Raw genomic sequence first — 57,671 nt, 5'->3', positions numbered from 1 at the left:
ACGTTCAGCGTCCGGCAGGATCGCAAGGCTATGCAACGCCTGATCCGGCTGGTGCTCCAGGGCGTCGGCGATGGCTTCGAGTACGCGGTGCATGTAGCCGCAGATGCGCTGCGGGTCGACGCCGGCCACGGCTTGCACGCTCAAGCCGAAGGCATCACCGAGGTCGTCCACCGACAACATCAGCGGGAAGTTGGTGCGTTCTTCGCCGCCGACCATTTCCACCCCGCCCCAGACCAGGGCCTTGCCGGCATCTTCCGCCGATTGTGCGCCGACGGCGGCATGCCGGTAGTTGAGCAAGGCGCTGAACAGCGGTGTCGGTGCCACCACGCCACTGCAACGTTGTGCCAGGGACAGCGGCGCATGTTCATGGCCAAGCAAGGCGGCCAGGCGCGCATGGGTGGTTTTCAGCGCACGTTCGACACCCTGGTCGCCCGCTTCAACGCGCAATGGCAAGGTATTGATGAACATCCCGAAGGCACGGTCGGCGTCTTCGCCGCTGCTCAGGCGGCCCATCAACACGGTGCCGAACACCACGTCGCGGCGTGCGGCCAGATGCCCGACTACCTGGCCCCAGGCCAAGTGGTACAGGCTGGCATTGCTCACGCCCAGGCGCCGGGCCTGGGTGCGCAGGCGCTGCCCGAGCAGCTTGGCCACCGGCACGCTGGCTTGGGTCACCCCTTGGCCATCGCCCTGCACATCCTGCAAGCCGAACGGCAAACTCGGCTCGTCGACGTCGCCCAGCATCTCGCGGAAAAACGCCTCGTGGGCGGCCTGGCTGGTGCCCAGGCGGGTCTGCGCCACATAGTTGCGATACGGCACCGACGGCGCCAACCGATCACCGCGACCTTGCATCACGGCCTCGATTTCCTGGCCCAGCAGCGCCAGCGAGGTCGCGTCATCGATCAGGTGATGGAATTGCAGGACCGCAACCCAGCCGCTACCCGGCAGGTCTTGGGCGATATGCAGGGCCATCATCGGCGCGCGGGTCAGGTCCATGCGCGTGTGACGTGGGTCAAAGCGCTCGGACAGTTGCGTGGCCACCGCTCCCTCTGCCGGATCGAACTGTACTTCCTGCACGGGCAGGCGTGCCTCGCGCCAGACCACTTGCACCGGCTCGTCGAGACCTTGCCAGGCCACCGAGGTGCGCAGGATATCGTGGCGATCAATGACCTGTTGCAGGGCCTCGACAAAGCTCTGCACCTGCTCGCGACCGGACATGCGCAACACCGCCTGCAACAGGTAGGGGTCGCCCTCGGTGCTGGCCTGGTGGTGGAACAGAATGCCTTCCTGCAACGGCACCAGCGCATAGATATCCTGTACGTTGGCGACACCGCCGGGGATGCCGGCGACCACGCGGTCGATCTGCTCCTGGGGCAAACGCGTCAGGGGCAACATGGCCGGAGTGATCCGCGTGCAATCGGCCGCAATCGCATTGGCCGGCACCTGTACCTGGTGTCGGCTGCCGGCGGCAGCGGCCAGCGCGACCAGGGTCGGCTGACCGAACAGCACGCCCACATCGGCGTTCAGGCCGACCTGGCGCATGCGCTCGATCAGCTTGACCGCCAACAGCGAGTGGCCGCCCAGCTCAAAGAACTGATCATGCCGCCCTACCCGCTCGACGCCCAAGAGTTCGCTCCAGAGGCGCGCCAGGGTGGTTTCCAGCTCACCTTGCGGCGGCGCGTACTCGCGTCGCGCAAAGGCTTCGGTATCCGGCGCCGGCAGAGCCTTGCGGTCCAGCTTTCCGTTGGTGGTCAGCGGTAAACTCGTCAACATCACAAAGGCGCTAGGCACCATGTACTCGGCCAGGGACACGCGCAGCTGCGTGCGCAACTCGGCGGCCGATGGTTCAGCGCCGTCGGTGGCGATCACATAGGCCACCAGGCGCTGGTCTCCCGGCTCATCTTCGCGGGCGATCACCACCGCTTCGCGCACGCCTTCACAGGCGGCCAGGCGGGCCTCGATCTCACCCAGCTCGATACGGAAACCACGGATCTTCACCTGGTCGTCGTTACGCCCCAGGTAGTCGATGCTGCCGTCCGCCAGCCAACGACCCAGGTCGCCGGTACGGTACATACGTGCGCCCGCAGTGGTGGCAAACGGATCGTCAAGGAAGCGTTCGGCGTTCAATTCAGGCCGGTTCAAGTAACCACGGGCCACGCCTGCGCCACCCACGTACAACTCACCTTCCACGCCGTGCGGGACGGGCTGGCCCTGTGCATCGAGGATGTACAGGCGCAGGTCCGGTATGCGCCTGCCAATCGGGCTCGTGCCGACGCGCTCGGCGTCAGCGGCGGTCAGTGCGCGATAGGTCACATGCACGGTGGTTTCAGTGATGCCGTACATGTTCACCAGTTGCGTACCGGCGTTGCCTAGGCGTGCGTACCACGGCTTGAGAATCCCCGGTTCCAGGGCCTCGCCGCCGAAGATCACCTGGCGCAGGGAGTGCTTGAGTTCGCTCTGGCCCTGGGCCGCAATCAATGAACGGAAGGCACTCGGCGTCTGGTTGAGGATGGTCACCCCGGCGTTGCACAACAGCGCATAGCAGGCGTCCGGCGAACGGCTGGTCAGCTGCGGCACCACCAGCAACTGCCCGCCATGCATCAGCGCGCCCCAGATTTCCCAGACCGAGAAGTCAAACGCAAACGAGTGGAACAGTGCCCACACGTCTTGCTCGTTGAAGTGGAACCAGCCCTCGGTGGCGCTGAACAGGCGTGCCACGTTGCAGTGTTCGATCATCACCCCCTTGGGCAAGCCGGTGGAGCCGGAGGTGTAGATCACGTACGCCAGGTTGGCCGAAGTCAGGCCCGGTACGTGGGGATTCTGAGTGGACTCACCCTGGCAATCGCCGCCGTCCAGTTCGAGCACCGGCACCGACAGCTCGGTCACCAGGGCACGGGTCGCCTGCTGCACCAGCACCGCTACCGGCGTGCTGTCTTGCAGGGTGTAGCTGATGCGTTCCTGCGGGTACGCAGGGTCAATCGGCACGTAACCGGCCCCGGCCTTGAGGATGCCGAGCAGGCCGATGATCATGTCCAGCCCGCGCTCGACACAGATCGCCACCCGGTCATCCGGGCGCACGCCCAGGCTCAGCAAGCGATGCGCCACCTGGTTGGCGCGGCGGTTCAAGTCGCCATAGCTCAAGTGTTGGCCGTCGAAAATCAGCGCTGTCGCATGGGGCCGCGCTGCCGCCTGCGCCTCAAACTGCCCATGGAGAGTGGCATGGCTGGGGTACGTGCCGACGTCGGCATTCCAATGCTGCATCAGCGCGCGGTCGGCTTCGGTGGTCAACGAAAACTCAGCCACGGCCAGATCGGCATTCTCCAGGGCCTGCTCGAGCACGTGGGTAAAGCGCTCGGCCAGGGCCTCGATATCATCGGCGTTGAAATACGCCTCGTTATAAACGTAGTGCGCCCACGCCTTGTCCTTGTGATTGCTCGCACGCAGGTGAAACGCCAGGGGCATCTGCTCGTGGTTGTTGGTGACTTTGAGCAGGTGCCCGCCCTGCTCGGCGAACTGGTACAGGTGGTCGTCCTGTTCGTAAGACAAGGTCAGGTCGAACAGTTGGCCCCCTTCGGTCCGCAGGTTCATACCGCTCAGAGGGAAGCGTTGGTGGCGATAATCCTGCTTGAGTGCGTCGCGTACCGCGCCGACCAGGGCGCTGAAGGTCAGCTCGCGACCGAGGCTGAAGCGCACGGCGCTGACCTGGGTAAACAGACCCAGGGTGGTTTTGAACTTGGCCGAGCGGTTGAGCAACGGCAAGCCCACCACCCATTCATCGCGCTGGCTCACACGCGTGAAGTAGACATACATGGCCGCCAGCAACACGTGGTAGGTCGAGGCCTGGCAGGCTTGCGCCAGCTCTCCCATCCGATCGTGCAACACCACCGGGAACGGCCGCACATAGTGCCGGCCAGGGGCTTTGCCCTTGGCATGCTGGTTCTGATAACGCGGGGTAAACAGCGCTTCGGGCAAGGTCTGATACTTGTGCTGCCAGTATTCGCGATCCTTTGCATAACGTGCCGACTCGCGGTAACGCAGGTCGTCGTCAATGAAGTCGACATAGGAGCTGGCCTGCATGTCAGGCTGTCGCGCCTCGGCGAGGTCGCTGTAGATGCCGCCCAGCGACTGCAGCATTTCTCCGAAAGCCCAGCCGTCGAGAATGATGTGGTGGGCCTGGCTGGCGAAGTAGTAGTGCGCCTCCCCCAACTTGATCAGGAAAAAGCGAAACAGCGGCGCCTGGGTCAGCGAAAACGCGCGGGCCATATGCTCGCCCATCCATACCAACGCGGCGCTGGCAGGATCGGCGTGTTCAGAGAGGTCGAGCAGCGGAACCTCCACCGGCACAGTTGGCGCAATACATTGCAGCGGCACGCCATCGGCATCGGTGGCATCCAGCAGCGTGAGGCGCAGCGCGTCGTGCTTGGCCACCAGCAACTCGGCGGCGCGTTGCATCCGTTCGGCGTTGATCGGGCCGTTGAGTTCCAGGTAAGAGCCGATGTTGTACAGCGGCGATTCAGCCTGCGTGATCTGGTCCAGCCAGATGGCTTTCTGCGCGGCGGTCAGCGGGAATGTCTGCGGCAACTGCACGGGCGAATTCATGCGATCACCTGCGCGGTAAACCCTGCCACGGCAAGGTTGCTTGATAGGACTTTTTTCGCGACAAGGTCGCCCATGGCCACTGCAGAAAAACGTTTCATAAAAGCCTTCTCAGAGTTTTGTCAGTGCCACCTGGGTCACAGCGCAGCAGCGAGGGAAATTGAGGCAAAAATCGTTAAAAACGTCAGACCAATGGGCAACTCAATCTGCCTATACGGCCTCGTACGCCGGAAAAAAAAGCCGCCCACAGCGTGACCTGATAAGCGCATTGGCAAATTTAATCATCGGCGTTTTGGGCTGTATGTCACCCGAATCCCGGACAATCACGGGACACGGAAATATTTCGCAATTTCTCGATTATCTTTTTGATATTTAAGAATTTTTAAGAACAAAAAAGCACGACACCGGCAGTTTTGAAAACTATAGGTGTCGTGCTTGGGGGAAAGGCGTCGGCATCGCCTGGATCAGGCGCGACGGTCCTCGGCGACAAGGCTCACATCGGAGACGATATGGCCGTCGACCAACTTGACGATGCGGTCAGCCAATTGGAAGTATTGATCATCATGCGTAATGATCAGCACGGTCTTTCCGCGACGCTTGAGCTCCGGCAGCAACTCTTCATAGAAGAAGCGCTTGAACGGAGGATCCTGGTCCGCCGCCCACTCATCGAGGACATACACCGGGCGATCTTCCAGGTAGGCACACACCAGGGCCAGGCGTTTTTGCTGGCCGTAGGACAGCTCTTTGGTGGTGGAATACCCCAGCCCTTCGATCTTGATTTTTTCGGCCAGGCCCAGTGCGGCCAGGTACTTCTGCGCCTGGGCCGGATTGACCTCCTCACCTTCAGGACCGATCAGGCGGTTGAACAGATGGAAGTCGCTGAATACCGCGGAAAACAGGTCACGGTAGTCACTGCGGGTTTCATCGTTGACGGCGACGCCGTCGAGCAATATCTGCCCGGCCTGGGGCACGTACAACCCGCACAGCGCCTTGACCAGGGTACTTTTGCCGCAACCGTTGCCGCCGATGATGTAGATCAACTCACCGCTGTTGATGGTCAGGTCGACCGGCCCCAGCGCGAAACCGTTCTCCGCGTCGGCACCACGATAGTTCATCACCACACCCTTGAGCGTGATCTGGCGCCAATGCTTCTTGTGCTCCAGACGCAGGACATTGGTGTTATCCGGCTCGTCCTGTTCGGCGTGGTGTTCGTTGATCAGGAAACCAAATTCCGCGAGACGGCTGACCGCAATCCGCCCTTGCGCCACGACCGGCATTGCACCGATCAGCAACCCCAGCGGCCCCAGGATATACATCACCGTCAACACGCTGCCGGTCATCACTTGACTGTCAGCCACCATCAGCAACGGCAACGCGAACACCAGGCTGCCGATCAGCAGTGACTGGGTGACCAGCCCCATGTTTTCCGCACCGAGGTACCACATATGCTCGATGAAATTGAAGCGCGCCACCCGCGTGGACGACTCCTTGATGGCAGAACGGCCAAACCAGCGGCGGCGAATGCCATTGAGCTTCAACTCCTTGAGGCCGAAGACCAACCCGTGCGTGTGTTCGTTGAAAGCGGTGAACTCATCACGCACGCGGCCGGTGAACTTTACGCCGCCGAGAAACAGGAAGACGTACAGAATCGCACCCACTGCCAACAACGCCAGGGTTAACGCAAACACCGTCCACGACAGGTAAGCCAGGTAAGCCAGGCCGCACATGAACACCGTGCATTCCACCAGGACCACGGGCATCACCAGCAGCGTCGCATTGAGCTGCGGAATATCGGTGGTCAGCAGCGTCAGCACATTGGGCGGGCCGCGCCGATCCACTTCTTCGAGGGGCGAAGAAAGGATTTTCTGGCACAACGCTATGCGCAGGCGCGTCATCAATTTCATGTTGGCGTACGCGGGAAACAAGGTCGCGCCGTTGCGAAACGCCAGCGCCACCACACTCAAACCGACAAACCAGTACAGCAAGTGCAACCGCGATCCCTGCTCGTAGATCGCCTGGTTGATCACGTTCACCACCGCGATCGCCGCCACGCCACTGATGATGCCGGTAACCACTGAAAAGAAGGCCAGCCAGGGATGATTTTGCCAAAGCAAGCGCAAGACCGAGCCCGGCTTGGGCGGCTTCTCATGCTCTTTATTCATGGATTAACTCCTCAAATACACTCAAGACCGGGCAAGGCCCGTCAGGCAAACCGCTGCGACTGGCCAGGGTGCCGGAGCCGCAAGTGTACGGATTGCCCGGAATTCGGCTGTCCCCGAAAGCCTGTACAAAGCGTTGAGTGAGGCAAATCCATGAGGGGCAAGCGGCTGAGGCTTGAATGTCCCCGCTTTCTATTACAGACCGTCGCGCAATGAGTGGGCCTAATACGGACCCGAGTTGAACCCTTCAGGAGTGAACGATGGCTGCACTGCTCGCTCACCAACAACTTATAAAAACGGCGCCATCAAGGATGATTGGACTATGGATCTGACCAGCAGTATTCGAAATGCGGACAGCCCACACTTCTATTTCATACTCGGCGAGTTGATCTCCAGTACTGACCAGGATCACTTCGCACTCAACATGCTCAAGCTGATCGACAAACTCTTACCGGTCACGGCGTTGACGCTCAGCGAATGGACACTCGATAAGTCAAACGCTCAACTGACCGACATCAAGCCCTTGGGCAATGCCGGCGACCCCGCCGACTTCCCTGCACCCGACGCAAGCCTTCCTGCCCATAACCCTCAATTGCTCAAGGAGGTGCTGGAGATGGAAGGCTCGCTGTTGATCCGTATGAACACGCGACCCAAAGGTGCAGCCGGCAAGGGCACGCGCCGTGCGGCGCACCAGTGCACGCTGGCGTCACGCGACGGCAACCGGCGCTGCGTGGTGACCTTGTATCGGTCGCCCACGCACAAGGATTTTTCCTTGAGCGAATTGTCGCTGCTCAAGAACCTCTCCGAAGCCCTGCTGCCGCTGATTGAAAATTATGCCCAGTTCAGCCGCCAGAGCTCACTGCGAAAAATGGGCAGTTGGATGGCGACCCTGGTCACCCATCAGGAACCGACGCACATTCATCGCGAATTTCAAAAGCGCCTGGCGTTGTGCGACATCACCTTATCGACCCGCGAACAGGAAGTTTGCCTGGGTTTGCTCAACGGCAAGACGGTGCCGGAAATAGCAGAAACGCTGCAGCTGAAAAATAGCTCTATCGAAACCTACCTCAAGCGTGCCACCGCAAAGCTTGGGGTCAGCGGCCGACATGGATTGACCCGATGGATGGTCGGCGCCTAGCGCAACTCAAGCAACGGGTGGCTACGCAGCCACCCGTGCCCCTTTTCAAATGAGGCTGGCTCATGAACAAGTTTGCTTTCTCTCTGGTAACGGTTGCAGTGGCACTGAGCGGCTGCTCGCTCATCCCCGATTACCAGCAACCGGCCGCACCCGTGGCGCCACAGTACCCCCAAGGTCCGGCATATGCCGCTGCCGCTGGGACGGTCAGCGAAGAAGCGGCCAGCCAGGGATGGCGCACACTGTTTCGCGACCCGGCCCTGCAGCAACTGATTCAGACCGCCCTGACCCAGAACCGCGACCTGCGTGTGGCCGCCCTGAATGTCGAAGCCTACCGCGCGCAGTACCAGATACAGCGCGCCGACCTGTTCCCGGCGATTTCCGCGGGCGTCGGCGGTACCCGCCAGCGTGTGCCGGCGAGCATTACCCGCACCGGCAAAGCGGCAATCACCTCCACCTATTCGGCGACGCTGGGGATGAGTGCGTACGAACTGGATTTCTTCGGCCGCGTCCGCAGCCTCAGCGAGCAGGCGATGCAGGCTTACCTGGCCACCGAGCAAGCACGCCGCAGTGCGGAACTGAGCCTGGTCGCCAGCGTCGCCAATGCCTACCTGACTTGGCGCGCCGACCAGGAGTTACTGGTGCTGACCCGCCAGACCCTGGCCTCCTACGAGGAAAGCCTGCGCCTGACCACGCGCAGCCTGGCGGTGGGGACCGCGTCGTCACTGGACGCCGCACAGGCGCAAACCAGTGTCGAGAACGCCCGCGCCAACCTGGCGCGCTACGAGCGTCAAGTGGCGCAGGACCGCAACAGCCTGACGCTGTTGATCGGCGGCGCACTGCCGCCATCCTTGCCGGCGCGGCCGCTGGCCAGTGACTTGATCGCCCAGGTGCCTTCCGGCCTGCCGTCGGACCTGCTGCAACGCCGGCCCGATATCCTGCAGGCCGAATACCAGCTCAAGTCCGCCAACGCCAATATCGGCGCGGCCCGTGCCGCGTTCTTCCCCAGCGTCAGCCTGACGGCGAATGCGGGCGCCTCCAGCTCCCAACTGTCCAGCCTGTTCAAGGGTGGCTCGGGCAGTTGGACGTTCCAGCCCCAGATCAACCTGCCGATCTTCAATGCCGGCAGCCTGCGCGCAAGCCTCGACTATTCCAAGCTGCAGAAAGACATCGGTATCGCACGGTATGAAAAAGCCATTCAGACGGCGTTCCAGGAAGTCTCCGATGGCTTGGCGGCACGCCAGACCTATGACGATCAACTGAGCGCGCAACGCGACCTGGTGCGGGCGAACCAGACCTATTACGACCTCGCGCAACGTCGCTATAAAATCGGCGTGGACAGCAACCTGGTCTTTCTCGATGCACAGCGCTCGCTGTTTTCCTCGCAACAGACGCTGATCACCGACCGGTTGGCGCAACTGGTCGCCGAGGTCAACCTGTACACCGCCCTGGGCGGCGCCTGGGGAGAACCGACCCGCCTGGCCGTTGCCGAGACGCGCCCATGAGCACCTTCGAGCCCGGGCAATATGTACGCCTGCGCTCGGGGGGCAAGAGAATGCTGGTCAAACCAGCCCAAGACAGCACGCACCTGCCCAACACCACGCTGGTGCCCTGTGAATATCAAGAGAAAAAACGCACGGTCGTAGGGTTTTACATCGCCGCCAACCTCAAGTTGGCGGACGCGCCGCCGAAGGCGTCACGCGAGTGAGCACGTCGGCGCTCCAAATCAGCCCCAAGCTTGAGCTGACTTCAAATCACAACCGGACAGTTGTTGATTCATTCAAATTCTAAAGGATTGGAATATGAGCAAGATTGATTTTTCCTCAGTAAAGAAACTGGCGAACGATGCAGCGTCGTTGATGCCGTCAATCGCCGGCAAGAAAATCCTCATGGGGTTCTGGCACAACTGGCCGGCGGGTTCCAGTGACGGTTACCAGCAGGGGCAGTTCGCCAACCTCAACCTGGTGGACATCCCCAAGGAATACAACGTGGTGGCTGTGGCCTTCATGAAAGGCAACGGCATTCCCACGTTCAAGCCTTACAACCTGTCGGACGAAGAGTTTCGTCGCCAGGTCGGGGTGCTCAACAGTCAGGGCCGCGCCGTATTGATCTCCCTCGGCGGTGCCGATGCGCATATCGAGTTGCATGACGGTGACGAGCGACCGCTGGCCAGGGAAATCATCCGCCTGGTGGAAACTTATGGTTTTGATGGACTGGACATCGACCTTGAGCAGAAAGCCATTCACACCGCCAACAACAAGACCGTTTTGCCGGCTGCACTGAAACTGGTGAAGGATCACTACGCGGGCGAAGGCAAACATTTCATTATCAGCATGGCACCGGAGTTCCCGTATCTCGTCACGACCGGGGCGTACGTCGCCTACATCCAGGCACTGGAGGGTTACTACGATTTCATCGCGCCGCAGTACTACAACCAAGGGGGCGACGGTGTGTGGGTCCAGGAAGTCAACGGCGGAAAGGGTGAGTGGATTGCCCAGAACAATGATGCGCTGAAAGAAGACTTCCTGTTTTATCTGACTGAAAGCCTGCTCACAGGCACTCGTGAATACATCAAGATTGCCGCCGACAAGTTCGTGATCGGCTTGCCTAGTAATGTCGATGCGGCGGCGACCGGGTACGTGATTGACCCGGCGGCGGTGAGCAATGCCTTCAAGCGCCTGGATGCGGCAGGGTTGTCGGTCAAGGGGCTGATGACCTGGTCGGTGAACTGGGATGACGGCCTCAACAAGCAGGGAGCCCACTACAACTGGGAGTTCCGCAACCGTTACGCATCACTGATCCATGGCGACAGTGGCAATGAGCGGCCTTCGGCGCCGGGGAGCTTGTCTTCCCCAGCCCGGACGGAAGTCAGCGTGACCTTGAACTGGAGCGCTGCCAGCGGTGTGCGCCCGATCGAGTTTTATACCTTGTATCGCAATGGCAGCCCGGTAGGCCAGACCGCTGCGTTGACCTTTACGGACGATGGCCTGACAGCGGATACCCAGTACAGCTATTTCGTCACCGCCACCGATAGCCAAGGCAACCAGTCGTTGCCGAGTGTCAGCCTGAACGTCAAGACCGCAGGTGGAATGACTGACCCGCAATACCCGGAGTGGCAACTGAATCATCACTATCGCAAGGACGATGGGGTGACGTATGAAGGCAATCGCTACGCGTGTATTCAGGAGCACACCTCCAATAGCGGTTGGGCCCCGAATGTTGCCTTTACCCTTTGGTCCAGGGTGGCGATTCAACGGCGGGCGTGATCCGCCGCAGACGATAACCAAGAGGACGCATTGCCGGCCGCATAAACAAAATGCCCGTACCTTTCGATACGGGCATTTTTGTTTATGTGCCTGGGCTGATTATCACGTGTGAAGCAATAAACCCTTCGTGGCTTTTTCCACGGCCTTTTTGGGCCCTCGAATACCGATCCCAACCAGGTTCAGATGCTGGGGGTCTTCTGCCAGAAATGCCTCACGGTTCGCCTGATCGTGGCCGGTTGAAAACATCGCAAAGACGTAGGGCACTATCGTGATATCGCGTGCCAGAGCTACGCGATGGGCAGTCTGGAGGCCCGCCAGATCGGCTTCGAATATCAGCATCGGCTGTCCCAGCATCTTTGCATAAAGGTGGCCATTCGCATCGACATAGGCGTCGCCCATGGCTTCGGGAGCCGCCGACGCGATACCGGTTGCAAGAAATGCGACGACGTTCAAACGCTGCCAGATCTTCAAGTCGTTGCGCACGATGATCGCGACTTTGGTGTCGAACATTAGCGGCTCCAATACCGTTTTCATTGGGGGCGGAATTAGCCGGTATTATTCGCAGCAATGACGTCAGCGGCTAGAACGTTTGTGCATGCCCGCTGCGCGGCGCGCACCTCATAGGAGAAACCTGACGGTTGTTAGCTGAAACAACGTTCTTGCAACACGCTTTTCACCAGCGTGCGCGTCACCGACAAAACCTCTTCTACCTGCCTATCAAGCGCTGCTGGGGATGCTGCCTCTTCCAGTTTGAGGACGCGCAGCGGGTGACCACAGACTGATCCCAGCCAGGTGAGACGGGGTATCGGGCTGACTTCGACATCCAGTAAAAAGCAGCCCTTGGATACACCGCGCAGCAGTTGGCTGGCCTGACAGGGGGTTGCCGGCGCCGAGGCTGTCGGGTTGGAGCCCGACTGCAGCCAGTCGAGCATAAACGCCCTCGATTGCCGGACCGCCAGGTAGGCGACCTGATCCCAGTCGTCAATCGCCATGTGCAACGCGTCAATCAGGTATTTGGGCAAAGCGGCGCTGGTCACGATGACCACCCCGGTATCCGCCAGGGGTTCTTTCACCCAGATTGCAGACTGTGATATCGCATGCATGATGGTACTCCCGGCAGGATTCTGGACGCGAGCGTGACTCCAGGCAGCGTTACGTTTAACCGTTACGGAACAGGAAGCTGTAGGCGTTCAGCGCCGGCACCCCGCCCAGGTGTGCGTAAAGCACTTTCGAGCCTTCGGGGAATTCACCACGACGCACCATTTCAATCATGCCGTGCATCGATTTACCTTCGTACACCGGATCTGTCAGCACCCCTTCAAGGCGGCCGCACAGGCGGATGGCTTCCAATGTGCCTTCGTTGGGCAAGCCATATTCGGGGTAGGCAAAACGCGTATCGAGCACCACATCCGCCTCGGTAATCTCTTGACCCAGCTCCACCAGCTCAGCGGTGTGTCGAGCGATACGCAGGATCTGTGCCTTGGTCTGTTCCGGCTTGGCCGAAGCATCAATACCAATCACCTTCCTGGAACGACCGTCGGCGGCGAAACCGACAACCATGCCCGCCTGCGTACTGCCGGTCACCGAGCAGACCACGATGTAGTCAAACTGGAAGCCCAGTTCTTTTTCCTGCTGCCGCACTTCTTCGGCAAAACCGACGAAGCCCAGGCCGCCGTAGGGGTGCTCGGAACAACCCGCCGGAATCGGAAAGGGTTTGCCACCCTGCTCCACGACATCACTCATGGCCTTTTCCCAACTTGGCCGAATGCCAATATCGAAGCCTGCTGCGTCAAGCCGCACGTCAGCGCCCATGATGCGCGACATCTCGATGTTGCCTACGCGGTCATACACTGCGTCGGAATAGTTCACCCAGTTTTCCTGCACCAGCACGCACTTCATGCCCAAGTGAGCTGCGACTGCAGCGACCTGGCGGGTCTGGTTCGACTGAATGCCACCGATGGACACCAGCGTATCGCAGCCTTGCTCGATCGCCTCGGGGATCAGGTATTCGAGCTTGCGCGTCTTGTTCCCGCCAAAGGCCAGGCCGCTATTGCAGTCTTCACGTTTGGCATACAGCTCGACCTTGCCCCCCAGATGTTCACTCAGGCGCTTCAAGGGCGTGATGGGAGAAGGACCGAAGGTCAACGGATAACGTTTAAAACGATTCAGGTTCATGACTGTGCTCCTTGATAGTGGATATCCAAACGCCAGGCCGAGAGAAAGAGGCCACATTCCGGGCTCTTTCAGGAGGGCTTCGATGAGTTAAATACTAAGAAGAATTCAGAAAATATGTGTTGCAAGTTTTTTCCATTTGGAAAAACATAATTTCCAGCAATTCACATCACACACACTTTTAATGTGTAAAACACGATATGAAAGCAACAAATAATCGCCACAAGCCGGGCACTACAGTCCCAGAGCCGCAGCCACTGGATCGAACCGACCGCGCGATTCTCAAGGCCCTGCAACGAGATGCCTCCATCTCCAATGTGGCGCTTGCGGAGAAGGTGAAATTGAGTGCCCCGGCCTGCCTCAGGCGTGTCGAGCGGCTCAAGCAGGTCGGCCTGATCAAAGGTATCGTCGCACTGCTGGACAATGACGCGCTGGACGCGGGGATGGTGGTCTTGATCGGTGTCGTGCTGGACCGCTCCACACCGGAATCTTTCGCCGCCTTCGAGGCGGCCGCACAAAAAGTCTCCGGCTGCATGGAATGCCATGTGGTGACGGGAGAGTTCGACTACTTCATGTTGATACGGACCAAGGACAGCAACAGTTTCAACCGGCTCCACGCGGAGCAATTGCTTTACCTGCCCGGCGTTCGCCAGATTCGGTCATTCATGGGGCTGCGCCAGGTCCTGTCGACGACCCAGATTCCGTTTTGAGGCTTGAACCAGATTCGAAAGGCTGCGCGTTTTTCGTTGATCGGCGAGTTCCCGCCAGAACCTGCCTGGAATCTGAGCAAAAAAAAAGCCACTCGATTGAGTGGCTTTTTCTTTGTGTCTGGAGCGGGAAACGAGACTCGAACTCGCGACCCCGACCTTGGCAAGGTCGTGCTCTACCAACTGAGCTATTCCCGCTTGGTGTTGCGCATTCTATAGATTTATCAGAACCCGTCAACCTCTTGATTCAAAAAAGTTTATTTCTTTTCAACGGTAGTGCGCAGATGAGGCCAGGCAGCGCGCAGGTATTGGAGCATGGACCACAGGGTCAGGCCGGCCGCAATCAGCAGCAAGGCGTAGCCAATGAATACCCAGAACGAAAAGTCCGAAGGGTTGGCCAGCAGGATCACCAGGGCGAGCATTTGCGCGGCGGTTTTCCATTTACCCAGGTTCGATACGGCAACATGGGCGCGGGCACCGATTTCGGCCATCCATTCGCGCAGGGCCGAAACGACGATCTCGCGACCGATGATCACCGCGGCCGGCAAGGTCAGCCACAGGTTACCGTGCTCCTGCACCAGCAGGACCAGGGCCACCGCGACCATGAGCTTGTCTGCCACCGGGTCGAGGAACGCGCCGAACGGCGTGCTCTGTTCCAGGCGGCGGGCCAGGTAGCCATCGAGCCAGTCGGTGGCGGCGGCAAAGGCAAATACCGAACTGGAGGCCGCATAGCTCCATTCGTAAGGTAAATAGAACAGCAAAATAAAAATCGGAATAAGCAGGACGCGTAGAACGGTGATCAGATTAGGGATATTCATCGGCACAACTGGCTACGAGGTGAGAAGGCATTCTATTCGCTGTGCAGATTCGCATAAATCAACTCAGCGAGCTTTTTACTGATACCGGGTGCTTTGGCTATTTCGTCAATGCTGGCACGGGACAGCTCCTGCAAGCCACCAAAATGTTTAAGCAGGTCGCGACGCCGTGTCGGGCCAACCCCCGCCACCCCTTCCAGGGTTGAGGTGCGCCGGGTTTTGCCACGCCGGGCGCGGTGACCGGTAATGGCAAAACGGTGGGCTTCGTCGCGAATCTGTTGAATCAGGTGCAATGCAGGTGAGTCGCCCTTCAAAGTGAACTCATGGGCGGCATCATTCAAGTACAACGTTTCGAAACCGGCCTTTCGCGTGGTGCCCTTGGCCACACCGAGCAGGATCAGGTCGGGCACCGCCAGTTCGTTGAGCACGTCACGCGCCATGGACAACTGGCCCTTGCCGCCATCCACCAGCAGAATGTCGGGCAGCTTGCCCTCGCCGTCCTTCAATTTGCTGAAGCGTCGTGTGAGCGCCTGATGCATGGCGGCGTAGTCATCGCCGGCGGTAACGCCTTCGATGTTGTAGCGCCGGTAATCGGATTTGATCGGCCCTTCCGGCCCGAACACCACACAGGAGGCCACCGTGGCCTCGCCGCTGGAGTGGCTGATGTCGTAGCACTCCAGGCGCTGCGGTGGCTCGTCCAAGTGCAGGACCTCTGCCAGGGCGTCAAAGCGTGCGGCAACGTGCTGTCGATTCGCCAGGCGTGCGCCCAGGGCCTGCTCGGCATTGGTCACGGCCAATTGCTGCCAGCGCGCACGGGTGCCGCGTACCCGATGGCTGATGTCCAGCTCACGGCCACGCAGCTCGTGGATGGCCTCGATCAGCGTGGGAAAGTCTTCATGCACCACGTTGACGATCAGCTCCGACGGCAAGTCGCGCTCCGGACTGCTGACATAGTACTGGCCCAGGAACGCGGCCATGACTTCGGCGACGTCTTCGTCGATGCCGGTCTGCGGGAAGAAATTCTTGCTGCCCAGCACCCGCCCGCCCCGCACGCTGATCAGGTGCACACAAGCACCGCCCGGGTTGACGAAAGCGGCGATCACATCGACGTCACCGCTGCCACCTTCCATGCTTTGCTGGTCCTGGACGCGACGCAGCAGAGAGATCTGGTCACGCAGCTCAGCGGCGCGTTCGAAATCCAGGGTATTGGCGGCTTGCTCCATGGAAACCGAGAGTTCATCGGTGAGTGCATTACTGCGCCCCTCCAGGAACATGACGGAATGGCGAACATCCTCGGCATACTCCGCCGGTTCCACCAGGCCCACGCAGGGCGCCTTGCAGCGCTTGATCTGGTATTGCAGGCACGGCCGCGTGCGGTTCTTGTAGAAACTGTCTTCGCACTGACGCACAAAAAAGGTCTTTTGCAGCAAGCTCAGGCTTTCACGAATCGCACCGGCACTCGGGTACGGGCCGAAATACTTGCCCTTCTGCTTCTTCGCGCCCCGGTGAATACTCAGACGTGGGAAGGCGCCATCAGATAAAAACACATAGGGGTAGGATTTGTCGTCACGCAGCAGGATGTTATAGGGCGGACGCCATTCCTTGATCAGCGTCTGCTCAAGTAGCAGCGCTTCAGTCTCGTTGGCGGTAATGGTGGTTTCGACCTGGGCGATACGCGCCACCAGCGCAGCGGTTTTCGGCGCGAGACCGGTCTTGCGAAAGTAGCTCGCCAGCCGATTCTTCAGGTTCTTGGCTTTGCCGACGTAAAGCAGCCGCGCCTCGCTGTCGAACATGCGGTATACGCCGGGGCGGCCACTGCAGGTCGAGAGAAAGGCGCTCGGATCAAACGGTGTGGTCATGTCAGGCGCTGGCGTCCACCATGCCGTGGCGCACCGCGAGCAAGGTCAATTCAACATCACTGCTGATGGCAAGCTTCTCGAAGATACGATAGCGGTAGGTGTTGACGGTTTTTGGCGACAGGCACAGCTTATCGGAGATGGTCTGCACCTTCTGGCAACCCACGATCATCAAGGCGATCTGGATTTCCCGTTCCGAAAGTGCATCAAACGGCGAGTCACTGGTGGGCTGAAACGATTTGATCGCCAACTGCTGGGCAATCTGCGGGCTGATATACCGCTGGCCGGCAAACACCAGGCGAATGGCTTGCACCATCTCCGCCAGGCCCGCGCCCTTGGTCAGGTAGCCCGCCGCGCCTGCTTGAAGCAGGCGTGTTGGAAACGGGTCTTCCTCGCACACGGTCACCACCACGACTTTGATATCCGGATGGCTGCGCAACAATTTGGTAGTGGCACCAAGACCGCCGATCCCGGGCATCTTGACGTCCATCAAAACCACATCGGGTTTCAACTCCCGGGCCTTGATCAGGGATTCCTCCCCCGATTCGGCCTGGCCGACTACTTGCAGGCCATCGATGTCAGCCAGCATTCGTGTAATGCCTGTACGAACGAGATCATGGTCATCGACTACTAGCACCCTAATCAAGCAGACACCTCGCGATATGGTCTTATAGGTTGCTGAACACCTTAGCAAAAAACCAAGGCGCAGACCTAGCTGCAAGCGTCATATATATAGAGTTTGGATACATAGCGGCCACACAGCGCGACGCGATTAGCGCAGTTTGCTGTGAGAACGGTCAGGATTTACGGGGGTGCGACCTGTTTTTTTCCCGTTCAACCCAACTGAGCTGTCAGGAAGGTGAGCGACAGACCCTTTCCATCCGCCAGAAGCAGCCTTCGTCACCGACGATACTCAAACCCATGCGCTGATAAAGCCGCCTGGCCGGGTTTGTCTTGAACACGGTCAGGCGCAGCAGACCCTGCTCGCGAGCCTTCAGCGCCATCTGCGCCAACACCCAACTGCCAGCACCTTGCCCGCGCGCACCTTCGAGCATATGCAACTCGCGGATGTACAGCGCCGCGCTGTCACAACTCACGCTGATAAAACCCATGACACGCTCATCGCGGCAAACCAGCCAGTTTTCCCGACAGGCCCAGGCGGTATCAAAGCCATTATCCGACCATGACAAACCATACTGCAGGTAATAGTGGTTCATCGCCTCGTAGGTCAGGGTCCGGGCAAACAAGCGGTCCTGAGAGGTCGCTTCGCGCAGGTGAAACCCCATGAGGTTGCGCTCCTTCAACTCAAAGGTCGACTGCGTAGCCGCTCCAGCCGCCATCGGTACGCTGGGCAACCAGGAGTGCATCGCCAACACCCGGCGCGGCAGCCACCAGGCGCCCCTCGGCGTCCCATATGGCACTGCGACCGGCGCAAGCCCAGCCGCCAGACGGGCCACCGTGGTTGGCCATTAACACCAGCAGGCCATGTTCAACAGCATAGCCCTGGAGCAAGGCACTGTCCGTCGCATAGCCGCCTTCGCTGATCAGCACGCCGGCGGCGTACACACTGGCGCCGGCTTGCGCGGCCTGGCGTGGGAGAAGTCAGCGCAAACCGCCAACGCAATCCGCTCGCTCCCGAACTCAAGCGCCCGGCCACCCTGCCCCGCGACAAATGCCACCTCTTCGCCTGGGTGCAGATGTTGCTTGATGTAGACCGCCAATGAACCGTCTGCCGCCAACACCAGCGCACCAATCGATACGCCCGCCTCTGGCGCCAACCGGATCGGCATCCCGACCACCACCGTCAAGCGCAGTTCACGTGCGCTGTCGCGCAGCGGTGCCAGCACCCGATCGTGTGGATCAATCGCCAATGCCGCGGCCAAGGACGGCTCATACCCGGTCAACGACAACTCCGGAAATACCAGGCATTGCACACCACGCTCGGCTGCCGCCTGCATGAAGACCCGATGCCGTTCGATATTGGCCGCGACATCACCCGCGATGGAAATCGATTGAGCCGCAGCAAGGGTCAAGGCAGTCATGGTTACGTCCAGGCAGTCATCAAGGTTCTGTGAGCATATCTCGGCCTATAGTCGTCAGTCCTCTCAGGCAATAGAAATTACTGATTGAATCCACCCGTGCGCCTCTAGTAAGCTCCTCCCATCTTTCGGAGACACACCATGTTGCAACTCACCCACACTCAGGTTTGCCCTGCTGCCAGCGCCCAGCGCTCGGTATCGGCTACCCGTGTGAGCGGTTCGAGCGCAGCTGTAAGCTTTTATTTTGGGTATTGGTTTAGCCACTGGCGCGCCTGATACCTGAAATCGGCGCCCACTACTCAAGGGGTCGCCTACCAGAGAAATCTAAACCCCCGGTCGGCTCCCCGATCGGGGGTTTTGTTTTTTCAGGCCCCACTTATTTTCGGAACACTCAAGGAAATCACGACATGAACTACGCCACCTATTACCGCTACGACACCTGCACTGCCTGGCGATTTAGCAAGCTCCGTTCGGGACAGCCTGCCGCCTCCGATCGGTCACCTATTGGTGGCAAGCCAACACACGCAGCCAATACGGCCAATTGTCGAACACCCCAGTAGGGCAGAGCGCGCGGGAACAACCCGCCGCTTGCCCAGGAAGCCTTGAATATGAACTCCTCCGTCGCCGCTCTGCCCGTTTCGAACCTGAACAGCGCCAATGAAGCCCTGACTCAGCGTCTGCCCAGTTCCCTGGATTTAAAGCACCAATTGCCTCTCAGCCCGTTCCTCGTTGAACAGATCCACGCCCATCGCCAAGCCGTGCGCGCCATTCTCAATGGCGAAGATTCACGCTTGCTGGTGATTGTCGGCCCGTGTTCGATCCACGACCCGGAATCGGCCATGGAATACGCACGCAATCTGCAAAAGCTCGCCCGGGACGTCAGCGACCAGATGCTGCTGGTGATCCGCGCCTACGTCGAAAAACCGCGCACCACCATCGGCTGGAAAGGCCTGGCCTACGACCCACACCTGGACGGCAGCGATGACATGGCCACCGGCCTCAGCCTGTCCCGCGAACTGATGCGCGAAATGCTGCGCCTGGGCCTGCCGGTCGCTACCGAACTGCTGCAACCCATGGCTGCGGGCTACTTCGATGACCTGCTCAGCTGGGTCGCCATCGGCGCACGTACCACTGAATCGCAGATCCACCGCGAAATGGCCAGCGGCCTGGGTATGCCCGTGGGCTTCAAGAACGGCACCGACGGCGGCGTCGCGATTGCCTGTGATGCAATGCGCTCGGCGTCTCACCCACACCGCCATTTCGGCGTCGACAGCCAGGGCCATCCGGCGATCATCCAGACCCCCGGCAACCCCGACACGCACCTGGTGCTGCGCGGCGGTCATCGTGGGCCGAACTACGATGCGCAAAGCGTGGCGCAGGTGAAGCGCGACCTGGCCAAATCCAAGGTGGCGGCGCGGATCATGGTTGACTGCAGCCATGCCAACAGCGGTAAAGACCCGCTGCGTCAACCCGCCGTATTCAACGACGTGCTGGAGCAGCGCTTGCAGGGCGATACCTCGCTGATCGGCATGATGCTCGAGAGCCATTTGTTCGAAGGCTGCCAACCGCTGAGCCCGGCCATGAAATACGGTGTGTCGGTGACGGATGGTTGCCTGGGTTGGGACGGCACCGAGCAGTTGTTGCGCAGCGCCGCCGAACGTCTGCGCCTGCATCGCAACGCCAGCTGACGCCTGCAGGAGCGAGCCAGTCTCAGCCCCCTTTCACTCCCCCTGGACTCGGGCTGAGGCTGCGATTCGTGATTTGCAGTCAAGAGTCCTTTTCGGATCAAGCGGTTTTTCCGAAGGAACGACGGGCGGATACTCGGCTTCGTTGTTTATCGCCCTTCAGGAGTTACCGATGTCTATTCCCCAACAACCTGTTCCGGCCTTCGGCCTCGGCACTTTCCGCCTGCAAGGCCAAGTGGTCATCGACTCCGTCAGCACCGGCCTGGAACTGGGTTACCGCGTCATCGATACCGCGCAGATCTACGAGAACGAAGCACAAGTCGGTCAAGCCATCACCGACAGTGGCGTGCCGCGTGATGAGCTGTTCATCACCAGCAAGATCTGGATCGCCAACTTCGCCGAAGGCCAGTTGATTCCAAGCCTCAAGGAAAGCCTGCGCAAACTGCAGACCGACTATCTGGACCTGACCCTGATTCATTGGCCATCGCCGGAAGACCAGGTGCCCGTCGCCCAATTCATGGAGCAGTTGCTGGAAGCCAAGCGCCTGGGCCTGACGCGCCAGATCGGCATTTCCAACTTCACCATCGACCTGATGAAGCAGGCCATTGCCGCAGTGGGCGCAGAGAACATCGCGACCAACCAGATCGAACTCCACCCTTACCTGCAAAACCGCAAGGTGGTGGACTTCGCCACCGCCCATGGCATTCAGATCACCTCGTACATGACCTTGGCCTACGGCGAAGTGTTGAACGACCCGGTAATCCAACAGATTGCCGAACGCCATCAGGCCACCTCGGCGCAAGTCACCCTGGCCTGGGCCATGCAGCTGGGCTACGCGGTGATCCCGTCGTCGACCAAGCGGGCCAACCTGGCAAGCAACCTCAAGGCCCTGCAACTGACCTTGAGCCCGGCCGATATGGCGCAGATTGCCGGCCTCGAACGTGGCCACCGCTTGACCAGCCCCAAGGGCATCGCACCGAAGTGGGACTAAACCCCGGCCACGGGGCGGCGGGATAACTCCCGCAGCCATGGCAACACCCGCAGCCCCTGGGGGGACGCGGGTGGATCGATGATGTCCATGAAGTGTTCAAGATTGACGTTGTCCGGCACACCCGGCAGGCGTACCAGCACCGTCGGCGTTGCACCGGCGAGCGCTCCCATGTCGAGCTGGTCGTAGACCAGCACATGGCGCACCTGTGGGTTTGGCCCGTCAGCACAGGCCGCCAGCCCCGCATTGATGATCAGCACATCGAAGGGTTCGGCCGGGATGGCCGTCAGGATCTGGACCTCTTCGAAGGTTTGCACCGGCACAATCCGGTGATACCCCAACTGGTTGAGCATTTTTTCGATGTACAGCCGTTGCAGGTGCTGTTCATCGGCAATCAGGATAGTCAGTGCTTTGTTCGGCATGGCAAGCCCCTGGGCTGGCAGTACTCGTCAGTGAGTGCCGACCATTTTCCAGACATACCTCGACGACAAAATCAGGCATGTTCCCCCTTCGCGTAGGAGTTCTCCCAAATCCACCGAATGGCCATCAACTGCGGTCAAGGCCGCTTGCAATACATGCTCAGGCCACGCTGCAAATCATCGATCGCGTCATCCAGCGCTTCAACCACTGGCCCCAACGCTTCGCGGTCGCGGCGCTCACAGACGGTCGCCAACGCTTCACACCCCTGGATCAGCGTGCGTGCCTTGACCATCCGCGCCCCACCCTTGGCACGATGGGCCAGGTCGTGCAGCCCGGCGAAATCGGCTTTGCGTTGCAGCGTCGACAACAGCGTGCGATCCGCCGCCAGACTGTCGAGCAGTGGCATCAGTAATTCTTCAAGGACATGGGGATCTCCACCCGTCAATGCGGCCAAGGTGCTCAAATCGAACGCGGCCACTTCTGGTTCGCAAAGGCTGGCGGTGAGGGGAGCCAACGCGCTCCGCAGATCCTCGAGCCCCGTGGGCTTGAACAGGCACCCGTCCATGCCGGCCTGCCGGCAGCGCTCGGTTTCTTCGGGTTGCGCGTTGGCGGTGAACCCCAGCAGCAGGCACGGCGTCAGGCCCTGTGCGCGCTCCTGTGCACGAATGTCCTGCGCCAACTGGTAGCCGTTCTTGAGCGGCATATTGCAGTCCGTGATAACCCCGTCGAAGTGCCCGGCCTGCCACTGCGCCAGCCCTTGAATTCCGTCTTCGGCCGTGGTGATTTGATGCCCCAGGAAATTCAACTGCCGGGCCAGCAGCAGGCGATTGGCCGGGTAGTCGTCCACCACCAGAATGCGCAGCGCCCGGGCCGACGGGGTCTGTACGCCCGCCGGCAGCGCCTGGGCCGGCAATGCAGCGGCCCGCGCCAGCCTCAACGTCACATCGACTCGAGTGCCCTGCCCCAGCACACTGCTCAGGTGCAACTGCCCCCCCATCATTTCACAGAGGCTGCGGCTGATGACCAGCCCGAGGCCAGAGCCGCTGCGGGCCGACTGCTCACTGTTGCCGCCCTGGACAAAAGGGTTGAACAGCCGTTGTTGATCCTGGGCACTGATACCGACGCCCGTGTCCTGCACCCACAACTGCACGCTCAAATACTCGCCTTCATCAAGCACCTGGGCACCCAGCTTGACCTGGCCCTGCGGTGTGAACTTGATCGCGTTGCTCAGCAAATTGGAGATCACCTGTTTGAAGCGCAGCGGGTCGAGCATCACGATGTGCCCCTTCAGCGGGTCCAACTCAACCTGCAGCACCAGCTCCTTGACCCGTGCCAGCCCCTCGAACACACGCACCACCGAGGCCAGCAACTCATGCAGACTGGCCGGCTGCAATGCCAGTGACAAATGCCCCGACTCGATCCGCGCGATATCGAGGATATCGCCGATCAGCTCCAACATGCCGCGCGAAGCCACCGAGGCCACTTCCAGCGCATCACGGTCAGCCCGGCCCTGCTCGGCATTTTTCAGGGCCAGCTCGATCATGCCGATCACCGCGTTCATCGGCGTGCGGATTTCGTGGCTCATCGTCGCCAGAAATGTGGTCTTGGCCCGGTTGGCGGCGTCGGCATCATCCTTGGCCTCCTGCAATTGGCCCAGCAGCCGCTGACGCTCGCTCACATCCAGCCAGCCGGCGATCATGCCCACCACCTTCTCATCACGATCACGGTACGGCAGCATCCACTGGTAGATCGTCAGCACCTCTCCCGTGGGCACCTTGAGTATGCGGTCCTGAATCTGCGGCTCGCCGTCAGCCATCAACCGCAAGTAATCCTCATGGAAGGACCGGGCCTGCGGGGGATTGCCCGTGTCGGTTTCCACCACGGTCTTGCCGATCACGTCTTCGAGCTTGAATCCAAACACATCCAGATAGGCGCTGTTGCAAGCCATCAAGCGCCCCTGTCGGTCACGCACATAAATCGGGTGCGGCGTACCGTCGATCAAGGCGCGCATGAAGATCATCTGATCACTCAACGCCCGCTCGGCCTGCACCCGCTTGCGGATCAAGCTGCGCAGATAAATGGCCCAGCCCAATGTGACCAGCAGCAACAGTGCCGCCAACCCGAAGCCTTGAATGATCGCGTTGCGGTGACGCAACCAGTAACTGTCCTCGATGATGATGTCGTTGCGCCAACGACCTATCAATTCATCCATTTCCTGAGGTGTGATACTCAGCAACGCCTTATCGAGGATCGAGTACAGCTCCAGCTGACTGCGATTGACGCCAAACGTGACGCGAGCCGGCTCGGAGCCAACCGTGCTGGATACCCGCAATCGGTCGCGGTAGTACCGCGCTATGAGGTAGCGCGCACTGATCAGCGAATTGACCGCGCCGTCCACTCCCCCATTGGCTACCAGCGCCATGGCTTGCTCCGGGTTCTCAACGTCGACAAATTCAACCCCCGGGAAATTCTGCGTGATCGCATCACGCAGGCCATTGCCGGGGATCAGCGCCAGGCGTTTGCCCACCATGTCTTCCAGGGTGAGCGGGCTGCGTTCGTCACTGCGCGTGACCAGCACAAAGGGATTGGTGAGATAGGGCCGACTGAAGCGTATCTTCTCGGCACGCTCGACGCTGGGGGTGACCACCGCCAGCATGTCCGCCGCGCCCGTACTGACTTGATCGATCTGCTGCGGCATTGAAGTGCCCGAGACCACATCGAACTTCAAGCCGGTACGCAGGCTGATGCGCGACAACACTTCGGCGCTCAACCCTTCGAATTGCCCGTGCTCATCGAAAAACGACAATGGTACGAATTTGTCGAGCGTCGCGACCTTGACCCGCGGATGTTTCTGCAACCAGCGCTGTTCGCTGGCACTCAGGTGCAAGCGGCCGGTAGCGACGATCCCGAGGTTGCCGGCGCTCCAACGACGCAGGATTTCCATCTGCTCGCTCGCCGGAATGACCGCCAGGGCGGTGTCCAGTATGGGCAGCAAACGGGTATTTTCACGGGTGACGGCAAAGGCAAAAGGGTTGACTTCCAGGGCAGAGAAGTCGGCCATGCGCACGTTATTCAGATGGTTGTGGTTGATCAGGTAACTGGTGCTGATGGCATCGCCCAGGTACACATCGGCGTTACCAAACGCCACCGCGCCGAGGGCTTCGACGGTCGAGGGAAACAGCTCCAACCGGGCACGGGGATAGAAGGCCTGCACCGCGGCGGGCTGCATATAGTGATAGAGCATCGCCACGCGTTTGCCGGCCAGGTCGTCACTCAGCGCCTGGCTGTCACCGGTGCGGGTCACCAACGTGGGCTGATCATTGGCATAGGAACGGGACAGGCGCAACTGCGGGTCGGCCGCTTCATAACCATTGGCTGAGCCGAGGAAATCCACGCTGCCTTGTTTGAGCGCCTCAATGACCTCATCACGGGTATCGTAGCGCCGCACCTCAATGGGCATATTCAGGATCTGCCCGATCAAGGCGGCGTAATCGGCAGTGACCCCTTCAAGTTCGTCGTTGTTATTGGTCAAGTCAAAAGGCGCGTAATCCGGGGCGGACACGCCCATCACCAAGGTTCGCCGCTCGCGCAGCCAGCGCAGTTGAGCTTCATCCAGCACCACACTGGCTTGCTCCACCCGCGAATGCCCCAACAGCCGCAGCGTGCGCGGCTCATCGAGAGCGGCCGCGCACAGAGGCAACAGGCTCACCAGCCAGATCGCGGTAAACCTCAAAAACGTGGCGCGGGTCATTTCAGATCAGATGATTGCGTTGGGCAAACTTGGACAGATGCACCACCGATGACATATGCAACTTCTCTTTGAGTCGAGTCTTGTAGGTACTGACGGTCTTGTGGCTCAGCAACAGGTCTTCGGCGATATCCTTGTTGCCCAGGCCCTGGGCGAGTTTTTGCAGCACCATCAATTCGCGGTCTGACAGTGCCTCCACCATGGCCGCCTCCGTCACTTGCAAATCATCGCGACGCACCGAGCTGGTGGCGATACTGGGGAAGCAACTGTAACCGGACATGATCGCCTTGATCGCCTTTTGCAGTTCGTCCAGTTCACCGGTCTTGGCGACAAACCCCATGGCCCCGGCACGCATGCAGCGGGTGGAAAAAAACACCGCCAGGTACGACGTGAGCACCAGGATCTTGCACGGCAAGCCCAGCGACTTGATCCGGCTGATCACTTCCAGCCCACCCATCTTGGGCATTGCCAGGTCCATGATGATCAGGCTGGGACACTTCTCCCGCGCCAGTTGCATGGCATCCGCACCGTTGCCCGCCTCGTAGATCTCATCGAAACCTTCCAGCTTCAATAGATGCCTGACCGTGGCACGGATAAACGGGTGGTCTTCCGCGATTAACGCTGTGGCCATAAAACTCCCCTAAGTAGACACCCTTTCACATTACGTAGGGCCTCGGCACCTGTGAGAAATGACAGTCCCGACCAACGGTACTGCGCACATTCCAGGCAATCACCAGGCGCTGCCGGCCCCTTCAATTGAAAACACCACGAGCACGCGAAGCCGGACCAAAAGGCCCGTCAGCCGCAAGTGCGCAACCTTAACAACGTAATAACGCCCCATCTGAAAGGATAATCCTAATTGAGTGTAGGACTTTTCCGCGCACAACCCTGCCAATCCTTGGACCCGCCGGGTTTTCATAGGAGGCTCAGTCGGTGGTACTCGGGCTCCAAAAGGCCTGCACCACCAGAGTTGACATGGAAATACGCGTCACCAGCGCATCCAGTTCATCCCCATCGACCGACGTCGCGACCAGGGTTGCCTCGATTTCCACTTCTTCGCTGCCGAACGGCCGCACGTCGACATCACTGGCTGGGTAATTGCACCGTGCCAACTCGGCTTCCAGCAACACCATCACCGCCTGTTGCTGGCTGCGCCGCGCAATCACATAGAGAATATTGGTGACCTCTGCCGACACCACATCCAACGGCTGGCGGTTGATGTTATTGACGATCGGCCGCAGCAGCGTGTTGGCCGCCAGTATAAACAGGGTGCCCAGCAGCGCTTCGAGAATGAGGTCGGCGCCGGCACAGGCCCCCACCGCCGCCGAGGCCCAGAGGGTAGCGGCGGTGTTGAGCCCACGCACATTGCCCTCTTCCCGCATGATCACGCCCGCCCCCAGAAAACCGATGCCCGACACCACGTACGCAACCACGCGCACCGCGCCTTCCGCACCTCCGAGGCGGTTGGCCATGTCGACGAAAATCGCCGCCCCCACGGCGACCAGCACGTTGGTACGCAGGCCTGCCGTACGCTGACGGTACTGGCGCTCAAAACCGATCAGGCCGCCCAGAATAAACGCCGCGGTGAGGCTGACCACAGTATCCACGAGGGAGTTGAGGTTGATGTTGTTGATTGCTTGCATAAGGATTCTTCCCTGCTCATTACCCGCCAGAATTACGGATGTGGAAACCCTTCACTACCGGGGCACGGCGTGTCGGCATCAACCCCATACCGCAGGTGTGGCAACGGGGTGATGTCAAGGATCGAGCAGTACGCAGCGCCCATCATAAAAGGCAGGCGCATGCGTGGCATCCCGGCGTGAGCCAGGTGCTGATCAGCGTCATGAGAGGGATTCGGGCAGGTGCCAGGACTGGCCGCTGCCGGGATGCCGCTTCTCGCAATTCAAGGCGAGACAACGGCATCGCAAGAACGCGCGTTATCTTGCCAAGTAGGTGCCGGTTACCGAAACCGGCCGACAACTGTCACTCGAACAAGTACCCACTGAGGGTCTCCGCTATTGATGAAAACGCGCGAAGCTTACGCCCCGTTTGCGCGGGAGTAAACCGTAGGAAAGTATCCGCATGGTGAATGAGACAATTCTTCAGGGTAAGTTCAGGCAGGTGATTTTCAGGGCGCGCCCGGTCGATCCCTCGCCACCACCGCCAAGTAATCATCAACCTGCCCATCGGCCAGCGCCTTGATCTGTATCGACACCCGGTTCACCCGCCGCCCCATCTCGATGCCCTCGCGGGTACGCACCTGCACATAACCCAGCCTGGGCCAGAAACGCTCGGCCTTGGTATTGCCGATGACTACCGTCAGCCGAAGCCATCGGGCACCGCGCTTCGCCGCCCATGCTTCAAGGTCTTCATGCAAGCGATGAGCGAAACCGGTGCCATGCATACGCTTATCGACCAACAGCAACCCGATATGCCACACACCGGCTGCCAGCAAGTCTGCGGCGATATTCACCACGGCGACCAGTTGGTCATCACCCCCCCGGTAACCCAGCCAGTACATCCGGCTGCAGCTCCAACCTGCGGGCAGACAGCCCTGCAACTCCTCGTGCGCCTCGGTCGGCGTCGCCGGTTCGCCATTCACGGCGATGAAGTAATCCGGCGCCCGCTCAAACAGCCGTTGCAACTGGGCCTCATCGCAACTGCCCAACTCACTTACCCGAACACCCTCGATAGAGCAGTTCGGTATCACCTGAGCATCAACGTCCATGTCCATCCTCGTTCAATCATCCCGCGTGAGCACTTCCAGCAATTCAATTTCAAAGCGCAGATTGCTGTTGGGCTTGATATGCGCACCCATTGATTGATCGCCATACGCCAAGTGCGCCGGCACGAACAACGTGCGCACACCGCCCACCTGCATGCCCATCAGGCCCTGGTCCCAGCCCTTGATCACCCGGCCCGTGCCGATCACACACTGGAACGGTTTGCCGCGCTCCCAGGACGAATCGAACACCGTGCCATCCTCCAGGGTGCCGGTGTATTGGGTGGTGATCAACGCGCCCTTGACGACGGCCTTGCCGGTGCCGGGGCGGATGTCGGTGATCTGAAGTTCGTCAGTGCTCATGGGGAATCTCGTTGTCGGCGCAAAGGTTGGGGGTTTTCCCAGAATTGGTGGGGTTTGGCAAGTGGGCGCAACGGCCGGCTCAACGAGCGGCTCGTGACCAGGAAACCTCAAAAAGGCGCTGGGTCACGTTGGCGGTTTGCGGTTTCCCTACTAAAGAACGCGATTTTCCCCAGCCAAAAATCACTCCCTGCTTATTCTCTTGTCCCAGCGACTGAAGACAACCTATGAACAGACAATCATCTGATCAGCGAACCTCACAATGACAATAGGCTCAAGCTTCAACTATCCAGCCGACATCGCCCACAAGCATCATCGGAAAAAGCGCTCTCCCAATGATAAATGGAGAGCCAGATTCCCTAACCCGCCAGACTTGTGCTTTGACTATCGCGCACTGGTAGAGCAAAAAAACGGTATCGCACAAGCCACGCAAAACCATCATAAAATCTGCATTATTGGGGCAGGCATTACAGGTTTAACAACCGCACGAGAACTACATCGGTGCGGCTTCACAAACATTACGCTCATTGAAAAGTCCAAGCGCATCGGCGGCAGGCATCTCACAGTCCTTGGGAGCAACAATAGCAATACCCTCGGCCGCCCGCCTTTTGAAATGGGCGCCATGAGAATGCCTTTTTTCAATACGTCCGATGAGCCCCCAAAAGAAGGGCGCTCACTCATGGCTTATTATGCGAGCGTATTTGAATTGGTTCATTCAGACTTCCCTAACCCAGGCAGTCCTGCCGTTCGGTCAACTGGAATATACCTACGAGAAGGGAGCATAGACGGCCACATCGAGCCCACCCTGCTTATATGGAAAAACACCGATGGAAAAACAGTACCACCGGGTGAAACCCTAGGTGCTGTCTTCGCAAAATGGAAGATTTTCGCTGAACGAATGACCGTGCATGTATCGGAGCATTACGGCTGCGAACACTGGGATGATATGTGGGCTTCCATCGTCAAAAAATACGAAGGTATTTCATTTCGCGACCTGGTAAAAATGCCCGCTATTGATAGATGGCAGGCCAGCGATCCAGGCAATTTTGGCGGGCTGGGCATGACCGCACAGGAGTCAGCTGTTTTCTACTCTATTGGAATCGGTGATGGCAGTTGGGGAGCCTTCTATGACGTTTGCTCAATTTACCCCCTACGCACTGCGATATTTGGGTTCAGCAGCCATCTGCAATTGATCCATGGACGCGTAAGCGCAGATGGAACCCCGGTAGCCTCGCCTTATTTGGACGCTACAGAAACTGTGGACTCCAGCGGACTTCACTTTAACAAACCCAAGTACGTAGGATTAGGCGCTCTCGCAGAATCTCTCTTATTCATAAAATCAGACGAGACCCAGGAATCATTGTATGAATACCTGATGAAGAGTTCTTCCGGCTTGCTGACCAGCAGTTCAGTGACAAAACTGAAAAAACTTAAAAATGGTCAAATACGCGTTTACTATGACTGGAACGCCGCACATCCAGATGAGACGGAGAAGAAATTCATCGACGCTGACTCGGTTGTCATGACGCTCCCTTCGTGGCTGATAGAGACACAAATTCTTCTCGAAAACTTCGATCAGACAATGCTCCCATTCGAGATAGTAGCGGCCTACAAAGCCGCTCACTGGGAAACCAGTTGCAAAGTGTACGCTCCGCTTAAAAAGTCTTTTCTCTCACATAACAAAACCATTCCCCAAACCATCGTTACCGATAGCTTGGTCCACGATGTCTATACCTACCGCTACAACAAAAACAACACCTACGACTGCATACTGCTCAGCTACACATGGGAAGATGACGCTACAAAACTTTCGATATTCAGCGACAAGGAGCTTGTGAACAAGTGCATAGAGGAACTGGACAGGATCCTTTTAAAATCAAGCAATATAAAACAAAAAATATCACCTTATATCGGCCGCGAACAAGCGGTAGTCCAACGCTGGATGAATAATAAAAACTCACTCGGTTGTGCAAAACTCTATCGTGCAGGCGCCTACTACGAGGCAGTGACCTTGATGAAATACAACAGAGAGTTTTCTTACACATCGGACCTTTATCTCTGCGGTGAATCCTTTTCTGTCGATGCCGGCTGGACTGAACCCTGTTTCAGAGGTGCGATTGATACGGTGATCCACATCTGCAACAAAACCCAAGCGCTTTTTAATGGAGGTTTTATCATTCAAAACTATCCAGCGTATAAAACGCAACTCAATCAACAGAAATAGACTACTACGCAGTAGGAACCATCCGACTTTCATTCAAACAAGTTGTCACCTCTTATAAACGCCCAACCATTTCCTGGTTGTATAACAATAAGAGGTCATCTTCATGAGCGAACCAATAAGCCCCGCCCGCGTAGCGGTCATCCAGCTTGACCCTCAAGTCGGTATCGACAACCGCGCCAACAACCTGCACCAAAGTCTTGCATTGGCAACCGAAGCCGTGAACGGCGGCGCCAACCTGATCGTACTGCCCGAACTTTCCAATTGTGGGTACTTCTTCAGCAGTCGCCAGGATGCCTTTGATCATGCCGAAACGGTACCGGACGGCGCCAGTGTGCGGGCGTGGATTGATTTTGCCTGCAGGCACCAGGTGTATCTGGTTGCGGGCTTGAGCGAAATTGACGACACGCGGTTGTTCAATACAGCCGTCCTGTTAGGGCCCGACGGGTTTATCGGAAAATATCGCAAAGCTCATTTGTGGAACCTGGAAAAGCTCTGGTTTTCCCCCGGAGATACAGGTTTTCCGGTGTTTGAAACGCCCATCGGCCGCATCGGTTTGCTGATCTGCTGGGACATCTGGTTTCCAGAAGTACCGCGCATTCTCAGCCAGCAAGGCGCCGATATCATTTGCAGTCTGAATAATTGGGTTTGGACACCACCGCCGTTATTCGACGACGCAGGCAAATGCATGGCCTCGTACCTGACGATGACCGCGGCCCATGTGAACAACGTATTTATCGCGGCTGCCAGCCGCATTGGTGAAGAGCGCGATGCCCGTTATCTCGGTTGCTCGCTGATTGCAGGAACCAATGGCTGGCCTATCGGCGCTGTCGCTTCGCCCAATCGCCAGGAAATCCTGTTCGCAGACATCGATATCACCAGTGCCCGAAGTGCGCCAATCTGGAACAGCCTCAATGACCTGCAACGCGACCGACGCACTGACCTCTACGATCAAATGCTCGGGTATTGCCAACACCCTGCCCTGCCACGCTGATCGGAGGGGCACCCATGGAAACGTTATTTACCAAGGCAACACTCGTCCGATCGAGAGCCGATACCACGGTCTTCATCCTGGGTTTGATAAGCGTATTGCTGGTGTTCTGGGTCACCCTGAGTCATCAAGGGTCTTGGCCGGGCTATGCCGAAATGACCGAAAGCCTGCCCCATCCCGCTGCCTGGCTGCGCTGGATACTCGGGGACATCAGTGAAGTTGCCTTCTACAAGCACGAGCTTGCTTCGCTCGGTTTGCTGGGTGGCGCCTACCTGGCTTGGTGGGCAAGCAAGCGCGGGAAAACCTGGCAAGGTTTTTCCATTTCCTATGGTACCGGGCTATGGCCTTGGCTAGTCACCAGCTCACTGCTGGGGCTACTGCTGAGCAACTTGTTATGGGGGTGGAGCGTCAGTTCCGAGACATGGCAACCGACGTTTGCAGCCTTCGTCTCATTGCCGGCGGCGATGGTGCTGATGTTCGGTGGAGGCTGGAAGGTTACGCTCAATAGTGCGTTATTAGGGGCACTGCTGGTTACGCCGATGTGTCTCTTGATCGTGAACTTTGTATGCACGCCACTGGGCTTACCGGTGGTGATCGGCAATGTGCTGGGCATGGCGACTGGGAGTGTCATCGCGTTCCTGCTTTGCCATCGTCTGCCTGCACTGGTGCGGTCGGACTACATCGCGCCCATCAGACCCATGCCGGCCAAGCCACCCACTTATGGCGTAGTGTGGAGCCTGCGCCGGGTGTTGGCGGACTTCTCTGAAGCGCCCTTTTTCGGAAATGAGCTGGCCAGCCTTGGGCTGCTGGCCGGGGTGCTACTGGCATACGCCCTTAACCCGCTCAGTCCGGCTTATGGGTCGGGCCTGGTGTTGCATATGATCGGCGCGCAGGCCCTGACATCCGCGCTGGGTGTGGTGATCTGGCGGCAACAATGGATCAAACGGGGCTGGTATCCAACCTACGTTCCGCTGGTATCGGTGGTGCCTGCGGCAGTATTGGCACACGGTGGCAGTTGGACGGTGATCGGCTCAAGTGCCTTACTGGGCGCACTGATTGCACCGCCCCTGGCCTGCGCAATGGCTGGGCGAATGCCCCCGCACTTTCATCCGTATATCGGCAATGTAATAGCGATGGCGCTAAGCACGCTGCTGGTGGTGCCGCTGGTGGGCTGGTTAGCCTGAGTCACTGAGGTTTTCCCACGCTGTACATTGAACAGCGTGGGAGCAGCCAAACATTTCGACCTCACAACCACCGCCAAAACCGACTCCAGAACCCCCGCCCCAAATCATCCTTGCACCCGGCATATTGCGCCGCATACATCTGCGAGCGTGCCTGCACCTTGCTCGCCACTGGTGGCAGCCAGGCTTTGGCGGCGTAGGTGCGTTGGCGGTAGCCGCCCCATCCTTCGTGGTAGTTCAGGTATTGACCGTAGGCGTCGTATTTGTACACGCCATTGATGGTGTAGGTCTTGTCCATGTACCAGCCGACAAAGTCGATCGCGTCGTCGAAGTCCTGGCGGCTGGCGCCGCTGCGGCCGGTGCTTTTGCGGTAATCGTTCCACACCTCATCTTTGGCCTGCGCGTAGCCGGCGGCCGTGGAGACGCGGCCCCAGGGAATGATCCAGAGCAGATATTTACGCGGGGCCAAGGCGTCCTGCCGGAAGCCGGACTCCTGGTACATGATGGCGAACGGTACCTGGATCGGCACGCCCCAGCGCTTTTGCGTGACTTTGGCGGCGTCGTACCAGTCGTCCTTTTCGCGGAAGATGCCGCAGATATCATTGGGTGTGCGTGGCGGCGAGGTGCCGCAGGCCGCCAGCAGTGAGGTGAGTAACAACAGTCCGACGGCTTTGCCTGCGCTCAAGGGGCACCTTTGTGTGATACGCGTAAAAAGCCGGCATTTTACGCGTTCAGCGAAGCGGCGTCCTTGCCGCAAACAGCTTTACGCCAAAGGTACGCGACGCGTTGTCAGTGCCAGGCGCCCTACCAGGAAACTCAAGGCAGCACCCAGCAACAGCATCGCCAAGGTGCTCCACGCTGCGCGGGACACTTGCTTGGCCGCCACTTCACCGGCCTCACGAGCCTTTTGCTCGGCCTGTTGCTTGAGCTCATCGACCTTCTGCACGGCTTGTTGATACGCCTGAGCATAATTGTCGACGATCTGGGTGGCCTCAGCCTTGCTCTTGCCGGTACGGGCCGCAACGATGTTGATCAGCGCGTCTTTATCCGCGGCATTCAAGGCAGGCTCGCCGGAGGCTTTGACTCGATCGAACCACTGCTTCAACGCATCGCCGGCCTGGGTCGGGTCCGTAGCGGCAGCCGTCGCCGATTGCTTGCCATCGGCCGTCGCCTGATCGGCTTTCTGCTCAATGTTGGCCGGGTCCAGTTCAGGTTTACCGCTTTGCTTGAGCAAAGTGTCGAGCTGACTTTGCAGGCTGTTCCAATCCAGGTGGATGCCCTGCTCGTCCAGTTGCTGCTTGACGCTATCACTGATACCCGGCGCCACAGCGGCGATGCCACTGCCGGCAGCGGACAGGCCCTTGCCCACTACATTGCCCGCCGTACCCACAACGCCGGAGGCCAATGCCGCCAACAGCCAAGTGGTGAACAAGGTGGTCAAGGTCCAGGTGAGTACGCCGTGCAAGCCACCGCGATCCGGTGCGGTACGCCCCGCCACAAACGCGCCAGCGGCAATTGCCAGCAGCGTGGAGACAAACAACCAGATACCTGCGCCCGTACCAAAACCCCGCAACGGGTTACCCGCCTCCATCGGATCGATGGCACTGGCGCCGATGGCAGTGCCCAACACACTGAGCACCAGGTAAGTCACCAGGGCAATTGCACTACCGGCCAGCACAGAGCTCCAGGACACGCGAAATGCAGAACGATGGGTTTCATAGACAGTGGTCATGTTCGATCCTTTGACAGTGATTGACCATTTCAGTCTGGCGAGCGCGCTGTCCGGCGTCCTCGTTCAAATGCACCATGCCACCTGGTGCATTCGCACCCCCGCATGGGGAATTGCTCTGCACTATCCTGATGCCCGGATGTCGTACTTCCATGCGCCCAAAACCCAAGGAGATTCTATGACCCGGGACGTTCTTGCCAAAGAAACCAACCGTCGCCAACTGCAGCAGATCATTTCCGGGTTGTCCGACGGTGTGATTCTGGCCGAAGTCGACCAGACCATTCTCTGGGCCAACGAAGCCGCACTGCGCATGCACGGTGTGGAGTCCGTCGTAGCATTGGGCGCCAATACCCAGGAGTACGCGCAGCGCTTCGCCCTGCGTTATCGCAACAACCACCCGGTGCAACTGGAAAACTACCCCCTCGCTCGTGCAGCGGCGGGCGAAGAGTTCAGCGATGTGATGGTCGAAGTCACCCCCTGCGCAGAGGAGGAGAAAACCTGGGTACACCGCCTGCGCAGCCTGGTCATCACCGACTCACACGATGAACCCGAACTGCTGGTGCTGATCCTCAGCGACGCCACCGAATGGGCCAGCGCCGAGCAGCGCTTCGAAAAAACCTTCAATGCCAACCCGGCACCGGCGGTGATCTGCCGCTTGAGCGACCTGCGCTACATCAAGGTCAACCAAGGCTTTTTGGAGATGACCGGCTACAACCGCGATCAGGTCATCGGCAAATCCGTCTATGAACTGGACGTACTGGAGCAGGCCGAGCGCAAGGACCTGGCCATCCAGCGTCTGGGTGAAGGCTCGACCATCCCGCAGATGCAGGCCGAACTGCGGCTGCCTGAAGGGGGTAGCAAACTGGTGATCGTCGCCGGCCAGCCGCTGGACATGAACGAAGAAGACTGCATGCTCTTTTCGTTCATGGACCTGGAGCCACGACGCAAGGCGGAAATTGCCTTGCGCCAGAGTGAAGAGCGCTTCGCCAAGTCGTTCCGACTGACGCCCGTACCCACCCTGATGTGCAGCGCGGACAACCGCCAGGTCGTGGATATCAATGAAGCCTTCATGGATATCACCGGCTATACCAGTGAGGAATTGATTGGCAAAGCCATTGAGGAAATCGACTTTATCGACAACCCTCAAGCGAGTGAGCAACTGTTTGCCAACCTGGAAAAAGCCGGTCGGCTGGAAGGCCAGGACATCAAGGTGCGCAAGAAAGGCAATGAAGTGATCGACTGCGTGGCCTCCGCCGACACCGTGATCATCCAGGACGTGCCCTGCTACCTGCTGGTGCTGATGAACATCACCGAACGCAAGCGCACCGAGCTTGAACTCGTCGCGGCGATCGAGGAAGTGATGCAGGACGCGTCCTGGTTCAGCCAGACCCTGATCGAGAAGCTCGCCAACGCCAAGAGCGTCAAGAGCCCCAATTTGCCGAACGTGGCCTTTACCGACCTCACCGCTCGAGAGCGCGATGTACTGGGCTTGATTTGCGAGGGGCTGGCCGACAAGGAGATCGCCTCACGCCTGAAACTGGCGCCCAATACCGTGCGTAACCATGTCGCCACGGTGTATTCCAAACTGGGGGTGCACAGCCGCAGTGGAGCCATCGTCTGGGCCCGTGAACGCGGGCTGTTCGCCGGTGAGTTGCGCCTGAAAAATAAACCATGAAAGTGCAAATGCACTAGTGCGACTAGTGCGAACTCACCTTATTGCGGCCCAGGCTAAGCCATAACCTTCAAGGCATCGTATTGATGCCATGAAGGAACCCGCATGTTTACCGTCTCTCAATTGCGAAACTGCATCGAAGAAGGCCTGTCGCCACTGACCTGCGAATTCACCCTGTGCCGGGACGCATCCCTGACCCTCAAGGTCTTCGACGCCGCAACGGGCCGGGTTGACTTGGTGGTCACCGGGATCAGCACCAACCGACTACAGACCCCGCAAGAAGTCGCCAAGATGGTCGAAGAGCTGCGCTACGAGCTGGAAAGCAACAACGTGGGCAAGCTTACGCTGGATGATTTGCCTTCAACGACGCCCCAATGAAATAGAACACTCCACCGCCGACAATGAACGCCCCCAGCATGTAGAACAGGGTGTGGGCCGGCAGGTTGGCCAATACCAGCCCGCACAACACCGGCCCCAGCGCGGCGCCCAGGTTGGACAGGTTCTGCGCCCCGTAATACATGCCACGCAAGTGGTCCGGGGCGATCCGGTCGATAAACATGTACTCGGCCGGGAACACGATGATTTCCCCCACGGTAAATACCGCCATCGCCACTACCCACCACACCACGCTGGTGGCCAGCGCAAAGCCGATCAAGCCCAACATGAACATGCCCAAGCCGGCGACCAGCCACTGGCCCAGGTAGCGGTGCGAGATGCGCCGGCCGATCACGTACTGCAAGGCGATAACCCCCACGGCATTGGTGGTGAGCACGGCGCTGATCACGGTGTAGGTGTATTGCGCCGTCGTGGTGGTGACCAGGTACTGCGACAGCCAGGCGGTGAATTGGCCGAACACAACGGCGCTGAGTACGCCGCCCAGGGTAAAGCACACCAGGCGATGATCTCGCAGCAGCACACGGCCTACGGCCATGAACGGCACGGGTTTTTGCGTGGCATCGACGCTGGTCAGCGTGCGATCGCCCCAGCGCCAGTACAGCAGGAAAAACCCGACGCCCAACAGCGCCGACAGCAGAAACGGCAGGCTGATATCCAGCTTGGCCACTACCGCCCCGAACGCCGGCCCGATCGCATAACCGATATTGGTCAGGGTGTACTTGATGGAAAACACTTCACTGCGCGCGTCTTCCGGCAACAGGCTGGCGAAGCCGGCTTTGACCGCAATATCGATCACGGCATAGGCCAGGTTGATCAGGATCAGGCAGCTGTAGAACGCCCAGATATTCCCCGCGAGCACCGTGCCGATAAAGCCCAGTACAAACAGCGCGCTCAAGCCGAGCAGCAGGCGATAACTGTTGATGCGGTCGACCAGAAAGCCGCCGTAGACACTGAGCAGCGAGCCGACAATCAACGAACTGCCGATCACCAGGCCAACCTGTGAGATATCGAGGCCAAAGCGGCTGGTGAGGTAAATGACCAGGTAGGGAAAGGTGATTGCCTTGGCCAACGTCAGCATCAATGTGGCGGACAGCAACAGGTTAACCGTGCGGGGGTAGTTTCTTATTGTGGCAAGCATCCTGCTCTCTTTCTTTGAAGGTAACGCGGTCCGTCGGGCCGGTTACCTTAACGCAAGAGCAGGGTGTTACGGGAGGTCATTTTTTAACGGGCGTGATCTCGAGAATGGTGCCGTTGGTGGTCTTGAGCAACACGAATTTATCGCCGACCCGCGCCCACTGGCTGTCGGCTTCAGGCTGCTTGAGACCGTGTTTTTTCCAGTTGCTGATCGCCGATTCCTTGCGCATCAGGATATCCGGGGCACGGTCGCCTTCCTTCAAGTCACGGGCGTTGATGCTTGAAGGCTGCACGGTTTCCTGCGGAGCATCACTGGCTTGCACGACGAAGCTGGCAGTGGACAGGCCGGCGGTGAGCAGCAGGCAGGCAACGAGGGTTTTTGACTTCATGGGTACTCCTTCAATGAATGATGCGTACCCAGCTTACGACCGCCTACCGGTCTGAACATTCAACCGGCAATCGGCGATAAATGGATCAGGGCAGCTTCGCTGCCCAGCGGGAGCAAGCTCCCTCGCCACAAAGGCATGCCGTCATAACCAAGCGGCGTCCCAAAGGGAGTAGTCGCCTATATGCTTGACCAGGCCGGCTCGCAGAGGGTTGGCAATGACATAACGAGCCATTCGGATAAGATCTTCTTCTGCGCGGACCGCACGATCATAGTATCCACTCTGCCAGAAAGCACCTTGCGTATGACAAGCACGATTAATGGTCAATGTGCTTCTCGACTTCACACGTCTCATCACCTCGGGCAACGCTGCCTTCCTCAGTTCAAATAGCCAATGAAAATGGTCCGGCATGATGACCCATGCCAGTGAATCAACAAGATTGAGGTCATGAGCTTGCTTGAGTTCGGCAACCAGTAGTCGCCCCAAGCGAAGGCTGGTAAATACCGGGCGGCGCTGATAAACCACAGAGGTGACCAAGTAGGCACGACCAGACTCTGAATAACGACCACGTCGTAACAGATGAGAATTGGGTTTTTGAAGCAATCCTGCGCTCCTGGATTAAATGGGTGCCTCATTCAACCTAGCAGGCACCCAGCCTCACCTTGCTGAATACAGTTTCCCAATATTTCCCCTGTGGCGAGGGAGCTTGCTCCCGCTGGGCTGCGCAGCAGCCCCAAAAAGCCCGAACTCAAACTGCCTGGACGAACACAATAAATAGATGAGGGCAGCTTCGCTGCCCAGCGCAAGCAAACGCCCTCGCCACAGAGTGCTATAGGGCCGCAGCGGGTGTGCCCTGATGAAACACCATCCGCCACTGCCCTTCCTCCTCCCGCCACACCGAACTGCGCAGCGAATCGCCCACACCTTCCCGGTGGCAGCGATAAGTCACCAGCGCAACGCCTTGGCTCAGGAGATTGAGCGCAAACTCAGTAATCCGGCGTTCGCAAAACACTTCATCCTGCAACCCGGCAATCACCTGAGCCCTGCTACCCCACACATGGCCGCTGGCACCAAACTCAACGAAATCATCCGCCAGCAACTGCGACAGCCGCGCCGCATTCAAACGGGTGGCACCGCCTTGCAGCTCCCGCTCCAACTGGAACAAAAGCGCTTCCAACGTCCCCATTGCTCGCATGAAATAAATCCTGTAATTTTTCATGAAATTATTCGACATAAATTTCATGAACCCACAAGAAGAACTTGCCGTCCTGGCCACTCTCATCCACGACCTGCGCAAGCACAAGAAACTTACCCTGGCCCAACTCGCGCAAAAAATCGAGCGCTCGGTGGGTTTTCTGTCCCAGGTCGAACGTGGCCTGTCGCGACCGACGGTGGCCGACCTGACCGCCATCAGCCATGCCCTAGACGTGCCCACCACCTACTTCTACAGCCTGCCCAAACCCAAGGCGGTGGACTGGGTCACCCGTCCCAACGAGCGGCGTACGGTGTATTACGCCAATGGCATCACCGACATTCTGGTTTCGCCCAGCATGAACGGCGCCTTCTCGATGCTCGACAGCCTGCTGGCACCCGGTGCCAACAGCGGCGAACAAACCATGAGCGACCGCGCCGAGCAGGCCGGCTTCGTGCTGGAGGGTCAATTGACGCTGTGGGTGGAGGGCGAAGCCGAGTCGGTCACCCTGGGCCCCGGCGACAGCTTCCACCTGGCCAGTTTCGCCCACTGTCGCTACGCCAACCTGACCGATCTGCCCGCCCGCGTACTGTGGGTTTACAACTAGGAGCTGCACCCGTGAAAAGCCATTGCTCGACGTTGCTGGCCGAAGTCCGGACCTTTCGCCAGAACCACCCCGACGTACGTTATGTCGACCTGATCGCCCTGGATATCCCCGGGCACTTCTACGGCAAACGCTACCCCGTGGAGATGCTGGAAAAGGTCGCCGCCGGCAGCCCCTTGAAGCTGCCGCAAAACGCCGTGCTGCTGGGCGTTCAGGGTGGGTTGTTCAAGATTGGTGACTACTGCTTCAACGACGGCGACCCGGATGCCAACCGCCGCCTGGTGCCGGGTACGCTCAAACCCGTGACCTGGGAAAAACAGCCACTGGGCCAAATGCTGATCACCTCCGACGGCACCGAAGCGCCCATCGAATTCGAACCCCGTGAAGTGCTGGCCAAGGTGCTGGAACGCCTGCAACACAAGGGCATCCACCCGGTAGTGGCGTTCGAACTGGAGTTCTATCTGTTCGACAAGCAACTCGACAACGGCCTGCCGCAATTTGCCCGCGACCCGCTGAGCGACGACGCCGATGACCAGCCCAACCTGCATATCGAACGCCTGTCGCGCTTCAGCGAGGTACTGGACGACATGGCACAGACCGCCAAGGACCAAGGCATCGACATCACAGTGATCACCGCCGAGCTCGGCCCCGGCCAGTTCGAGATCAACTTCGGCCATCTGGACGACGGCCTGCGCGCCGCCGACTGGGCCGCCCTGTTCTGCCGCAGCACCCGTGGCGTGGCGCTCAAGCACGGTTACCGCGCCAGTTTCATGGCCAAGCCCTATCTGCAATATCCCGGCAGTGGCATGCACGTCCATGTGAGCCTGTATGACGCGGCGGGCAACAACCTGCTGGCGGCGCACCAGCAACAACCGCTGCGCCATGCCGTGGCCGGTTGCCTGGAGTTGTTGCCGCACTGCATGCCGATTTTCTCGCCCAACCACAACGCCTTCCGCCGCCTGGGCGGTACGGTCAACGCGGCGACCCGCGCCAGTTGGGGTTTTGAGGACCGTGACGCCTGTGTGCGCATCCCCGAGTCCGACCCACGCAACCTGCGCATCGAGCATCGCCTGGCCAGTGCCGATGCCAACCCGTATCTGGTGCTGGCCGCCATCCTCGCCGGTTTGGAGCATGGCCTTGAAGCCAAACGCGAACCCATCGCACCGCTCAACGAAGACCGCACCAGCGGCGCCGACTTCCCCCTGGAAATGCTCGACGCCGTGCGTGCCATGCAGCACCAACCGGTATTGCGCGATAAGCTGGGCGGCGAATTCGTCGACGTGTATTGCGAAAACAAACGCCAGGATCACTTGGCCTTCCACCAAGAGATCGCGGCACGGGAATACCGCTGGTTTCTCTGAACCGCCCCCACCCTGCATGGACTCACCGATGACCGAACAAAGCGCCCCGGCCCTCAAGGAAATCTTCAACCTCGAACGCCTGCAACACATCGCCACCGAGATGACGGCGGTGTACCCGGATTTCGACGCCAAGGGCTTCCTCAAGCGCGCCAAGGCGGGGCTTGCCGAGTTGTCGGTGATGCAGCGCATGGCGCGGGTCAGTGAAAGCCTGCATGCGGTCATCCCACTGGATTACCCGCACACCCTCAAGCTGCTTTATGCGCTGGCCCCGCGCCTGAACAGCGGGTTCGTCAGCCTGTTCCTGCCGCACTACGTGGCCAGTTACGGGCGTGACGACTTCGAGCGCTCCATGGCCGCGCTCAAATACTTCACCACCTTTGGTTCAGCCGAATTCGCTATCCGCCAGTTCCTGCTGGATGACTTCGAACGCACCCTGGCGGTGATGCGGACCTGGTCGCTGGATGACAATGAACACGTGCGTCGCCTCGCCAGCGAAGGTTCGCGCCCTCGCCTGCCCTGGTCCTTTCGCCTGGGTCAAGTGCAAGCCAACCCCGAGCTGTGCGAGGTGATCCTCGACAACCTCAAGGCCGACAGCAGCCTGTACGTGCGCAAATCGGTGGCCAACCACCTCAACGACATCACCAAGGACCACCCGGACTGGGTGCTCACCCTGATCGAAGGCTGGTCCCTGGATAACCCGCACACCGCCTGGATCGCCCGTCACGCACTGCGCAGCCTGATCAAGCAAGGTAACAGCCGCGCGCTGACGATCATGGGCGCGGGCGCCAAAGCCGAGGTGAAGATTCATCACCTTTGCGTCACACCGGCCGTGATCCGCCTGGGGGAACGCATCAACCTGTCTTTCAGCCTGGAATCCACCGCCGCCGCTGCGCAAAAGCTGGTGGTGGACTACGCCATCGATTACGTCAAAAGCGCCGGTCACAGCGCGGCCAAGGTGTTCAAGCTCAAGGCATTTACCCTCGGCGCAGGCGAGCGTCAGAGCATCCGTCGTGAACAACATATCCGCGAGCTGACCACGCGCAAGCACTACCCCGGCAAACACGCGGTACATGTCTTGATCAATGGCGAAAAGCTTGCGAGCGCCGAATTCGAACTGCTGAACCCCTGACATAAATCATAGAAAAGGCTCTATCTCGGGCCTTACAGCCAATATATTGTCGAACAATCCTGGCCTTTATTGTTGCGATCCATTATCATTCGCCGCCTTCTCACTACCCATCGGGTAGTTGTTTCAATGTGTCACCCGAGGCGCCAATGTCCCGTTTGTACCGTTTTCCGTTTCACCGCCCGTTGCTTGCCCTCAGCCTGGGCCTCGCTGCCCAGTCCACCTACGCTGCGTTGCAACCCATGGCCGAAGCCCCGCTGGCCAGCGACACCGAACTGCACTGCCACTTCAACCGCGACGCCAGCACCGACTGCACCACCACCTACCACTACACCATCCTCAAGCCCAACGGCCGCGAAATGCTTTCGCGCATCGACTTCGATTACTCCGAAGGCGACACCTTTGAAGTGATCAGCGCGCAATCCACCCAACCCGGCGCGAAGCCGGTAGCACTGGGTGCCGCACAGATCGACACACGCACCGCGCCCAACCCGGACCAGGGTTTCAGCCGCGACAAGCAGACCTCCCTGGCCTTCCCCAACTTGCGCGTCGGTACACAGATCCGCCTGACCGTGCGCGAACACAACCCCGCGAAACCGCTGATGACCCAGTTTCACTACGCGCTCAAGTTCGGTCCCAGCGCGACACGGCGCGACCACTTCAAGGCGCGCTTTACCGCCGAACGGCCGATCGAATGGCGCAGTGAATTGTTCGAGGGTTTCAAGGTGACGCCCTCGGCCAACGGCAAGACTCTGGACGTAGTGCAAACAACCCCCGCCTACCTGAACTACATCAACGAATCCGCCAACGCCGCCCTGTTGCGCATCCCGCGCCTGGAGGTGGGCAGCGCACTGGATCGCCAGGCGTATTTCGGCGATTTCGCCCAACGCTACAACCAGATCCTTGGCGCCAGCCTGCCCACGCAAAGTGCCGCCGCCGTAGTCGCCGCACGCGGCCTGGCACCGGCCGAACAAGTCGCCGCACTGATGCAACACATCAACGACCATTACCGCTACCTGGGCGACTGGCGCGCCACCGAACGCGGCTACGTGCCGTTCAACCTGGCGGAAATCGAGCAGCATGGTTATGGCGACTGCAAAGACCTGGCGATTCTGCTGACCGCCATGCTCAAGGCCAGTGGCATCAAGGCCGAGACGGCCTGGGTCAGCCGTGGCGATGTGGTCGAGTCCTTGCTGATCCCCGGCACCCTCGCCCCGAACCACGCCATCGTGCGTGCCGAAGTGGATGACCAGGTGTGGTGGCTCGACCCGACCAACCCGGTGTTTGCGCCCGGCCAGGTGATGCCGGACATCCAGGACCGCTGGGTACTGGTCAACGATGCCCAGGGCCAGGTACGCGAAGAACACATCCCGCTGGAACGCCCCGAAACCACCCTGCTTCTGGATAAAAAAGTCCACTTCGACAAACAGGGCAACGGCGCGATCCAGGCCACCATCACCTTCAGCCGCCTGCCGCTGATGCAACTGAGCGTCGCCGACCGCCAGCAAGGCGCCACTGCCACCGACCAGAACATCTGCGCCAACTTCGGCAACGAGATCAGCGACTGCCACATCACCCGCGAGCCCACCGCCTTCGTCATGCACGATGGCTATACCGTCAAAGCCACCTTGAACGACCAGCATGCCCTGGAAAAACTGGCGAACGATTACGTCTACAGCGATGCATCCTTGAAAGAGCGCTGGGACAGCTTCATCAACTATCGCCGCCACGGACAACAGGCTGAACTGTACCTGGGCAACCCCGAAACCAATGACTACACCATCACCCTCAGCGGCGGGCAAATGGAAAAAGCCATCCCCGGATGCCAAGTGCGCTCGCCCTGGTACGACCTGGACCTCGACGGAACCCTCAAGGATGGCGAACTGCGCTACCACTACCGCTTGAGCCAGAAAAAGCGCTGGCTGACCCACGATGAGATTGCCAGCGAGGCGTTTGGCACGATGATTGAGAATGCGCGCGCGTGTGCCGAGCAGGTGCATCAGGTGGTGAAGCTTTAAGGTCACCCTGACGCAACACAGTCCAATTGTGGGAGGGGGCTTGCTCCCGATAGCAGCCGGTCAGTCAACACATCTGTGACTGAGCCATCGCTATCGGGAGCAAGCCCCCTCCCACATTTTTTTATCCGGTTTATTCAGTCAGGCTCGTTGAGCAGCAACGCTTGCTCCCGTGCGCACAACTCCACGACGTAATCCCACAACACCCGCAACCTCACGGATTTGTGCAACTCCCGCCTCGAGCTGATCCAGTAACTGCGCTGAATACTCTCCCCCGGCAACAACGCCACCAGATCCGCATCCCCCGCCGCCATGAAGCACGGCAGTACCGCGATGCCCAACCCCGAACGCGCAGCCTGGTGCTGGGCAATCACGCTGGTGCTGTGGAAGACCACTTTAGGGTTTCGGCAGAAGCTGCTGAGGAATTTCAGTTCCTGGCTGAACAGCAGGTCATCCACGTAATCGATCCATGAATGGGTGGCGAGGTCTTCACGCTTTTCGATCGGCGGGTGACGCTCCAGGTAGGCGCGGCTGGCGTAGAGCGCAAGGCGGTAATCGGTGAGTTTGCGCGTGACGAGTTGGTCGACGCTGGGGCGTTCGAGGTGAATGCTGATTTCCGCTTCACGGTTGAGGATGCTGACGAAGCGCGGCACCGCCACCAGTTCCACTTCCAACCCCGGATACCGCTCGAACAGCCCGCCCATGCGGCCGGCGAGGAACATCACCCCCAACCCTTCGGCCACCCCCAGGCGGATCTTGCCCAGGGGCGCGGCTGAATGAGTGAGCTCGTCTTCGGCCAGCAATGCGACGTTTTCCATGGCCTCGGCATGCTTGAGCAACGCTTCGCCCGCGGGCGTCAGTTCGTAGCCCTGGGCGTGCTGCACGAACAGCGCCGTGCCGAGGCTTTTCTCGATGGCTTCGATATGCCGAGCGACGGTGGCGTGGGTGGTTTTCAAGCGTTGCGCGGCGGTGAGCAGGCGGCCACTGCGCTGCAACTCCAGAAAATACCGCAGGTCGTTCCAGTCGAACATATCGCCTCCGTTGCGCAAGTCCCATGCACGCTGTTTAAAAACGCACAGCAGCTGGGTAAAAACTAACATTTTTAAGACGAAAACTAACAACTAGGATGAAGCCAATAAGAAAAACAAGCGAGACCCGAGATGCCCAGTGCAACTGCTCAATACGATTACGTGATAGTGGGCGCCGGCCCGGCCGGCTGCCTGCTGGCCAATCGACTGTCGGCCAACCCCGCCCACCGTGTGCTGCTGCTCGAAGCCGGCGGCCGCGACAACTACCCCTGGATCCATATCCCCGTCGGCTACCTGTTCTGCATCGGTAACCCGCGCACCGACTGGTGCTTCAAGACCGAAGCCCAGGAGGGCCTGCAGGGCCGTGCGCTGAGCTATCCACGGGGCAAGGTGCTGGGCGGTTGCTCGTCCATCAACGGCATGATCTACATGCGCGGCCAGGCCAAGGACTACGACGGCTGGGCGGCGGCGGGCAATCCGGGTTGGGCCTGGAAAGATGTACTGCCGCTGTTCAAGCAGAGCGAAAACCATTTTGCCGGCAGCTCTGCATTTCACGGCGATGGCGGCGAGTGGCGCGTCGAACAACAGCGTCTGCACTGGCCGATCCTCGACGCATTCCGCGACGCGGCCGCGCAAAGCGGCATCGCAGCGCTCAACGATTTCAACCAGGGCGATAACGAAGGCTGCGGTTACTTCCAGGTCAACCAAAAGGCCGGCGTACGCTGGAACGCAGCGAAGGCGTTTCTCAAGCCGATTCGCCAGCGGCCCAACCTCACCGTGTTGACCGAGGTGGAAGTCGACCGCGTGTTGCTGGAAAACGGCCGGGCAACCACCGTCCTAGGCCGTCAGCATGGCCAGCAGGTCGGCTGGAAGGCGCGCCAGGAGATCGTGCTGTGCGCCGGTTCCGTGGGCTCCCCGGGCATTCTGCAGCGCTCTGGGATAGGTCCTTCCAACGTGCTCAAGCCATTGGGCATCAATGTGCTGCATGACCTGCCGGGGGTGGGCGGCAACCTGCAGGACCACCTGCAGTTGCGCCTGATCTACAAACTGGAAAACGCACGCACCCTGAACCAGATCGCAGGCTCGGTGTGGGGCAAGATGGGCATGGGCCTGCGCTACCTGTATGACCGCAGTGGCCCGTTGTCGATGGCGCCCAGCCAGCTCGGCGCGTTTGCCCGCTCCGGCCCCGAGCAGACTTCGGCCAACCTTGAATACCATGTGCAGCCGCTGTCCCTGGAGCGTTTTGGCGAGCCGTTGCACGGGTTCCCGGCCTTTACCGCCTCGGTCTGCGACCTGCGCCCACACAGCCGTGGCCGCATCGATATCCGTTCGGCCAACCCGGCAGATGCCCCATTGATCCGGCCCAACTACCTCAGCCATCCGGAAGACCTGCGAGTGGCCGCCGACGCGATCCGCCTGACTCGGCGGATTGTTGCAGCGCCGGCGCTGAGCCAGTTCAAGCCGGTGGAATACCTGCCTGGTGACGCACTGCAAACCGAAGAGCAACTGCACGAAGCCGCCGCGCGGATCGGCACCACGATCTTCCATCCAGTGGGCACCTGCCGCATGGGCGATGACAAGGACGCGGTGGTCGACGCGCAACTGCGGGTGCATGGCGTACCCGGCCTGCGCATCGCCGATGCGTCGATCATGCCGCGCATCACTTCCGGCAACACCTGCTCACCGACCTTGATGATCGCTGAGAAAGCGGCGCAGCTCATCTTGTCGCCCAATACTGTAGAAGCGAGCTTGCTCGCGAAGAACGTCAACGAAAACGCAGCGCATCCGGCTTAATGAGGCAATGAATGAAGCAATAGCGGCGCCGCCCCCGGCGCCGACAGTGGAACAACAATAAATAATCACTGTGAGGGCTACCCGATGTCAGAACATGCTCAACCCCTGGGCTCGGTAATCGACGCGAGCACCAGCAACGACTCAAAGAAAGTCATCTTCGCCTCATCCCTGGGCACGGTGTTCGAGTGGTATGACTTTTTTCTCTACGGCGCCCTGGCGGCGGTCATCAGCAAACAGTTCTTTGCGGGGGTCAACGACACCACCGCGTTTATCTTCGCGTTGATGGCCTTTGCTGCCGGCTTTGTGGTGCGGCCGTTCGGCGCCCTGGTATTCGGCCGCCTGGGGGATATGATCGGGCGCAAATACACGTTCCTGGTCACCATCATCCTGATGGGCGTGGCGACCTTTTGCGTCGGCTTATTGCCCAACTACGCCAGCATCGGCATCGCCGCGCCGATCATCCTGATCGTACTGCGCATGCTGCAGGGCCTGGCACTGGGCGGTGAGTACGGCGGCGCGGCCACCTACGTGGCCGAACATGCCCCCGCCGGCGAACGCGGTTTGCACACCAGCTGGATTCAGTCCACCGCCACCATTGGCCTGTTGTTGTCACTGCTGGTCGTGCTGGCCTGCCGTTACTTCACCGGCGACCAGTTCGAGGTGTGGGGCTGGCGTATCCCGTTCCTGTTCTCCATCGTGCTGCTGGGCATTTCCACTTGGATTCGCATGAGCCTGCACGAGTCGCCCGCGTTCCTGAAAATGAAAGAGGAAGGCAAGGCCAGCCGATCGCCGATCCGCGAATCCTTCGGCAAATGGGAAAACCTCAAGGTGGTGTTGATCGCCCTGTTCAGCATCAACGGCGGCCAGGCGGTGACCTTTTACGCGGCACAATTCTATGTCTTGTTCTTCCTCACCCAATTTTTGAAGATGGACCCGGCCCTGGCCAATATGCTGCTGATCATCAGTGTGGTGATTGGCGCGCCGTTCTTTATCCTGTTCGGCTGGCTGTCGGACAAGCTGGGCCGCAAACCGGTGTTGATGCTCGGCCTGCTGCTGGCGACCGTGCTGTACTTCCCGATCTTCAAGGGCCTGGCCCATTACACCAACCCGGCGATGGACCAGGCCAGCCGCCAGGCACCGATCACCGTCTTGGCAGACCCTGCCACCTGCACCTTCCAGTTCGATCCAGTGGGCAAGGCACGTTTTGACAGCCCGTGCGACAAGGTCAAGACCTTCCTGGTCAAACAAGGCCTGCCTTACCACAGCGCCGCCGCCCCGACAGGCAGCTCGGTGCAGGTCAACGTGGGCGATGTGCGCATCGACGGTTTCGACGAAGCCGCCCTGCGTGGCGCTGTGACCTTGGCCGGTTACCCGACATCAGCGGATGTGGCCCAGGTCAACAAGGTGATGGTGGTGGTGTTGATCGTGGCGCTGATCCTGATTGCCGCCATGTGCTACGGGCCGCTGGCGGCGTTGATGGTCGAGCTGTTCCCGACGCGGATCCGCTATACCTCGATGTCGCTGCCCTACCATATCGGTAACGGCTGGTTCGGCGGGTTCCTGCCGACAGTGTCGTTTGCGCTGGTGGTGTACACCGGCGATATCTTCTACGGCTTGTGGTACCCGGTGGTGGTCACCGGGGTGAGCTTGATCATGGGGTTGTTCTGCCTCAAGGAAACCCGGCATGTGGACATCAATAACAACTGATCCGCTCTGCTGATCCCTTGTGGGAGGGGGCTTGCTCCCGATAGCGGTCGCTCAGTCAATGCACTTGTGACTGAAGCACCGCCATCGCAAACAAGCCCCCCTCACATTTTGCTGTACATCCATACAGATAACAGTTGATCAAAACCCTCCAACTGCGCATCCTGCAAGGCATCAACCCGATCTGATGTGATGACCATGCGGCTGTACCTTTGTGAAAAACCCTCCCAGGCCAAAGATATCGCGGCCGTGCTCGGCGCCAGCCGGCGCGGCGACGGGTGCTGGCTGGGCATTGGGGTCACAGTCACCTGGTGCATCGGCCACCTGCTGGAAACCGCCCCGCCGGATGCCTACGACGCCAAATACAAACGCTGGGTACTGGCCGACCTGCCGATCGTCCCGCAGAAGTGGAAGATGCTGGTCAAGCCCAAGACCGCCAGCCAGTTCAAGGCGGTCAAGCGTCTGCTGGGGGAAGCCCAGGAGTTGGTGATCGCCACCGACGCCGACCGCGAGGGTGAAATGATCGCCCGTGAACTGATAGAGCATTGCCGCTATCGCGGGGCCATCCAGCGGTTGTGGCTGTCGGCGCTGGATGACGCCTCCATTCGCAAGGCCCTGGCCGCACTCAAGCCCGGCGCTGAAACCTTCAGCCTGTATCACTCGGCCCTCGGCCGTTCACGCGCCGACTGGCTGATCGGTATGAACATGAGCCGCTTGTTCACCCTGCTCGGGCGCCAATCCGGTTATCAGGGCGTATTGCCGGTAGGCCGGGTACAGACGCCAACCTTGCGCCTGGTGGTGGACCGCGACCGCAGCATCGCCGACTTCGTGCCGGTGGCCTACTGGGCCATCGATGTCGACCTGCGCCACGAGCGCATGACCTTCACCGCCCAATGGCGTGCAGGCGAAGATGCCTGCGACGACCAGGGTCGTTGCCTCAACCCACAGCTGGCTCGGGAGGCGGCCGACGCCATGAGCCACGCCGCCACCGCGCGATTGATGAAGTTGCGTACCGAGCGCATGCGCGAGGTGGCCCCCCTGCCCTTCGACCTGGGCACCCTGCAGGAAATCTGCTCGAAGAAGCTCGGCCTCGGCGCCCAGGAAACCCTGGACATCGCCCAGTCGCTGTACGAAACCCACAAGGTCATCACCTACCCGCGCAGTGATTGCGGCTACCTGCCGCTGAGCCAGCACCACGAAGCGTCGAACATTCTTGCCGCACTGGCGCGGGCGGACGCGACGCTGAATGAACTGATGCCCCATGTCGACCCGCAGCGCCGCTCACGGGCGTGGAACGACGCCAAGGTCAGCGCGCACCACGGCATCATTCCCACGGGAGCCGGCAAGGACGTCACCCAACTGACCGGCAAACACCGCGCCGTTTACACCCTGGTTCGCGCGCGCTACCTGGCGCAGTTCCTGCCCAACCACGAGTACGATCGCACCCAGGCGGACTTTGACTGTGCAGGCCAGGCGTTGCGCGCCGTCGGTAAAGTGATCATCGAGCCGGGATGGAAGCGCGCCTTGCCCGAAGCGCTGGCGCCCGCCAAAGGCCGCGAGGCGCCGGCCCCGCAGGCTTTGCCGACATTGGTGCAAGGTCAGGACTGCAGCGTAGCCAAGGTCAACCTGAAAGACCTGTGGACCCAGCCCCCCAAACCCTTCACCGAAGGCGACCTGATCAAGGCGATGAAAAACGTCGCCAAGCTGGTGGAAGACCCGCTGCTCAAGCAAAAGCTCAAGGACACTACCGGTATCGGCACCGAAGCCACTCGCGCCGGGATCATCCAGGGGCTGTTGGACCGTGGGTACCTGGTGAAAAACGGCAAGGCGCTCTGCGCCACCCCGGCGGCATTCAGCCTGATCGACGCAGTGCCCCGCGCTATCGCCGACCCCGGCACTACCGCAATCTGGGAACAGGCGCTGGACATGGTGCAAAGCGGAGAAATGAGCCTGGAAGAATTCGTCGCCAAACAAGCGGCCTGGATGAGCAAGCAAGTGGCTCGCTGCAACGGCATGCGCATGACCATCACTGGCCCGGCAAGCCCTGGCGGCAAAAGTGCTCCCCCTTGGAAAAAGAAACGAAAAAGCGCACCCCGCAAGGCCGCAGCCGCCCCAAGGCGGGGGAAAAAGCCCGCAAACAGCGGGTAACCGTCAAAAAAATCCAGCGAATGACGCTTTTCGACAGGTTTAACGCCGCTTTGGACCTTGCGGCCCAGTGGCCCGTCTAGGATTCTGTAGGAGGACCCTGACTTCCTAACAACAACACCGGAGTGGCCGCCATGAAAACCGTTGCAGAAGTGCTTAAAGCCAAGGACCAGAAAAACCAGGACGTCCATACCATCCAATGGGACCACACCGTATTTGAAGCACTGGTTCGTATGTCGGAGAAAAACGTCGGGGCCCTGCCGGTGGTCAAGGAAGGCGTAGTGGTAGGGATCATCAGCGAACGGGATTACGCACGCAAAATCATGCTCAAGGGGCTATCGTCAGTCACGACCAAGGTTCATGAGGTGATGAGTTCTCCGGTGATAACCGTCGACACTCACAAAAAGGTCGATGAGTGCATGAACATCATGACCGACGGCCACCTTCGTCACCTGCCCGTGGTCGAAAACGGCAAACTGCTGGGCCTGCTGTCCATCGGAGACCTGGTGAAGGAAGCCATCGCCAGCCAGGCTGACCTGATCAAGCAGTTGGAGCAGTACATCCGCGGCGAATAGGGGAACCCATGCTGGATACGCTGGAACATCAGGAAGACCACCTCGACACCCTGCACCAGGCCATGACCGAACGGCGCTTTCTGGTACTGACCGGTGCAGGGATCAGCACGTCGTCGGGCATTCCCGATTATCGCGACAGCGAGGGCGTGCGCCGGGGCAAGGCGCCCATGATGTATCAGGAGTTCCTGGCCACCCCGCAGGCGCGGCGTCGTTACTGGGCTCGCGCCATGTTGGGCTGGCCACGGGTGCGCATTGCACAACCAAACAAGGCGCATCTGGCACTGGCCGAGTTGCAACGCCGCGAACAAATCAGCGGCTTGATCACGCAAAACGTCGACACGCTGCATGATCAGGCCGGCAGTCATGATGTGATCGAACTGCACGGCAGCCTGCACCGGGTGCTGTGCCTGGACTGCCAGCAGCGCAGCGAGCGCGATCTGATCCAACGGGTGATGGAAAGCCAGAACCCGTACCTGGCGGATGTCGATGCCGTACAAGCGCCCGACGGCGATACATTGCTCGACCCCGCCTTTGAAGAACGCTTCCAGGTCCCCCACTGCCCCCATTGCAAGGGGCAACGGTTGAAACCGGACGTGGTGTTTTTTGGCGAGAATGTCGCCCAAGCCACGGCAGCCAAGGCAATGGCTGCGGTGGCGCACGCCGAAGGCTTGCTGGTGGTGGGTTCCTCACTGATGGCCTATTCAGCGTTTCGCCTGTGCAAAGCGATGATCGAGCAAGGCAAGCCGGTGATTGCCATCAACCTGGGCAAGACCCGCGCAGACGACCTTTTACAGATGAAGATCGAAGCATCCTGCGAGCGGCTGCTACCCCTGCTGGCCGAACGACTGAAATGCCTGTAGTGAGCGGGCTTGCCCCGCGCTGGGTGGCGCAGCCGCCCCAAACCCAGTTACCTCGGCCTTTCTGAAACACCGCAGCATCCTTGTTGGGGTGGCTGCGCCACCCAGCGCGGGGCAAGCCCTAATGCCAGTCAGTTAAGGATTAACGCGGTCACTGTGGGAGGGGGCTTGCTCCCGATAGGCCGCGCAGCGGCCTCAAAAATGGGCCTGCTACGCAGTCCATCGGGAGCAAGCCCCCTCCCACAATTTATTCATCGCCCGCTTTATCGCTTAACTGACTGGCATTAGGGCAAGCCCGCTCACTACATAGCCACTTTTGACCTCGACCTGTCTTCCAATAAATGACGCTCAAGTCACGTTTTACGGCAGGCCCCCGTCCCTACAGCAGTTTATGTAGTGCTTTAAAATAATCACTACATAACCGTTGACGTAACGTTTTTGTCCTTGCATGATCTAGACGTCTCCCGGATCGGGAGCGTCGGTAACCCGTGTTTTGAACAAGCTCGTCTGACCGCCGAGCTGTTTTTTCCGGATGTGCACTGCCCACAAGGCAGATTGATGAAGCTGACCGGCCCGCAAGGTTCGGTACAAGGAGCTCAAACGCTGCTTGTCTTCGTTATGAAACCATTGCGTAGCAGTTCATCAGCAAGACTACATGCATCAGGTTCAAGACCCTGCCCGTATTCGGCAGACAGTCGCTGACGCCCGGTTTTCGGAACCGGAGACAACTAACGTGAATCAACTGATAGATCGCCAACTGGTCAAGGGGCTTACACATGAATCTGAACAACCAACCAACTATCAATGAATTGGCTGAAATGTTCGCAGCGCAGAAAGACACACTCGACGACCATATCCTGTGGGTAGGTAAATCGGGCGAAGTGAAAATCGACTGCCTGGCGCCCCACACCGAAGAAGCCGAGTTCGACCGCAATAACCGTGAACTGGCGGCGCGCCTGAAGATGTACCGCCGCGGCCAGGGTTATGTCGGCAAGAAGGCTGCAGCTGATCGCAACTTTATCGAGCAGGTGTTCGACACACTTAACAATGCGTGGGCGTCTTTCAAAGACAACTCACAAGTTAAAGTGATCGACCGCTACTACTAAATGGCAAGTAGTACTCACCCTTGTATGGGAGCTGGCCAGCCAGCTCCCATATTTATAGTGGCCGTACTTAGAAAGTTGGAAACCTGCCCTTCCCCGCTTCATCCCTGAAGATATCAAACAATACCTGCGCCGCCGCCGAAAGCTCATGCCCCGGCTTGGTCAGCACGCCAATGGGCCTTTCGATCACCGGATCACTCAAGGTGATGCAGTGGGCACCCGCTTCCTCCATCTGCCGCGCACATAACGCGGGGACGGCGCTGACGCCCAATCCACTGGCAACCATCTTGCCCACCGTGGCTAACTGATGGCTTTCCAGAGCCACCGGCAGCTTCATCTGCAGGGCGCCGAGGTGCTCCTCCAGCATGACCCGCACTGTGGATGGCCGTTGCAAGGTAATGAACGGTTGCGCCAACAGGGTTTTCCAGTCGATTTCGACGCGCTCGGCCAAGGGTGAATCGCCCGGCACAACCGCGATGAACCGGTCCAGGTACAGCGGCGTAAACGCCAGCGAAGAAGCCTCGGAGGGCTCGAACGCCACTCCCAATTCCACCTGCCGGTCGCGCACCATCTCCAGTACCTGCTCGTTGATCAGGTCGTGCACCGTCACGTTCACTTGGGGGTAACGTTCGCGGAATATCTTGAGAATCGGCGGTAACAGGTTGCCCGCGAACGATGGCATCGCCGCCACCGTCACGCGCCCGCGCTGCAAAGTGAAGCGCTGGCGTAGTTCATCCTCGGCATTGTCCCAGTCGGCGATCAACCGACGCGCCAGCGGCAACAGCGATTCACCTTCAGGGGTGAGCGCGACGTTACGGGTATTGCGGCTGAACAAGCGTCCGCCCAATCCCTCTTCCAGGCCCTTGATGGTCAGGCTCAGCGCCGATTGGGAAAGGTGCAGACGCTCGCAGGCCGCGGCAAAACTCAGGCTCTGGGCCACGGCGAGAAAGGCACGCATCTGTTTAACGGTCATGAGGCGACTCCGAACGGCCAGGCGACTATGCTGTTTTTTAAATCAATCAACCTTAAAAAACAACTTAACAAATCAATGCTTCGGCGCAACACTCGGTTCATTGGCTGGCCCACAAACAATAAAAGAGGTGCGTATGGCAGGTTTCGATAAACGCGTGGCGTCCTATGAAGAAGCCCTGGCAGGCCTGGAAGACGGCATGACCGTGTTATCCGGTGGTTTTGGCCTGTGTGGCATTCCGGAAAACCTGATTGCCGAGATCAAGCGCAAAGGCACCCGCAACCTGACCGTGGTTTCCAACAACTGCGGCGTGGATGGTTTTGGCCTGGGCGTGCTGTTGGAAGAAAAGCAGATCAGCAAGGTGATCGCTTCGTACGTCGGTGAAAACGCACTGTTCGAGAAGCAGCTGCTCAGCGGCGAAATCGAAGTGATATTGACCCCCCAAGGCACCCTGGCGGAAAAAATGCGCGCCGGCGGCGCCGGCATTCCGGCCTTCTTCACCGCAACCGGTGTCGGCACTCCGGTTGCAGAAGGCAAGGAAACCCGCGAATTCAATGGTCGCCCCTACCTGATGGAAGAGTCCATCACCGGTGACTTCGCCATCGTCAAAGGCTGGAAAGCCGACCACTTCGGCAACGTCATCTATCGCCACACCGCTCAGAACTTCAACCCGCTGGCCGCTACTGCGGGCAAGATCACCGTGGTCGAAGTCGAGGAAATCGTCGAACCGGGCGAGCTGGACCCGGCGCAGATCCACACCCCTGGCATCTACGTCGACCGGATCATCTGCGGCACCTTCGAGAAGCGCATCGAACAGCGCACCGTCCGCAAATAATCCGCCTCCAGCCCAGACAATAAGAGGAAAAAAACATGGCTCTTACCCGCGAACAAATGGCTCAACGCGTCGCCCGCGAAATGCAGGACGGTTTCTACGTCAACCTCGGCATCGGCATTCCGACCCTGGTGGCCAACTACATTCCCGAAGGCATGGAAGTGATGCTGCAGTCGGAAAACGGTCTGCTGGGCATGGGCCCGTTTCCGACCGAAGACACCATCGATGCCGACATGATCAATGCCGGCAAGCAGACCGTGACCGCGCGTATCGGCGCCTCGATCTTCTCCTCCGCCGAGTCTTTCGCGATGATTCGCGGCGGCCATGTCGACCTGACCGTGCTCGGTGCGTTTGAAGTGGACGTGCAAGGCAACATCGCCTCGTGGATGATCCCCGGCAAGCTGGTCAAAGGCATGGGCGGTGCCATGGACCTGGTGGCCGGAGCGGAAAACATCATCGTGATCATGACCCACGCGTCCAAGGACGGTGAGTCCAAGCTGCTCAGCCAATGCAGCCTGCCGCTGACCGGCGCGAACTGCATCAAGCGTGTACTGACGGACCTGGCCTACCTGGAAATCGAAAATGGCGCTTTTGTCCTCAAGGAACGCGCACCTGGCGTCAGCGTCGAGGAGATTGTGAGCAAGACCGCCGGTAAACTGATTGTCCCGGACCACGTTCCAGAAATGCACTTCCAGTGAGGACAGATTCCATGCAAGACGTCGTGATTGTTGCTGCCACCCGCACCGCCGTGGGCAGCTTCCAGGGTTCACTGGCCAGCATTCCGGCACCGGAACTGGGCGCTGCCGTAATCCGCCGCCTGCTGGAGCAGACCGGCCTGGACCCGGCCCAGGTGGATGAAGTGATCCTCGGCCAGGTACTGACCGCAGGCTCCGGCCAGAACCCGGCGCGCCAGGCCTCGATCCTGGCCGGCTTGCCCCACGCGGTGCCCAGCCTGACGTTGAACAAGGTCTGCGGTTCGGGCCTCAAGGCCCTGCACCTGGGCGCCCAAGCCATCCGTTGCGGTGACGCCGAGGTGATCATTGCCGGTGGCATGGAGAACATGAGCCTGGCGCCGTACGTCTTGCCTGGCGCGCGCACCGGTTTGCGCATGGGCCACGCCAAGATGATCGATAGCATGATCACCGATGGCCTGTGGGATGCGTTCAACGACTACCACATGGGTATCACCGCCGAAAACCTGGTGGACAAGTACGGCATCAGCCGTGAGGCCCAGGATAGCTTCGCCGCCGCCTCGCAACAAAAGGCCGTCGCCGCCATCGAGGCCGGGCGCTTTGTCGATGAGATCACCCCAGTCCTGATCCCCCAGCGCAAAGGCGACCCCGTCGCCTTCGCCGTGGATGAACAACCCCGCGCCGGCACCACCGCCGAATCCCTGGCCAAGCTCAAACCTGCGTTCAAGAAAGACGGCAGCGTCACCGCCGGCAACGCTTCCAGCCTCAATGACGGCGCCGCTGCCGTGCTGCTGATGAGCGCCGATAAAGCCCGCGCCCTCGGCCTGCCCGTATTGGCGCGCATTGCCAGCTACGCCAATGCCGGCGTCGACCCGGCCATCATGGGCATCGGCCCGGTCTCGGCGACACGCCGCTGCCTGGACAAAGCCGGTTGGAAACTGGGTGACCTGGACCTGATCGAAGCCAACGAGGCTTTCGCCGCGCAGTCTTTGGCGGTGGGTAAAGAGTTGGAGTGGGACGCTGACAAGGTCAACGTCAACGGCGGTGCCATTGCCATCGGCCATCCGATCGGTGCGTCCGGCTGCCGCGTACTGGTGACCCTGCTGCATGAAATGATCAAGCGTGATGCCAAGAAAGGCTTGGCGACGCTGTGCATCGGTGGCGGCCAAGGCGTAGCCCTCGCCCTCGAACGCAACTGATTCAACGCGCACTACGGAAAAGGCCCGGTTCCACGCAAACCGGGCCTTTTCTTTTTTGCAGCCGCGTCAGAAAAACACCATCAACCTGTGGGAGGG

48 protein-coding genes, 1 tRNA gene and 1 pseudogene (1 of these 50 running past the window's edge) are annotated in these 57,671 nt (G+C 59.6%); 25 read left to right on the top strand and 25 right to left on the bottom strand.

Annotated elements, in window-relative coordinates; translation table 11 throughout:
* Together C9383_RS14745 and C9383_RS14740 are read right to left on the bottom strand one after the other, a co-directional pair.
* Positions 1–4,599, bottom strand: the 5' portion of a protein-coding gene (locus tag C9383_RS14745; RefSeq protein ID WP_090372014.1) for a non-ribosomal peptide synthetase. Its footprint begins 5,061 nt before the window's first position; the window shows 4,599 of its 9,660 coding nt (coding positions 1–4,599); the start codon lies at positions 4,597–4,599; its stop codon lies off the left edge, out of view.
* Positions 4,600–5,060: 461 nt separating this feature from the next.
* Entirely contained in the window at positions 5,061–6,758 is a 1,698-nt protein-coding gene (locus C9383_RS14740; RefSeq protein WP_090372016.1) for a cyclic peptide export ABC transporter, read from the bottom strand.
* A 319-nt stretch (positions 6,759–7,077) separates the two neighbouring features.
* On the opposite strand from C9383_RS14740, the gene C9383_RS14735 reads away from it, so the two are divergent.
* The 4 genes from C9383_RS14735 (at position 7,078) to C9383_RS14720 (ending at position 11,156) form a co-directional block, all read left to right on the top strand.
* Positions 7,078–7,893 carry a helix-turn-helix transcriptional regulator gene (locus C9383_RS14735; RefSeq protein WP_060756412.1) on the top strand — a complete coding sequence of 272 codons (816 nt, stop codon included), beginning with the start codon at positions 7,078–7,080 and terminating at the stop codon, positions 7,891–7,893.
* 62 nt (positions 7,894–7,955) lie between these two features.
* Entirely contained in the window at positions 7,956–9,395 is a 1,440-nt protein-coding gene (locus C9383_RS14730) for an efflux transporter outer membrane subunit (protein WP_090372018.1), read from the top strand.
* Positions 9,392–9,598, top strand: coding sequence for a hypothetical protein (locus C9383_RS14725; protein ID WP_060756414.1), 207 nt, complete (start codon positions 9,392–9,394; stop codon positions 9,596–9,598). The genes C9383_RS14730 and C9383_RS14725 overlap by 4 nt, the downstream gene beginning before the upstream one ends.
* A gap of 94 nt (positions 9,599–9,692) precedes the next feature.
* Complete coding sequence (locus C9383_RS14720) at positions 9,693–11,156, top strand: carbohydrate-binding protein (RefSeq protein WP_090372021.1); 1,464 nt, start codon at positions 9,693–9,695, stop codon at positions 11,154–11,156.
* Between the two features lie 102 nt (positions 11,157–11,258).
* Here C9383_RS14720 and C9383_RS14715 read toward each other — a convergent pair whose 3' ends face one another.
* The 3 genes from C9383_RS14715 to C9383_RS14705 form a co-directional block, all read right to left on the bottom strand.
* The gene (locus C9383_RS14715; RefSeq protein WP_090372023.1) at positions 11,259–11,666 is read right to left on the bottom strand and encodes a DUF2000 domain-containing protein; all 408 of its coding nucleotides are present in this window, start codon (positions 11,664–11,666) and stop codon (positions 11,259–11,261) included.
* A 131-nt stretch (positions 11,667–11,797) separates the two neighbouring features.
* Complete coding sequence (locus C9383_RS14710) at positions 11,798–12,259, bottom strand: transketolase (protein ID WP_090372026.1); 462 nt, start codon at positions 12,257–12,259, stop codon at positions 11,798–11,800.
* 55 nt (positions 12,260–12,314) lie between these two features.
* The gene (locus C9383_RS14705) at positions 12,315–13,331 is read right to left on the bottom strand and encodes a 1-aminocyclopropane-1-carboxylate deaminase (RefSeq protein ID WP_090372028.1); all 1,017 of its coding nucleotides are present in this window, start codon (positions 13,329–13,331) and stop codon (positions 12,315–12,317) included.
* Positions 13,332–13,528: 197 nt separating this feature from the next.
* Between C9383_RS14705 and C9383_RS14700 the strand changes: the two genes are divergently transcribed.
* The gene (locus C9383_RS14700; RefSeq protein ID WP_090372030.1) at positions 13,529–14,038 is read left to right on the top strand and encodes an Lrp/AsnC family transcriptional regulator; all 510 of its coding nucleotides are present in this window, start codon (positions 13,529–13,531) and stop codon (positions 14,036–14,038) included.
* Between the two features lie 119 nt (positions 14,039–14,157).
* Here C9383_RS14700 and C9383_RS14695 read toward each other — a convergent pair.
* The 6 genes and pseudogenes from C9383_RS14695 to C9383_RS14670 form a co-directional block, all read right to left on the bottom strand.
* Positions 14,158–14,233: transfer RNA gene (locus C9383_RS14695), tRNA-Gly, on the bottom strand.
* Positions 14,234–14,292: 59 nt separating this feature from the next.
* Positions 14,293–14,853, bottom strand: a complete 561-nt coding sequence (pgsA, locus tag C9383_RS14690; protein ID WP_060756420.1) for a CDP-diacylglycerol--glycerol-3-phosphate 3-phosphatidyltransferase — start codon at positions 14,851–14,853, stop codon at positions 14,293–14,295.
* Positions 14,854–14,885: 32 nt separating this feature from the next.
* Positions 14,886–16,709 carry an excinuclease ABC subunit UvrC gene (uvrC, locus tag C9383_RS14685; protein WP_060756421.1) on the bottom strand — a complete coding sequence of 608 codons (1,824 nt, stop codon included), beginning with the start codon at positions 16,707–16,709 and terminating at the stop codon, positions 14,886–14,888.
* 1 nt (position 16,710) lies between these two features.
* A complete protein-coding gene (gene gacA / locus C9383_RS14680) occupies positions 16,711–17,352 on the bottom strand; it encodes a response regulator transcription factor GacA (protein WP_003190387.1) in 642 nt (213 codons plus the stop codon).
* A gap of 205 nt (positions 17,353–17,557) precedes the next feature.
* Positions 17,558–17,992, bottom strand: a complete 435-nt coding sequence (locus C9383_RS14675) for a GNAT family N-acetyltransferase (protein ID WP_090372032.1) — start codon at positions 17,990–17,992, stop codon at positions 17,558–17,560.
* A 19-nt stretch (positions 17,993–18,011) separates the two neighbouring features.
* Positions 18,012–18,748: pseudogene (locus C9383_RS14670) on the bottom strand (carbon-nitrogen hydrolase family protein).
* A 605-nt stretch (positions 18,749–19,353) separates the two neighbouring features.
* On the opposite strand from C9383_RS14670, the gene C9383_RS14665 reads away from it, so the two are divergent.
* Both C9383_RS14665 and dkgB read left to right on the top strand, forming a co-directional pair.
* Positions 19,354–20,433, top strand: a complete 1,080-nt coding sequence (locus C9383_RS14665) for a 3-deoxy-7-phosphoheptulonate synthase (protein WP_090372034.1) — start codon at positions 19,354–19,356, stop codon at positions 20,431–20,433.
* A 169-nt stretch (positions 20,434–20,602) separates the two neighbouring features.
* On the top strand, positions 20,603–21,421 hold the full coding sequence (gene dkgB, locus C9383_RS14660) for a 2,5-didehydrogluconate reductase DkgB (RefSeq protein WP_090372038.1): 819 nt from the start codon (positions 20,603–20,605) through the stop codon (positions 21,419–21,421).
* Here the strand turns inward: dkgB and C9383_RS14655 are convergent.
* From C9383_RS14655 to C9383_RS14625, 6 genes are all read right to left on the bottom strand, one after another.
* On the bottom strand, positions 21,418–21,840 hold the full coding sequence (locus C9383_RS14655; RefSeq protein WP_060756426.1) for an aminotransferase class IV: 423 nt from the start codon (positions 21,838–21,840) through the stop codon (positions 21,418–21,420). The two genes, dkgB and C9383_RS14655, sit on opposite strands and share 4 nt — an antisense overlap.
* Positions 21,841–21,974: 134 nt before the next feature.
* Positions 21,975–25,589, bottom strand: coding sequence for a transporter substrate-binding domain-containing protein (locus tag C9383_RS14650; RefSeq protein WP_090372040.1), 3,615 nt, complete (start codon positions 25,587–25,589; stop codon positions 21,975–21,977).
* A 1-nt stretch (position 25,590) separates the two neighbouring features.
* Positions 25,591–26,217 carry a response regulator transcription factor gene (locus tag C9383_RS14645; RefSeq protein ID WP_060756428.1) on the bottom strand — a complete coding sequence of 209 codons (627 nt, stop codon included), beginning with the start codon at positions 26,215–26,217 and terminating at the stop codon, positions 25,591–25,593.
* A 295-nt stretch (positions 26,218–26,512) separates the two neighbouring features.
* Positions 26,513–27,229 carry an MgtC/SapB family protein gene (locus C9383_RS14635; protein ID WP_060756430.1) on the bottom strand — a complete coding sequence of 239 codons (717 nt, stop codon included), beginning with the start codon at positions 27,227–27,229 and terminating at the stop codon, positions 26,513–26,515.
* A 485-nt stretch (positions 27,230–27,714) separates the two neighbouring features.
* The gene (locus C9383_RS14630; protein WP_090372455.1) at positions 27,715–28,314 is read right to left on the bottom strand and encodes a GNAT family N-acetyltransferase; all 600 of its coding nucleotides are present in this window, start codon (positions 28,312–28,314) and stop codon (positions 27,715–27,717) included.
* Positions 28,315–28,326: 12 nt separating this feature from the next.
* Positions 28,327–28,671, bottom strand: coding sequence for an FKBP-type peptidyl-prolyl cis-trans isomerase (locus C9383_RS14625; protein ID WP_090372045.1), 345 nt, complete (start codon positions 28,669–28,671; stop codon positions 28,327–28,329).
* 259 nt (positions 28,672–28,930) lie between these two features.
* On the opposite strand from C9383_RS14625, the gene C9383_RS14620 reads away from it, so the two are divergent.
* The 3 genes from C9383_RS14620 to C9383_RS14610 all read left to right on the top strand — a co-directional run bounded on the left by C9383_RS14620 (position 28,931) and on the right by C9383_RS14610 (position 33,064).
* Positions 28,931–30,892 carry an FAD-dependent oxidoreductase gene (locus tag C9383_RS14620; protein ID WP_090372047.1) on the top strand — a complete coding sequence of 654 codons (1,962 nt, stop codon included), beginning with the start codon at positions 28,931–28,933 and terminating at the stop codon, positions 30,890–30,892.
* 103 nt (positions 30,893–30,995) lie between these two features.
* Positions 30,996–31,883 carry a nitrilase family protein gene (locus C9383_RS14615; protein ID WP_090372049.1) on the top strand — a complete coding sequence of 296 codons (888 nt, stop codon included), beginning with the start codon at positions 30,996–30,998 and terminating at the stop codon, positions 31,881–31,883.
* 14 nt (positions 31,884–31,897) lie between these two features.
* Positions 31,898–33,064: a hypothetical protein gene (locus C9383_RS14610; protein ID WP_162843539.1), complete on the top strand. Its 1,167-nt coding sequence runs from the start codon at positions 31,898–31,900 to the stop codon at positions 33,062–33,064.
* 61 nt (positions 33,065–33,125) lie between these two features.
* Here the strand turns inward: C9383_RS14610 and C9383_RS14605 are convergent, their stop codons facing one another.
* Both C9383_RS14605 and C9383_RS14600 read right to left on the bottom strand, forming a co-directional pair.
* Positions 33,126–33,746 (bottom strand): transglycosylase SLT domain-containing protein, encoded by a 621-nt coding sequence (locus C9383_RS14605; RefSeq protein WP_060756436.1) that lies wholly within the window; start codon positions 33,744–33,746, stop codon positions 33,126–33,128.
* Between the two features lie 78 nt (positions 33,747–33,824).
* Positions 33,825–34,793 (bottom strand): hypothetical protein, encoded by a 969-nt coding sequence (locus C9383_RS14600; RefSeq protein WP_090372051.1) that lies wholly within the window; start codon positions 34,791–34,793, stop codon positions 33,825–33,827.
* 175 nt (positions 34,794–34,968) lie between these two features.
* Between C9383_RS14600 and C9383_RS14595 the strand changes: the two genes are divergently transcribed.
* Together C9383_RS14595 and C9383_RS14590 are read left to right on the top strand one after the other, a co-directional pair.
* On the top strand, positions 34,969–36,465 hold the full coding sequence (locus C9383_RS14595; RefSeq protein WP_090372053.1) for a PAS domain S-box protein: 1,497 nt from the start codon (positions 34,969–34,971) through the stop codon (positions 36,463–36,465).
* Positions 36,466–36,567: 102 nt separating this feature from the next.
* Complete coding sequence (locus tag C9383_RS14590; protein WP_090372055.1) at positions 36,568–36,840, top strand: DUF1652 domain-containing protein; 273 nt, start codon at positions 36,568–36,570, stop codon at positions 36,838–36,840.
* Here the strand turns inward: C9383_RS14590 and C9383_RS14585 are convergent.
* The 4 genes from C9383_RS14585 to C9383_RS14570 form a co-directional block, all read right to left on the bottom strand.
* Positions 36,803–37,996: an MFS transporter gene (locus C9383_RS14585; RefSeq protein WP_090372057.1), complete on the bottom strand. Its 1,194-nt coding sequence runs from the start codon at positions 37,994–37,996 to the stop codon at positions 36,803–36,805. The genes C9383_RS14590 and C9383_RS14585 overlap by 38 nt on opposite strands.
* A gap of 76 nt (positions 37,997–38,072) precedes the next feature.
* Entirely contained in the window at positions 38,073–38,381 is a 309-nt protein-coding gene (locus C9383_RS14580) for an RcnB family protein (RefSeq protein ID WP_090372059.1), read from the bottom strand.
* 141 nt (positions 38,382–38,522) lie between these two features.
* Complete coding sequence (locus C9383_RS14575) at positions 38,523–38,981, bottom strand: REP-associated tyrosine transposase (protein WP_090372062.1); 459 nt, start codon at positions 38,979–38,981, stop codon at positions 38,523–38,525.
* Between the two features lie 226 nt (positions 38,982–39,207).
* Positions 39,208–39,621 carry a nuclear transport factor 2 family protein gene (locus tag C9383_RS14570; RefSeq protein WP_235863284.1) on the bottom strand — a complete coding sequence of 138 codons (414 nt, stop codon included), beginning with the start codon at positions 39,619–39,621 and terminating at the stop codon, positions 39,208–39,210.
* On the opposite strand from C9383_RS14570, the gene C9383_RS14565 reads away from it, so the two are divergent.
* From C9383_RS14565 to C9383_RS14550, 4 genes are all read left to right on the top strand, one after another.
* A complete protein-coding gene (locus tag C9383_RS14565; protein WP_090372065.1) occupies positions 39,620–40,177 on the top strand; it encodes a helix-turn-helix domain-containing protein in 558 nt (185 codons plus the stop codon). The two genes, C9383_RS14570 and C9383_RS14565, sit on opposite strands and share 2 nt — an antisense overlap.
* Before the next feature lie 11 nt (positions 40,178–40,188).
* Complete coding sequence (locus C9383_RS14560; protein ID WP_090372067.1) at positions 40,189–41,535, top strand: glutamine synthetase family protein; 1,347 nt, start codon at positions 40,189–40,191, stop codon at positions 41,533–41,535.
* Positions 41,536–41,563: 28 nt separating this feature from the next.
* Entirely contained in the window at positions 41,564–42,664 is a 1,101-nt protein-coding gene (locus C9383_RS14555; RefSeq protein WP_090372069.1) for a DNA alkylation repair protein, read from the top strand.
* A gap of 155 nt (positions 42,665–42,819) precedes the next feature.
* Positions 42,820–44,679, top strand: coding sequence for a DUF3857 domain-containing transglutaminase family protein (locus C9383_RS14550; protein ID WP_090372459.1), 1,860 nt, complete (start codon positions 42,820–42,822; stop codon positions 44,677–44,679).
* Positions 44,680–44,813: 134 nt separating this feature from the next.
* On the opposite strand, the gene C9383_RS14545 is transcribed toward C9383_RS14550, so the two are convergent.
* A complete protein-coding gene (locus C9383_RS14545; protein ID WP_060756446.1) occupies positions 44,814–45,707 on the bottom strand; it encodes a LysR family transcriptional regulator in 894 nt (297 codons plus the stop codon).
* A 129-nt stretch (positions 45,708–45,836) separates the two neighbouring features.
* On the opposite strand from C9383_RS14545, the gene C9383_RS14540 reads away from it, so the two are divergent.
* From C9383_RS14540 to C9383_RS14515, 6 genes are all read left to right on the top strand, one after another.
* Positions 45,837–47,498 carry a GMC family oxidoreductase gene (locus C9383_RS14540; RefSeq protein ID WP_090372071.1) on the top strand — a complete coding sequence of 554 codons (1,662 nt, stop codon included), beginning with the start codon at positions 45,837–45,839 and terminating at the stop codon, positions 47,496–47,498.
* An 84-nt stretch (positions 47,499–47,582) separates the two neighbouring features.
* The gene (locus C9383_RS14535; protein ID WP_090372074.1) at positions 47,583–49,205 is read left to right on the top strand and encodes an MFS transporter; all 1,623 of its coding nucleotides are present in this window, start codon (positions 47,583–47,585) and stop codon (positions 49,203–49,205) included.
* A gap of 195 nt (positions 49,206–49,400) precedes the next feature.
* Positions 49,401–51,350 (top strand): DNA topoisomerase III, encoded by a 1,950-nt coding sequence (locus tag C9383_RS14530; protein WP_090372461.1) that lies wholly within the window; start codon positions 49,401–49,403, stop codon positions 51,348–51,350.
* A gap of 131 nt (positions 51,351–51,481) precedes the next feature.
* The gene (locus C9383_RS14525; protein WP_090372075.1) at positions 51,482–51,922 is read left to right on the top strand and encodes a CBS domain-containing protein; all 441 of its coding nucleotides are present in this window, start codon (positions 51,482–51,484) and stop codon (positions 51,920–51,922) included.
* 8 nt (positions 51,923–51,930) lie between these two features.
* Complete coding sequence (locus C9383_RS14520) at positions 51,931–52,782, top strand: NAD-dependent protein deacetylase (RefSeq protein ID WP_090372077.1); 852 nt, start codon at positions 51,931–51,933, stop codon at positions 52,780–52,782.
* Between the two features lie 773 nt (positions 52,783–53,555).
* Entirely contained in the window at positions 53,556–53,885 is a 330-nt protein-coding gene (locus tag C9383_RS14515) for a hypothetical protein (RefSeq protein ID WP_060756451.1), read from the top strand.
* Between the two features lie 67 nt (positions 53,886–53,952).
* Here C9383_RS14515 and C9383_RS14510 read toward each other — a convergent pair whose 3' ends face one another.
* The gene (locus C9383_RS14510) at positions 53,953–54,855 is read right to left on the bottom strand and encodes a LysR family transcriptional regulator (RefSeq protein WP_090372079.1); all 903 of its coding nucleotides are present in this window, start codon (positions 54,853–54,855) and stop codon (positions 53,953–53,955) included.
* A 133-nt stretch (positions 54,856–54,988) separates the two neighbouring features.
* Here C9383_RS14510 and C9383_RS14505 point away from each other — a divergent pair, with 133 nt between their 5' ends.
* The 3 genes from C9383_RS14505 to C9383_RS14495 are packed head-to-tail and all read left to right on the top strand — an operon-like array spanning position 54,989 to position 57,575.
* Positions 54,989–55,687: a CoA transferase subunit A gene (locus tag C9383_RS14505; RefSeq protein ID WP_090372081.1), complete on the top strand. Its 699-nt coding sequence runs from the start codon at positions 54,989–54,991 to the stop codon at positions 55,685–55,687.
* Between the two features lie 35 nt (positions 55,688–55,722).
* On the top strand, positions 55,723–56,382 hold the full coding sequence (locus C9383_RS14500; RefSeq protein ID WP_065872325.1) for a CoA transferase subunit B: 660 nt from the start codon (positions 55,723–55,725) through the stop codon (positions 56,380–56,382).
* An 11-nt stretch (positions 56,383–56,393) separates the two neighbouring features.
* A complete protein-coding gene (locus C9383_RS14495) occupies positions 56,394–57,575 on the top strand; it encodes an acetyl-CoA C-acetyltransferase (protein WP_090372083.1) in 1,182 nt (393 codons plus the stop codon).
* Positions 57,576–57,671: the final 96 nt, after the last annotated feature.

It is taken from the genome of Pseudomonas palleroniana, from assembly GCF_003031675.1.
Taxonomy (GTDB): Bacteria; Pseudomonadota; Gammaproteobacteria; order Pseudomonadales; family Pseudomonadaceae; genus Aquipseudomonas; species Aquipseudomonas palleroniana.
The sequence above is the reverse complement of the archived record's forward strand: the minus strand, read 5'-3'. Positions and strand labels throughout refer to the sequence as shown.

Coding starts and splice junctions, on each gene's coding strand:
- C9383_RS14740 (WP_090372016.1), bottom strand. CDS start 6,758: ATGAATAAAGAGCATGAGAAGCCGCCCAAGCCGGGCTCGGTCTTGCGC.
- C9383_RS14735 (WP_060756412.1), top strand. CDS start 7,078: ATGGATCTGACCAGCAGTATTCGAAATGCGGACAGCCCACACTTCTAT.
- C9383_RS14730 (WP_090372018.1), top strand. CDS start 7,956: ATGAACAAGTTTGCTTTCTCTCTGGTAACGGTTGCAGTGGCACTGAGC.
- C9383_RS14725 (WP_060756414.1), top strand. CDS start 9,392: ATGAGCACCTTCGAGCCCGGGCAATATGTACGCCTGCGCTCGGGGGGC.
- C9383_RS14720 (WP_090372021.1), top strand. CDS start 9,693: ATGAGCAAGATTGATTTTTCCTCAGTAAAGAAACTGGCGAACGATGCA.
- C9383_RS14715 (WP_090372023.1), bottom strand. CDS start 11,666: ATGTTCGACACCAAAGTCGCGATCATCGTGCGCAACGACTTGAAGATC.
- C9383_RS14710 (WP_090372026.1), bottom strand. CDS start 12,259: ATGCATGCGATATCACAGTCTGCAATCTGGGTGAAAGAACCCCTGGCG.
- C9383_RS14705 (WP_090372028.1), bottom strand. CDS start 13,331: ATGAACCTGAATCGTTTTAAACGTTATCCGTTGACCTTCGGTCCTTCT.
- C9383_RS14700 (WP_090372030.1), top strand. CDS start 13,529: ATGAAAGCAACAAATAATCGCCACAAGCCGGGCACTACAGTCCCAGAG.
- pgsA (WP_060756420.1), bottom strand. CDS start 14,853: ATGAATATCCCTAATCTGATCACCGTTCTACGCGTCCTGCTTATTCCG.
- uvrC (WP_060756421.1), bottom strand. CDS start 16,709: ATGACCACACCGTTTGATCCGAGCGCCTTTCTCTCGACCTGCAGTGGC.
- C9383_RS14675 (WP_090372032.1), bottom strand. CDS start 17,992: ATGGGGTTTCACCTGCGCGAAGCGACCTCTCAGGACCGCTTGTTTGCC.
- C9383_RS14665 (WP_090372034.1), top strand. CDS start 19,354: ATGAACTCCTCCGTCGCCGCTCTGCCCGTTTCGAACCTGAACAGCGCC.
- dkgB (WP_090372038.1), top strand. CDS start 20,603: ATGTCTATTCCCCAACAACCTGTTCCGGCCTTCGGCCTCGGCACTTTC.
- C9383_RS14655 (WP_060756426.1), bottom strand. CDS start 21,840: ATGCCGAACAAAGCACTGACTATCCTGATTGCCGATGAACAGCACCTG.
- C9383_RS14650 (WP_090372040.1), bottom strand. CDS start 25,589: ATGACCCGCGCCACGTTTTTGAGGTTTACCGCGATCTGGCTGGTGAGC.
- C9383_RS14645 (WP_060756428.1), bottom strand. CDS start 26,217: ATGGCCACAGCGTTAATCGCGGAAGACCACCCGTTTATCCGTGCCACG.
- C9383_RS14635 (WP_060756430.1), bottom strand. CDS start 27,229: ATGCAAGCAATCAACAACATCAACCTCAACTCCCTCGTGGATACTGTG.
- C9383_RS14630 (WP_090372455.1), bottom strand. CDS start 28,314: ATGGACGTTGATGCTCAGGTGATACCGAACTGCTCTATCGAGGGTGTT.
- C9383_RS14625 (WP_090372045.1), bottom strand. CDS start 28,671: ATGAGCACTGACGAACTTCAGATCACCGACATCCGCCCCGGCACCGGC.
- C9383_RS14620 (WP_090372047.1), top strand. CDS start 28,931: ATGACAATAGGCTCAAGCTTCAACTATCCAGCCGACATCGCCCACAAG.
- C9383_RS14615 (WP_090372049.1), top strand. CDS start 30,996: ATGAGCGAACCAATAAGCCCCGCCCGCGTAGCGGTCATCCAGCTTGAC.
- C9383_RS14610 (WP_162843539.1), top strand. CDS start 31,898: ATGGAAACGTTATTTACCAAGGCAACACTCGTCCGATCGAGAGCCGAT.
- C9383_RS14600 (WP_090372051.1), bottom strand. CDS start 34,793: ATGACCACTGTCTATGAAACCCATCGTTCTGCATTTCGCGTGTCCTGG.
- C9383_RS14595 (WP_090372053.1), top strand. CDS start 34,969: ATGACCCGGGACGTTCTTGCCAAAGAAACCAACCGTCGCCAACTGCAG.
- C9383_RS14590 (WP_090372055.1), top strand. CDS start 36,568: ATGTTTACCGTCTCTCAATTGCGAAACTGCATCGAAGAAGGCCTGTCG.
- C9383_RS14585 (WP_090372057.1), bottom strand. CDS start 37,996: ATGCTTGCCACAATAAGAAACTACCCCCGCACGGTTAACCTGTTGCTG.
- C9383_RS14580 (WP_090372059.1), bottom strand. CDS start 38,381: ATGAAGTCAAAAACCCTCGTTGCCTGCCTGCTGCTCACCGCCGGCCTG.
- C9383_RS14565 (WP_090372065.1), top strand. CDS start 39,620: ATGAACCCACAAGAAGAACTTGCCGTCCTGGCCACTCTCATCCACGAC.
- C9383_RS14570 (WP_235863284.1), bottom strand. CDS start 39,621: ATGAAATTTATGTCGAATAATTTCATGAAAAATTACAGGATTTATTTC.
- C9383_RS14555 (WP_090372069.1), top strand. CDS start 41,564: ATGACCGAACAAAGCGCCCCGGCCCTCAAGGAAATCTTCAACCTCGAA.
- C9383_RS14545 (WP_060756446.1), bottom strand. CDS start 45,707: ATGTTCGACTGGAACGACCTGCGGTATTTTCTGGAGTTGCAGCGCAGT.
- C9383_RS14540 (WP_090372071.1), top strand. CDS start 45,837: ATGCCCAGTGCAACTGCTCAATACGATTACGTGATAGTGGGCGCCGGC.
- C9383_RS14535 (WP_090372074.1), top strand. CDS start 47,583: ATGTCAGAACATGCTCAACCCCTGGGCTCGGTAATCGACGCGAGCACC.
- C9383_RS14530 (WP_090372461.1), top strand. CDS start 49,401: ATGCGGCTGTACCTTTGTGAAAAACCCTCCCAGGCCAAAGATATCGCG.
- C9383_RS14525 (WP_090372075.1), top strand. CDS start 51,482: ATGAAAACCGTTGCAGAAGTGCTTAAAGCCAAGGACCAGAAAAACCAG.
- C9383_RS14520 (WP_090372077.1), top strand. CDS start 51,931: ATGCTGGATACGCTGGAACATCAGGAAGACCACCTCGACACCCTGCAC.
- C9383_RS14515 (WP_060756451.1), top strand. CDS start 53,556: ATGAATCTGAACAACCAACCAACTATCAATGAATTGGCTGAAATGTTC.
- C9383_RS14510 (WP_090372079.1), bottom strand. CDS start 54,855: ATGACCGTTAAACAGATGCGTGCCTTTCTCGCCGTGGCCCAGAGCCTG.
- C9383_RS14505 (WP_090372081.1), top strand. CDS start 54,989: ATGGCAGGTTTCGATAAACGCGTGGCGTCCTATGAAGAAGCCCTGGCA.
- C9383_RS14500 (WP_065872325.1), top strand. CDS start 55,723: ATGGCTCTTACCCGCGAACAAATGGCTCAACGCGTCGCCCGCGAAATG.
- C9383_RS14495 (WP_090372083.1), top strand. CDS start 56,394: ATGCAAGACGTCGTGATTGTTGCTGCCACCCGCACCGCCGTGGGCAGC.